Genomic DNA, 57,671 nt, shown 5'->3' with positions numbered 1-57,671 from the left:
CGAGCGACATCGGCGCGATCGCCGAGTGGTGCGAGACCTTCGTGGCGCTCCGCGACGGTGACGTCGTGGAGCTCGGCGAGGCCTGGACCTGGTCCTCGAACGGGATCACCGTGCCCGTGCCGTTCCCCACCCCGTCGCCGTTCGCCGCCACCGCGCTGGACCTCGGCGACCACCCCGACCACATGGCGAAGGAGATCGGCGAGCAGGCCGACGTCGTCAGCACGATCCTGGACCGCATCGCCCGCCGCACCGCGGACGGCAGCATGTGGCTCGGCCTCGGACTGCCCGCCTTCCAGCGCCTGGCGATCGTCGCCTGCGGCACCTCGCTCAACGCCGGCCAGGTGATCGCCACCGCGCTGCGCGGCATCGGCGGCGTCCCCACCGACATCGTCGTCGCCAGTGAGGCCGACCAGGCCGTCCTCGGCCCCGACACCCTGGTCGTCGCGATCAGTCAGTCCGGCGAGACCGCCGACGTCCTCCGCGCGCTCGACCGCTTCGAGGACCGCCACCCGGTGCTCGCGCTCACGAACAACATGCACTCCTCGCTGGCCCGTCGCGCCGACGCCGTGCTCGACTGCCACGCCGGTCCGGAGATCGGTGTCGCCGCGACGAAGACGTTCACCGCACAGGTCGTCGTCGGCGTCGCCGCGGTGATCTCCGCGCTCGTGGCGTCCGGGCGCATCGAGGTCGCACGTGCCCACGCGCTCGTCGACGAACTGCTCGACCTGCCGGCACGCATCGAGCACGCCACGCAGGTGTCCGCCGACCGGATGCCGCTCCTGGTGTCGAGCGTGAAGGAGGCCACCGGCTTCCTGTTCCTCGGCCGCGGTGCCGGCCTGCCGTACGCCGCCGAGGGCGCGCTCAAGCTCAAGGAGCTCAGCTACCGCTGGGCCGAGGCGTACCCCGCGGGCGAGCTGAAGCACGGCCCGCTCGCACTCGTCGACGAGGGCACCCCCGTCGTCGTGATCGACCACGGCGAGCCGAAGATCCAGTCGGCGATCGCCGAGGTCCGGGCCCGCGGCGGGTTCGTCATCACCATCGGCGGCGAAGGCTCCGACATCCCGGCGCTCGGCAGCCGCGGCACCGGCGGACTCGCCTGGGGCGCGATGGCGGCGCCGTGGGGTCCGCTCGAGGCCGTCGTGCCGCTGCAGATGCTCGCCCGCGAACTCGCGCTGCAGCTCGGCTGCGACGTCGACAAGCCGCGCAACCTAGCGAAGTCGGTGACGGTCGAGTGATGCGCGGTCGGATGAACCACCTGACGACGTTCCTGATCGTGCTCACGGCGTTCGCGATCGCCATGACGACGGTGCTCGTCGTCGTGGTGGCCGGGCCGACCGTCCTGCGCTGAGCCCGGCGGGCACGGGCGGGCGTCGACTCGGAACGACGTTCTCGATGTCGTACGACGTCGAGGGTGTCGTTCCACATCGTCGTCGCCGCCGGGTCTCGGGCAGTTCGCGGGACACGGCTGGGATGCTGGTCCCTTGACCACCGCAGCCCCGCCCCTCGTGTTCGTCGCGCTCGTCGTCGGCGCGCTCCTGCCGTTCCTGCCGCTCGTCGGACGGGTCGCCCGGATCGCCGCGACCATCGCCCACGAGGTCGGGCACTGCATCGTCGTCGTCCCGTTCGGCGGCCGGATCCAACGCATCGACCTGCACCCGGACGGCTCCGGCGAGGCCTGGGTCCAGCTCGGCCGGGTGCCCGGTGGCATCCGCTGGCTCGTCCGGATCCTCAACCTCTACGCCGGGTACAGCGCGCCGCTCTGGGCCGGGGTGCTGCTGGTGACCGGGGTGCTGCACGGCTCGCGGTGGCTGCCCGTCACCGTGCTCGGGATCATCGGGCTCGTGGCGCTGGTGTTCGTGCGGAACTGGTTCGGGCTGCTCGTCGTGCTCGGCTTCGACGTCCTGGCGCTGTGGGTGGCGCTACGTCCGTCCGAGGTCACGGTGCTCGTGGTCGCCGCCGTCGGGGCGTTCTTCGTCGTCGACGGACTGCGGTCCGTCGTGCAGGTCGCACGGTGGCTGCTCACCGGCGCCCGCGTGCAGACGGACTTCCACATCGCCGCAGCCGAGATGCGGGTGCCGGCCGGGGTCTGGTTCGTGCTGTTCGTGCTGGTGAACGGCTTGGCGGTGTGGCTCGCGCGGGTCCCGTTGCTCGAGGTCTGGGACACCGTGGTGGCGGGCGTGCGCGCACTCTTCTGACGAAGGGCGCTGGTCGACCCGGAACGACGTCCTCAATGTCGTACGACGTCGACCTCGTCGTTCCGCATCGGGACCGGCGCCGCGTCCCCGCCCTGCGTAACGGAACGCCGCAATCGCCTGTCCACGCAGCGAAGGCTGCGAGGCTACCGCCAGACGACCCCGGAGGTGTCCCATGGCGAACGACGATCACGGTTTCTCGACCGAACAGGTGCACGGCGGCTTCGTGCCCGACGCAGGGCACGGCGCACGGATCCCGGCCATCCACATGTCCTCCGGCTTCCTCTTCGACGACTTCGACCAGGCGCGCGACCGCTTCGCCGGCACCGAGGACGGCTACACCTACACCCGCCTCGGCAACCCGACGAACGCCGACGTCGAGCGCCGCGTCGCCCTGCTCGAGCGGGGCGTCGAGGCGATCCTGGTCGGCAGTGGCCAGGCGGCGGCCACCATCGCGTTCCTCGGCCTCCTGCAGGCCGGCGATCACGTCGTCGCCGCCCGCAGCATCTACGAGGGCACCAAGGGGCTGCTCGTGCAGAACCTCGGCCGCCTCGGCATCGAGGTCGACTTCGTCGCCGACCAGCGCGACCTCGACGAGTGGGCGCGGCTCGTCCGCCCGAACACGAAGGCGTTCTTCGCCGAGACGATCCCGAACCCGAAGAACGACGTCCTCGACATCACCGGCGTCGCCGACACCGCGCACCGTGCCGGGGTGCCCTTGATCGTGGACAACACCCTGGCGACGCCGTACCTGGTCCGCCCGGTCGAGCACGGCGCCGACATCGTCATCCACTCGGCATCGAAGTTCCTGTCCGGCCACGGCGCGGGCCTCGGCGGCGTGGTCGTCGACGGTGGCACGTTCGACTGGTCCGCCTCCCCCGAGCGGTGGCAGCACCTCACCAGCCCGGAGCGGTCACTCGGCGGCGACAGCTACGTCGAGCGCTACGGCAACCGGGCGTTCGTCGTCTTCGCGCGTGACGTCGTCGCCGCGCGCATCGGCCCCACCCCGTCGCCGTTCAACGCGTTCCTGATCCGCCAGGGCATCGAGACGCTGAGCCTGCGCGTGGAACGCCACAGCGCGAACGCGCTGGCGGTGGCGCAGTGGTTGGAAGCACAGCCGGAGGTGACGAGCGTCGACCACGCGGGTCTTGCCTCCAGTCCGTTCCACGACCTCGCCCAGCGCTACCTGCCGCGTGGTGCCGGCTCCGTCTTCGCGTTCACGCTGGCGGGCGGTGAAGCCGCCGCGCACACCTTCATCGACAGCGTCCAGCTGTTCAGCCGGATGACCCACCTGGGCGACGTCCGCTCGCTGATCCTGCACCCCGCGACGACGACGCACGCCGGCAAGACCGCCGCGGAGCGCGCCGACCAGGGCATCGACGACGGCCTGATCCGACTGTCAGTCGGCATCGAGGACGTCGCGGACCTGCTCCGCGACCTGGAACGCGGGTTCGCCGCGTTGCGTTCCGCAGACGGCAGAGTCGGTCTGGAGGCCCGTGGCGTGTCCGACGCGGAGCGCGCGTCCCTGGAACACTCGGTCCCGGGCACGCACGTGATCTCGGAGGAGCTCTAGACGATGGCACGACCGCAACACTTCGGGTACTTCTTCTCGCGCGGGTTCGGCCCGCAGGCGTGGGGCCGCTCGGACTGGGACTGGGGCCACGACTGGACCAAGCCCGACCTGTACCAGCAGTCCGTCCGCACGCTCGAGCAGGCCGGCATGGACCTGGTGATCGCCGAGGACGCCATCTCGCTCGGCAACCCGTCGACGCTCGACCTGCGCATCCGCCAGGCGTACGGCGGCCCGAAGCACGACCCCCTGCTGCTCGCGCCGTACCTGTTCGCGGCGACCTCGCACATCGGCATCGCGCCGACCGTGAACGCCGGGTTCACGCCGCCGTACCTGGCCGCGCGACAGTTCGCCACGCTGACACACCTGTCCTCCGAGCGACTCGGCATCAACGTCGTGACCGACGTCGGCAGTGCCAGGCACGCCGGCCTGCCGCCACTGCCGCACGACCAGGCGTACGACCGGGCCGAGGAGTGGATCACGCTGCTCCGCCGGCTCTGGAGCTCGTGGGGCTCGTCCGGGTACGTCGGGAACCCCTCCGACTGGCACTTCGCTGACGGCGACGCCCTCGACGCGTTCCACCACGAGGGCGCGTACTTCACCGCCGACGGCCCGCTCAACGCGCTGCCGCTCGACTCGGACCCGGTGGTCGTCTCCCCCGGTGGCTCCGGTCGGGGCCTCGCGTTCGCCGGCACCCACTCGGACGTGCAACTCGCGCTCGCGCCCCTGTCGGCCGCCGCGGTGGCGGACTACCGCGGTCGCGTGATCGCCGCAGCGCAGGCCGCCGGACGCAGGGCCGCCGATCTGCGCATCCTGTTCGTCCTCAAGCCCGAGATCGTCTCGTCGTCCGACGAGGCCGACCGGATCGTCGAGGCGTCCCGGCACCCGTCCGACGACGACCTGCGGACCACGGCGATCGCGTGGTCGAGCGACTCCGAGACGGACCTGCTCGCGCTCGACCTCGATGCGCCCGTGCCGGACGGGACCTTCGGTGACCACGTCTCCGCCGGCACGATCCGCGGGCTGCTCGGCGACACCCCGGACGCTCCCCTGCGCTCGCTCCTGGAACGCAAGGCCCGCAAGGGGCGGGTGTCCTCGCGCGAGGGCTTCGTCGGCACCGCCGACGAGTTCGCCGACTTCATCGAGGAGCTCGGGTCGGACGCCGACAACGACGGCATCATCTTCTCGGGCGACCTGCACCCGGCGCAGATCCACCGGATGTTCGGCGACCTGGTGCCGGTGCTCCGGCGCCGTGGGCTCCTGCGGCGGGAGTACGGCGCCGGGGGTATCCGGGCGAACCTGTTCGACTTCTAGTGGTGGACCGGCTCGACCACGCCTGATTCCTCGACGTCACGGACGTCGTCGGCCGTGCGGAGAATCTCCGCACGGTCCGAGGCGGAGTTGATCGCCCAGTAGTAGATCACCAGTGAGAACACCGCGACCACGACGATGTCGATCCACAGCGGGAACACCGGGTGCGTCAGCGGACCGAAGTCGCTGAGGAACACGATGAGCCCCATGCCGATCAGGTAGGGCAGCAGCCACTGCGCCGCCTTCCAGTCCCAGCGCGGCCGGACGCTCGAGGCACCGCGGAACACGTTGTTCAGGATGATCACCACGGCACCGATGAGGATCGCGACGCCGAGCTTCCAGTCGGTGTCCCACCCGGTCCACAGGATGATGAGGTTCGCGACGATGAACGCGATCGGCGACAGCACCGCGGCGGCGGGCATCCGGTAGGGGCGCTCGATCTCCGGGATCCGCTTCCGGAACGCACCGAGCGCCAGCGGGGCACCGGCGTACATCAGGACCGACGCGCTCGTGATGAGGCTCACCAGCCCCTGCCACGAGGGGAACGGTGCGAAGCACGCGCAACCGACGACGAACGCCGTGACGAGCCCGACCCACGGCACGCCCTGCTTCGTCGTCCACTCAAACGCCTTCGGGAAGTACCCGTTGCGACTGAGTCCGTAGGAGATGCGGCTCGTCGCCGTCACGTAGATCAGCCCGGTCCCCGCGGGCGAGATGATCGCGTCGATGAAGATGACCACCGCCAGCCACGTGATGCCCGCGGCCATCGCGATGTCGGCGAACGGCCCCGTGTACTTCGTGAAGTCGGCGGTGGCCCAGGACCCCTGGATCGCATCCGACCGGAGCACCCCGAGGAACACGACCTGCAGCAGCAGGTAGATCACCAGCCCGATGAGCACCGAGCCGATGACGGCACGCGGGATGTCCCGCCGCGGGTTCTTCGCTTCACCCGCGAGCTGGTCGGCCTGCTCGAAGCCCAGGAAGGCGAAGATGATGCCGGAGGTGGACACCGCCGCCAGGACCCCCTTGGCACCCTCGGGCATGAAGCCGTCAGCCGCCGTGAAGTTCGAGCCGTGGAACCCGCTGAACGCCAGCACGATGATGACCAGCAGCGGGATGGCGACCTTCCACCACGTCGCCGCCGAGTTCGTGTTCGCGAGGATCCGGACGCTGAGCAGGTTGATCACGGTGACCACCGCCATGAGGACGACGGCGACCGCGATGCCCGCGCCGGTGAGCAGCTGCTGCGTCTCCCCGTCCACCGTCGTCGTGTGCAGCCACGGGTGCGCGAACTGCCAGTGCTGCGCGTACTTGATCATCGCCTCGACCTCGATCGGGGCGACGGTCACGGACTGCAACCAGGAGAACCAGCCGAACGACGCGCCGGCGATGCCACCGAACGCGATGTGCGGGAACCGTGCCGTCCCGCCCGCGATCGGGAACATGCCGCCGAGTTCGGCGTGTACGAGGGCGAGGACGAGGATCGCCACACCACCGATGAGCCACGAGATGATCGCGGCCGGGCCGGCGGTCTTCAGGGCCTCCTGCGACCCGAAAAGCCAACCGGAGCCGATGATCGACCCCGTCGAGGCCCAGATGAGCCCGATGAAGCCCACGTTCCGCTTGAGGCCGGAGTCCGGCAACGCCGGCGTCGTCGTTGTAGCCACTGCTGCTCCCGTCGAGTGAGCGGGCCCCACGAACGGGGGTCGCGCTCATCGACTCTGGCACCGGGACAGCGGCTTGGCCGGATTCTTTAACATGCCGGAAACAATTGTGCTGTATAAGCACTCAGGCTGCTACTTCTTGGACTTCTTCTTCTTGCCGTCGTCCTTCTTGTCCGACTTCTTCTTGTCGGACTTCTTCTTGCCGTTGTCCTTCTTCTTGGACGGCGTCTTGTCCGACTTCTTCGGCTTCTTGCCGTCGTCCTGCTTCTTGGACGGCTTCTCGTCCGACTTCTTCGGCTTCGCTTCCCCCGAAGGCAACGGCAGGACCGGTGCCTGCTCCGGCGACTCGACCCCGTCGATCGGCTCGACGACCACGGCGGAACCCGTGTCCAGCGCGACGTCGACCGCGTGTTCCTCGAGCACGGGCGCGAGCGCGTCCGTCACCCGCTCCACGGTGAGCACCGCGTCGTCCTCGGCGAGCCGCAACAGCGCCTGCGCGGTCCGCACCCGGGTCGTGGTCTTGCGTGCCAGGACGTCGGCGCGCGCACCCTCGAGGAACGTGCGGAGCGTGCGCTCGACGACTGACCGCCCACGCGGTGCAGCGCGGTCCAGGCGGTCCAGCTCACCGGCGACGCCGGCCACGTCGTCGGCGACGTGCTCGTGCCGCACCGACTCGATCAGCGCCGCGATCGCTGCAGCACCCCGTTCGACGGCAGCCGAGCGCTGGTCGAGTACGACGAGCATCTCGACGACCGAGCCGTAGGTGACGGTCTCGAGGCGGACGGGCTCGGCACCACGACCACGGACGACCAGGCGAGCGTCGGGCGTGGGCAGCCAGGCGGCGAGGGCAGCGACCGTCGCGACGGACCCGACGATCCGCTCGTAGTCGGCGAGCACCACTCGCTCCTGCTCGCGCAGACGGACTCGGATCGCGATCTCCTGCACCACGTGGGGGCCTTCCGTTCGGGGGCGGCGCGGGCCTTTCCCTGCGTCTCCTCCGGAGCGTAGTCCCCTGACGTGGCGAGACAGCGAACGCCCCGGCATCGTCCAGGGACGGTGACGGGGCGTTCGTGCAACACGTGGTGACAGCGGCTCGACGACCGGCGAATGGTGGAGATGGGGGGAATCGAACCCCCGTCCATCGCTGCAATTCGACGTCTTCTACGGGCGTATCCGGATAGTTCGTTCTGCTCGGCCCCGTCTTTTGCTACCGGCTTCTAGGACGACGGGCCCAGTCTCAGTGCAAGTCCCGCACGGCCCTGAGGCGCAACCGTGCAGCAAGTCCTCTGGATGACGCCGGGATCAGGTTAGGGGACGGTCACCTGGCCGACGGACTTCATGTGCTGGGCTGCTTACGCAGCGAGAGCGAAGTCAGTGCGCTTGGAATTGGCACTTGTTGTTTTCCACGGATCGTTCACGAGATAACCGTGGGTCCTCGGCCCGCTTCCCGTCGGCACACAGGCAATGTCGAAACCGATCATCCCCATGCGGGCCGGACGTGCGAGCCGCTGTCACGCTGTTGAGTTGTGTTGCGACTGCTCCGATCGGAGCAGTCCCTCAGTCTAGCTGACCGAGGTGCGAGGCCGCTACTCGCCGACGCGGTTCTTCGTGCGCATGGCCCGCTCTGCCTCACGCTTGTCGGTCTTCTCCCGCATGGCCTGACGCTTGTCGAACTCGCGCTTGCCCTTGGCGACCGCGATCTCGATCTTGGCCCGACCGTCGTGGAAGTAGATCTGCAGCGGCACGAGGGTGTAGCCGCCCTGGGCCGTCTTGTGCGAGATCTTCACGATCTGCTGCTTGTGGAGGAGCAGCTTGCGCTTGCGCCGAGGTGCGTGGTTGTTCCAGGTGCCCTCGGTGTACTCGGGGATGTGCACCGCATCGATCCAGGCTTCGCCCCGGTCGATGTAGGCGTACCCGTCGACCAACGAGGCGCGTCCCATGCGCAGGGACTTCACCTCGGTGCCGGACAGGACCATGCCGGCCTCGTACGTGTCCTCGATGAGGTAGTCGTGTCGGGCGCGACGGTTCGTCGCGACGATCTTCTCACCGCGTTCCTTCGCCATGACGACTCCTCTCGTTCCGGGCACTGCACTGCGCAGCCCTACAGACTACCCAACAGCAGGCACCTCACGCACCTTCCCGGCGCGGCGGATCAGACCTTGAGGTAGCGGCGGATGGCGATCGACGCCGACACCGCGGCGAGCAACACTCCGATGACGATCACCGACGGAACCACGATGGCCGCATCCCCCATGCCGATGAACGCCGTGCCGGTGAAGCGCTCGGCCAGGAAGTTCCGGACGAAGAACCACACCACCGCGGTGATGGCACCACCCGCCAGGACGGCTCCGATGGCGGCGGCGATCACCCCCTCGAGCACGAACGGCGTCTGGATGAACCGGTTCGACGCACCGACCAGCCGCATGATGCCGAGCTCTCGCCTGCGACTGAAGGCGGACAGCCGGATCGTGGTCGCGATGAGGAGCACGGCCGCGACGAGCATGAGCGCCGCGATGCCGATCGCCGTGTACGACGACGCGTTGAGCAGGTTGAAGATCGGTTGCAGGTAGCCGCGTTGGTCGACGACGCTCTGCACACCGGCGACCTTCGACAGGCTCTCGACGAGGACATCGGCCTGCGACGGGTTCTTCAGGTTCACCCAGAACGTCTCGTTCAGGTACTCGGGCTTGACGAACTCGGTCGCCGCGGAGTCCTTGAACTGCTCCTTGAAGCGGGTGAACGCCTGGTCCTGGTCCTCGTAGTACGTCTTCTCGATGTACGGCTTGAGCGTGGACGACTCGAGCTGGGCCTGGACCTGCTTCCGCTGGTCCTCGGTGGCCTTGGCACCCGTGCAGTTGCCGGTGGTGTCGGTGTCGGTGCACAGGTAGACGGCGACCTGCGCCCGGTCGTACCAGTACCCCTTCATCTGGTTGATCTGCATCTGGAGCAGGATCGCGGTCCCGACGAAGGTGAGCGAGATGAAGGTCACGAGGACGACGGAGACCACCATCGACGCGTTGCGCCGCAGGCCCGAGCCGACCTCGGACATGACGAGCCCGAGCCTCATCGGATGAGCCCCGGGATGGTCTGGATGCCGGTCGTGTTCGACACGGTGCCGCGCTGGATCGGGACCGCCTGGGTCTGGTAGCCGCCGGACTGCTCGTCACGGAGGACCGTGCCGTTCGACAGCTCGATGACCCGACGCTGCATCTGGTTCACGATGCTGGCGTCGTGGGTCGCCATGAGCACGGTGGTGCCTCCCTGGTTGATGCGTTCGAGGAGCGCCATGATGCCGGCGGACGTGGTGGGGTCCAGGTTGCCGGTGGGCTCGTCGGCCAGCAGGATCGCCGGCTTGTTGACGACGGCGCGGGCGATCGCCACGCGCTGCTGCTCACCACCGGAGAGCTCGTGCGGCATGCGGGTCGCCTTGCCCGCGAGCCCGACGAGCTTCAGCACGTCGGTGACGGCCTCGCTGATGAAGCCCTTGCTCTTGCCGATCACCTGCAGCGAGAACGCGACGTTGTCGAAGACGTTCTTGTTGGGCAGGAGTCGGAAGTCCTGGAACACGACGCCGAGGTTGCGCCGGAAGTACGGGACCTTCCGCGACGCCAGGGAGCCGAGGCGCTGCCCGAGCACGTGGATCTGGCCGCGGGAGGGCTTCTCCTCCTTGAGCACGAGGCGCAGGAAGCTGGACTTGCCGGAACCCGAGGCGCCCACGAGGAACACGAACTCGCCCTTGAGGATCTCGAGGGTGAGGTTGTCGAGCGCCGGACTCGGGTTGCCCGAGTAGACCTTGGTGACCTGGTCGAATTTGATCATGACCGGATCAGGGTAGGTCGCCCCGCTTGGAAAGCAAGCGAGGCGCGCGGCTCACGACCCCCTACGCGTCGACGGATTGCTTGCGCCAGCGGATGCCGGCGTTGATGAAGCCGTCCAGGTCGCCGTCGAACACGGCTGAGGGGTTGTTCACCTCGTGCTCGCTCCGCAGGTCCTTGACCATCTGGTACGGCGCCAGCACGTAGGACCGGATCTGGTCGCCCCAGCTCGCCGTGATGTTGCCGGCGAGCTCCTTCTTCTTCGCGTTCTCCTCTTCCTTCTTCAGGAGGAGCAGGCGCGACTGCAGCACGCGCATGGCGGCCGCACGGTTCTGGATCTGCGACTTCTCGTTCTGCATCGAGACGACGGTGCCGGTCGGGATGTGCGTCAGGCGCACCGCGGAGTCGGTCGTGTTGACGGACTGCCCGCCGGGGCCCGACGAGCGGAAGACGTCGACGCGGATGTCGTTCTCGGGGATGTCGATGACCATCGTCTCCGGCATGAGCGGGATGACCTCGACCGCCGCGAACGAGGTCTGCCGCTTGCCCGCTGCGCCGAACGGCGACATGCGGACGAGGCGGTGGGTGCCGGCCTCGATCGAGAGGGTGCCGAAGGCGTGCGGGGCGTCGACCTCGAACGTGGCGGACTTGATGCCCGCTTCTTCGGCGTAGGACGTCTCCATCACGGTGGTCTTGAAGCCGTGCTGTTCGGCGTACCGCAGGTACATGCGCATGAGCATCTCGGCGAAGTCCGCGGCGTCGACGCCACCGGCCCCGGCACGGATGGTGATCACGGCGGGGCGGTCGTCGTACTCGCCGTCGAGGAGCGTCTGCACCTCGAGGTCGCCCATGGTCTTCTGGATCGCCTTGAGCTCGGCGACGGCTTCGTCGGCCGAGTCCTGGTCGTCGCCCTCGTTCGCCATCTCGACCAGCACCTCGAGGTCGTCGATGCGTCGCTCGGTGTCGGTGATCTTCTTGAGCTCCGACTGCCGGTGCGAGAGTGCACTCGTCACCTGCTGCGCGTGCTCGACGTCGTCCCAGAGGTCCTGGGCACCCGCCTGCTCGCTGAGGTCGGCGATCTCCCGCTGCAGGCGGTCGACGTCGACCACCGAGCGGATGTTGCCGAAGGTCTCTCGGAGGGCGGAGAGCTGCTCGGTGAAGTCCAGTTCGACCATGGTCACCGATCCTACCGGCGCGAGCCCGCCGTGGCAGACCGAGAGGCCCGGTGTGGGTCCGTCGCGTCAGCTCGGCGATTCGACTTGCGCCCAGACCCCGATCGACCGATAGATTGCAGGACATGTTGCGCATGCAGAACATCAGTACATCAGACCGCCGACTGTCGGTCCTGCTCGTGGGCGCGGCGGTGGTCGCCGCGGTCATGATGCCCTCGTCGGCTTCAGCGTCCGCGCTGGAATCGAACGGCGGCACCGCAGGGGGATTCGCCGAGATCTCCGGACCCGAGGACACGCAGGTCGTCATCGACGACACCGACCCCGCGCAGATCCTCACCACGAAGAAGGTGGGCGGCGGCACCTGGATCTACGGGACCGGAGGTGGCAACTCGTACTCCTACTACGACCACAAGACGAAGAAGCACTCGTCGACGGCCTGCTCCGGGTACGGCACGAGCTGCCGGGGATCGGGCTGGGTCGCAAAGGAGAAGCGCTCCGTTGCGAAGGTCCTCAAGACTGCGTGGGGCAACACGGCCTTCTGGAACACGAAGTAGCCGTACCGGGGCGTCCTCGACCATGCTCCGGGTACTCGGTGCCTTCGCGGCGGCCGCGATCGCGCTGCTCCTCGGCTTCGCCGTGCAAGGCGCCCACGACACGCAGTCGATGGCGACCATCCGGTCGGCGCTGACCATCTCCCACGCGGGTGAGGACGCCCCGACCGCGAAGCTCCTCCGCGCAGAGGCGACGAGCCTCAGAGCGAACTTCTACCAGGTCCGCATCGACCCGACGGGACGGACTCCGACGCGGACGCTCGCTCCCGTCATCGGGGACCGGATCACCCACGAGCGTGTCTTCCCATCCGGGTCCTACGCTGCGTTCGACACGAGCCTGACGACGGAACTCACCCAGGCGCCGAGCAGCCCACTCGGGACGTACTTCTCGACGCTGCCACCCCGAGCGCTCGAAGCGGTGTCCGACCGTCTCGCGATCGCGGGAGTCGACACGCACGTCGAGGCGATGAGCTGGGGCGGGCTGGCTCTGTACTTACTGGCGTACACCCCGCTCGTGATGGCGGCTGCGGTCGTCGGAGGCGCCTCGTGGCTGGCGGGCCGTGTCCGCGGGTTGGCCCAGGTGCGGGCACAGGCCGTCCTCCGGGTGCACGGCGTGCTCGGACCGTTCGTCCGTGACATCACCGCTTCCGTGCTCGTCGCTTCGGCGGCGTTCGTCATCTCGGCCGGTCCAGCGATCCTGCTGGTTCATGCGTACAACGGCGGACACCAGCTCTGGTCGTACCTCGCGATCAGCGCGGTCCTGCTCGGAGGGTTCCTCACGGCGTTCATCGTCGGGGCATCCGGTCCCGGACTCCTTCCGCGCGGGGTGCGATTCCGCCCGGCGTTCTCGAGCTGGCGTCCGTGGCTGCGTGGACGCTTCACGATGGCGGCGACACAGGTCGCCACGCTGACCCTGGTGGTCTTCCTGATCGCCCAGGGCTCGGCTGCGTGGACCTCTCTCGCCGTCGTGCGTGCGAGCGGCCCTGACTGGCGGGGCTGCTCCGCGTGCACGGTCACCATCTTCAACGGGTTCGACGGCCAATCGGCTCTCGATGACGCCGTCAGGCCGTTCAGTTCATCGGTGCGAGCGTCGGAGCGGAAGGGCGAGGTGGTCCTGAGTTGGGTGCGGGGTGCCGTCCAGGGGGATCGGTTCAGTCCGGGCGACTCAGAATCGAACGTGATCCTCGCGAATCCGACCTTCGTCGCGCGCTCCGGAGGCGGTCTGCCGGATCCATTGCACGGGAAGGACGGGCCTGGAGAATGGGGGCTCCTGGTGCCGAGTGACCACGCGGACCGTGCCGAGTCGATCGCGGACGAGTGGCTCGAAGCGTTCCGGGAGCCGCTCGGCACTGTCCCGAACCAGTCCGCGCCGAAGCGACCACACATCGCCACGTACCCCGCCGGGCGAGTGTTCAACTACGGGCAGACCGGCTTCCGGAACGAGGTCTACTCGGACTCGCCGGTCATCGTCGTCGCCTCAGGGTCGGCTGGCCTTCTCGATGACGAGTCGTACTTCGCGGCTGGTTCGTCGGGCGACCTGCTCTTCACAGGCGGCCCACGAGAGACGCAGCAAGCGCTCGACACGGCGGGCGTCGAACGATCGGTGTACTCGCTGGACAGCCTCGGGACGCAGATCGCGAGAGGAACAGCTGCCGCACAGTCGAAGCTCGTGGTGTCGCTCGTCGCGGCCGCTGCAGGTCTCGTCGCGCTGCTCGGCATGCTGACGATCGGAGCGCGCATCGATGTGGCCCGGAGACGCGACCAGCTGCTCGTCCTCCGAGCGCACGGCGCAGCTCCTGCCCGTGTCCACCTGGTGACGGCACCCCGGTCACTCGCCTTCCTCGCGAGCACGGGTGTCGCTGCCCTCGCCGCGGGGACCAGTGGGCTTCTCGGAGCCGACATCCCGACGGGAACCCTCGTCACCGTCGGGATCGCCGTTTCGGTCGTCGTCCTCGCGACGAACACATTCATCACCACTCGGCTCACCACCACGAAGGGACTCACGACCGATGAACGATGACGATGCTGCCGTGCACGTGACCGGTCTTCACCACACCGTCGGGAACCGCGCCGTGGTCTGTGGGCTGGACCTGACCGCGCGGGCGGGCGCCGTCCACGCCGTCACGGGTTCCTCAGGTGTCGGCAAGTCGACCCTGCTCAGGTTGCTCGGAGGACTCGAGCGACCGACGAGCGGCACGATCCGAGTGTTCGACCAGCAGGTGGACATGCTGCGTGGATCGGCACTGCGCCGGTACCTCCGTGACTGCGTCGGTTTCGTGTTCCAGGACGCCGGTCTCGTTGCGCAGTGGACGGTGCGGAAGAACATCGCCGCCGTGCAGGCAGCAGCACCGCGCGCCCCCGTCTCCACACCTCTGAGCATCGAAGCCGCCGCCGATCGTGTCGATCTGCCCAGCCGGTTGCTCGATGCGCGCGCCGGGGAACTCAGTGGCGGCGAGCGTCAGCGTGTGTCGATCGCTCGCGTCCTCGTTCGGAAACCGCCGCTGGTGCTCCTCGACGAACCCACCTCCGCCCTCGACGCTGATCGGACGCGGATGGTCGTCGAGCTCATCCGCGACCTCGCAGACGACGGCGCCGTCGTCCTCGTCGCTTCGCACGACACGGTGATCACCGACGCGTCCGATGCCCGGACCGTGCTGCGGGAAGCGTCATCGACGACCTGACCGGTCGGCGTCGCACCCCGCCGGCGGGCGCTCTACCGCCCCAGCAACGGCTCCCGCGACGCCATGCCCGCAGCCCCGGCCCGCGCGACCGCGTCCGGCAGTGCCGCCAGGAAGGCGTCGACGTCCGCATCGGTCGAGGTGTGCCCGAGCGTGATCCGGAGCGCGCCGCGGGCGTCCTGCTCCGACAGGCCCATCGCGAGCAGCACGTGCGACGCCTCGGGCACGCCGGCCTGGCACGCCGACCCGGTCGACACCGCGACCCCGGCCGCGTCGAGCAGGAACAGCAACGAGTCGCCCTCGCAGCCCGGGAACGTGAAGTGCGCGTTGCCGGGCAGCCGGTCGTCGGGGTCGCCCATCAGCACGGCGGACGGCACGGCGGCACGGACACCGGCGACGAGCCGATCGCGCAGGGCGACGAGCGACGGATGTGGCATCGGCTCGGCGGCGACCATCGTGGCCGCGACGCCGAACGAGGCCGCAGCGGGGGCGTCCTGCGTGCCGCTCCGCACCTGCCGCTGCTGCCCGCCGCCGTGGATGAGGGGCTCGACGGTGGCCTTCCGCCCGAGCACCAGTGCACCGATGCCGACCGGTCCGCCGACCTTGTGCGCGGAGACGCTCAGGGCGTCGAGGCCGGACGCGGCGAACGACACCGGCACCTGCCCGTAGGCGGCGACGGCGTCGCTGTGCACGGGCACGCCAGCGGCGTGCGCCAGCTCCACGATCCGTGACACGGGCTGGATGGTGCCCACCTCGTTGTTCGCCCACAGGAACGTGACCAGGGCGACGTCGTCGGCGGAGGCGAGTCGTGCCTCCAGTCCGACCAGGTCGACGCGACCCTGCGCGTCCAACGGGACCACGTCGACGACGGCGCCCTCGTGCGTCTCCAACCAGGTCAGGGTGTCGACAGTGGCGTGGTGCTCGCCACCGGGGACGACGATGCGGGGGCGGGCGCGGTCGCGTTGCCGGGCCCAGAACAGGCCCTTCACGGCGAGGTTGATGCTCTCGGTGCCGCCGGAGGTGAACACGACCTCGACGGTGTCGGCATCGAGCGACCGGGCGACCGCGGCACGGCCGTCCTCGAGCAGCATCTTGGCGCGCTGGCCGGCGCTGTGGATCGAGGAGGGGTTGCCGACGGTTCCGAGCGCGTCGGTGAACGCGGCGAGCGCCTCCGGCAGGATCGGCGTCGTCGCGGCGTGGTCGAGGTAGACCGGCATCTGCACCCCTTGGAACGAGCGGTGTCCAGGATACGCGCCGGTCCTCGTACCCTTGACGCGTGCACGAGACAGCGATCGACCACACGCCGGGGTTCGACCTCGGGGCCGACGTCCCGCGGTACTCCCTGCGGTCCGCCACCGCCACGGCCGTCCTCGTGGTCGTCGAGCGAGCGGACGGGCAGCCGGTCCGGTACCCGCTCGAGCGGCTGCCGGCGACCGACCTGTGGACGGCCGAGACCCCCGGCGCCGCCCCGGGTGACCGGTACCACCTGCTCGTCGACGGGCCCGTCGGACCGCGGAACGAGTTCGAGCCGACACGGCCCCTGCTCGACCCGTACGCCCGCGGCATCGCACCGACCGGAGCGAACGAGTCCGGTCCCGACACCGGGTCCGGACCCGGCACCGGACCCGGCACACCCCGCTGGACGAGCGTCGTCGTGGACGACGCCTTCGACTGGGGCGGCGTCGTCAAGCCGACCGTCCCGCTCGACCGCGCCGTGGTCTACGAGGCGAACGTCCGCACCCTGACCGCCGCGAACCCGCACCTGCCGGAGCACCTCCGTGGCACGTACGCCGGGGTGGCGCACGAGAGCACCATCGCGCGCCTGCACCGCATCGGTGTCACGACGCTCGAGCTCCTGCCGGTGCAGGCCTTCGACACCGAGAACTGGCTGCGGGACGCCGGTCGCGAGAACGCCTGGGGCTACAACACGCTCGGGTTCTTCGCGCCGCACGCCGCGCACGCCTCCGCACCCGCACGGGCTGAGGGCGCGTCCGCGGTCCTGCGGGAGTTCAAGGGCATGGTCCGACTGCTGCACGAAGCGGGCATCCAGGTGGTGCTCGACGTCGTCTACAACCACACGGCGGAGGAGGGCCTCGGCGGACCCACCACCAGCCTGCGCGGCATCGACGGCGCGAACCGGTACCGGTGGGCCACGGGGGAACCGCCGTTCCGGGACACCTACTACGACACCACCGGCTGCGGGAACACCCTGGACACCTCGGTGGAGTCCACCGCCGACCTGATCGTCGACAGCCTGGTCTACTGGGCCCGCGAGGTGCAGGTCGACGGCTTCCGCTTCGACCTGATGGCCGCGCTCGCCCGCGACGCCCACCACGTCTTCGATCCGCAGCACCCGCTGCTCGAGCGGATCCGGAACCACCCCGACCTGCAGGACACCCTGGTCATCGCCGAGCCGTGGGACGTCGGACCCGATGGTTGGAAGACCGGCTCGTTCGGCGCGGCCGGCGACCGGACCAGCGAGTGGAACGACGGCTTCCGCAACACGGTCCGCCAGTTCTGGCTGACGGACATCGCCGAGGAACGCCGCAACGGCATGCCCCGCACCGGCATCGGCGCCCTCGCCGGCGCCCTGACCGGCTCGCGCCACGTCTTCGGCGCCGACCGCGGTCCGCTCGCGAGCGTCAACTTCGTCACCGCCCACGACGGCTTCACCCTGCTCGACCTGGTGTCGTACGACGGCAAGCACAACGCGGCGAACGGCGAGGAGAACCGCGACGGTTCGAACGACAACCGCTCGTTCAACCACGGCATCGAGGGCGACACCGCCGACCGCGGCGTCCGGGCAGCGCGCGGCCGGTCGATGCGGAACCTCGCGGCGACGCTGCTGCTCTCCGCCGGCGTGCCGATGCTCACCGCGGGTGACGAGCGGAGCCGCACGCAGCACGGCAACAACAACGCGTACGTCGTGTCCGACGATCTCACCCCGGTGGACTGGTCCGACGACGAGGACGCCGAGTCGATGACCGAGGCCGTCGCCGCGCTCGCCCGGTTCCGGCAGGCGCACCCCGCACTCCGGCCGACGCGCTTCGGCGTCGAGGGGCAGGAGACCCCGGGTGCCTCGCGGATGTCCTGGTACGGGCCGGACGGGCACCCGATGACCATCGAGGGCTGGGACCAGCCGGTGCACCGCGTCCTGCAGTACTTCGCCGAGTCGACGCCCGAGCACGAGCCGTACGACCGCGTGCTGGTCGTGGTGCACGGCAGCGGGCGCACACGTGACCTGACGCTGCCGGTGCGCGAGGACGTGCTCGGCTACCGCCTCGCGTGGTCGAGCGAGAAGCACCGTGACCACGAGCGGCTCCGCCCCGCCGGTCAGGTGTTCACCGCCTACGGCCCCGGCATCCACCTGTTCGAGCCGGCGTAGCGCGCGATCCGGCCCGCGCCCGGCACGTGACCAGCGGGCGGACGGGAGGCCCGTGGCGGCCCCGCCACGGGCCTCCCGTCCGGCCCCTCCACAGGTCCACGGCGCGCCCGACCGTCCACAGGGGGCGGATTCCGGGGAACGCGGAGGCGCTCGCCGGGTAGCGTCGGCTCCGTGGCCACCGCAGACCGACCCCGCCGACCGAAGATCGGGCGCATCCCGATCACCGAACTCGCCCCGAGGACGCCGAACGGGTTCCCCGGCAAGGCGTTCGACGGCGAGGTGATCACGTTCGGTGCGACCGTCTTCCGAGAAGGACACGGCATCATCGGCGCCGACCTCGTCCTCGAACGCCCGGACGGGGGCACCAGGACCGTCCCCCTGGCCCTCGGCGCGCCCGGGACCGACCGGTACGAGGCGACCGTCCAGGTCGACCACGTCGGCGTCTGGACCTGGCATTTCGAGTCCTACTCCGACGACTGGGCCACGTGGCTGCACGCCGCACGGCTGAAGATCGCGGCCGGGGTGGACACCGAGGCGACGCTCCTCGACGGCGCCCTGCTGCTCGACCGCCTCGCCGACGAGACCGACTCCCCTGCCGCCACCCGTGCGGCAGCGAAGGTGCGCGACACCGACCTCGACCCGGCCGAGCGCCTGGCCGCCGTCGACGACCCGCGCATCGTGGCCGAGGTCGAGGAAGCCCCGCTCACCTCGCTCCGGACGCACTCCCCGACGCAGCTGCTCGACGTCGAACGCACCCGTGCCGGCGTCGGTGCCTGGTACGAGTTCTTCCCCCGCAGCGAAGGCGCGAAGAAGAACCCGGACGGCTCGTGGAAGAGCGGCGACTTCCGCACCTCGGCCCGCCGCCTGCCCGCCGTCGCCCGGATGGGCTTCGACGTCGTCTACCTGCCGCCGATCCACCCGATCGGCACGACTGCGCGCAAGGGCCCGAACAACACGCTCACCCCGGGGCCGCACGACCCCGGCAGCCCCTGGGCGATCGGCTCCCCCGAGGGCGGGCACGACGCCATCCACCCCGACCTCGGGTCCGAGGAAGACTTCCGCGACTTCGTCGAGACCGCGAAGAACACCGGCATGGAAGTGGCGCTCGACTTCGCGCTCCAGTGCTCCCCCGACCACCCCTGGGTCACCGAGCACCCGAACTGGTTCACGCAGCGCGCCGACGGCTCGATCGCCACGGCCGAGAACCCGCCGAAGCGGTACCAGGACATCTACCCGATCCAGTTCGACTCCGACCCCGAGGGCCTGGTCGCCGAGGTCCTGCGCGTCCTGCGGCACTGGATCGACTTCGGCATCCGGATCTTCCGGGTCGACAACCCGCACACCAAGCCGCTCTGGTTCTGGGAGCGCGTCATCCGCGAAGTCCGCGACGAGCACCCGGACACCGTGTTCCTGGCCGAGGCGTTCACCCGGCCGGCGATGATGCGCGCACTGGCAGAGGTCGGGTTCCAGCAGTCGTACTCGTACTTCACGTGGCGGAACACGAAGGAAGAGATCGAGTCCTACTTCGAGGAGCTGTCGCACGAGACGAGCGACTACCTGCGCCCGAACCTGTTCGTGAACACGCCGGACATCCTCACCGAGTACCTGCAGTTCGGCGGCCGCGCCGGCTACAAGGTACGTGCCGCGCTCGCTGCGACGGGCGCCCCGACGTGGGGCATGTACTCCGGGTACGAGCTGTTCGAGGACGTCGCCCGACCGGGCTCGGAAGAGAACATCGACAACGAGAAGTACGAGTACAAGCCGCGTGACTTCGCCCTGGCCGAGGCCGAGGGCGCGTCACTCGCCCCGTACGTGACGATGCTCAACCGGCTCCGTGCCGCGCACCCCGCGCTCCGCCAGCTGCGGAACCTGCACGTGCACGCCGCCGACGACCCGGCGACCGTCGTGTACTCGAAGCACCTGTCCGGCGAGTTCATCCGCTCCGGGCACGCCGACACCGTGATCGTCGTCGCGAACGTCGACCCGCACTCGGCGCGTGAGACCACCGTGCACCTGGACCTCGCTGCGCTCGGTCTGCCGGCCGACAGCCGGTTCGACGTCCGTGACGTCGTGACCGGTCAGCGCTGGGTCTGGGGCGCGTCGAACTACGTCCGCCTGGACGCGTTCCAGGAACCCGTGCACCTGCTCGTCGTGGAAGGACTACACCGATGACGAACGACCCGACCGCACCCCAGCCGACCCCGCCGTCGCGCCGCGGCCCCGCCGTGCCGCCGGTCCCGCCCCCGCCGCCGCCCGTGCCCGCGCGGACGCCGTCCGACGCAAAGCCGGAGCCGCGCTACGAGCCGCGGGTCTCCGCCCCCGACGAGGACCTGCCAGGCGCTCCCGCTGCACCGCGCGAGGCGCCCGACCGCGGGGTCGCCGAGTCCGCCACGCTGGCGGGGCACCCCGCCGACGCGACGCACCCGTGGGTACCGTCCGTCGACGCCGTCGCGTCCTCGGGCGCTCCGACCGGAGGCCCGTCCACCGTTGCGCCGTCGACCGCCCTCCCGACGCCGCCGGCTCCCGAGCCCGCCACCGCCGACAGCACGGGCCCGCGCCCGGCTCCGGTCGAGCAGTGGCTGCGCCAACAGGTCGCCGAGGGCCGCTGGTCCCAGCCCCACGACGTCCTCGGCCCGCACGCCGTCGACGGTGGCACGAGCGTCCGCGTGGTGCGCCACCTGGCGCAGGCGGTCCGGCTCGTCCGGCTCGACGGCGACGACGTCGAGCTGACCCACGAGGGCGACGGTCTCTGGGCCGGTGCCACCGCCGAGGAGCTCGGGCGCTACCGGGTCGAGGCCGACTACGACTTCGACGAGTCCTCGGAAGAGGACGACGCCACCTGGACGACCGACGACGCGTACCGGTTCGCCCCGACGCTCGGCGAGCTCGACCTGCACCTGTTCGGTGAGGGCCGCGACGAGCAGCTCTGGCACCACCTCGGCGCGCACGTCCGCACGATCGACGGCGTCGACGGCGTCGCGTTCTCCGTGTGGGCACCCCGAGCCACCGCCGTGCGCGTCATCGGCGACTTCGAGGGCTGGGAAGGCCGCACCACCGCGATGCGCCGCCTGAGCGACCTCGGCGTCTGGGAGCTGTTCTGGCCCGGAGCCGTCGCGGGGCAGCGGTACAAGTTCCAGATCCTCACCGACTCCGGCTGGGTCGAGCGCGCGGACCCGTTCGCCCGCGAGGCCGAGATCGCCCCGGCCACCGCCTCGGTGATCACCGAGTCGAGCTACACGTGGTCCGAGGGCGACCGCGCCTGGATGGAACGCCGCGCGGAGACGACCACGCACGATGCGCCGATGAGCGTCTACGAGGTCCACCTCGGCTCGTGGCGCCCCGGGCTGTCGTACCGCGAGGTCGCCGACCAGCTCATCGGGCACGTGCAGTACACGGGCTTCACGCACGTGGAGTTCCTGCCGCTCGCCGAGCACCCGTTCGGCGGCTCGTGGGGCTACCAGGTCACCGGGTACTACGCGCCGACCGCACGCTACGGCTCCCCCGACGACCTGCGGTACCTGATCGACCGCCTGCACTCCGCTGGCATCGGCGTGATCATGGACTGGGTCCCCGGACACTTCCCGAAGGACGAGTGGGCACTCGGACGCTTCGACGGCCACGCACTGTTCGAGCACCCGGACCCCCGCCGCGGCGAGCAGCTCGACTGGGGCACCTACGTGTTCGACTTCGGGCAGCCGCAGGTCCGGAACTTCCTGGTCGCCAACGCCCTGTACTGGCTCGAGGAGTTCCACATCGACGGCCTGCGCGTCGACGCCGTCGCCTCGATCCTGTACCTCGACTACTCCCGCACCGACTGGCTGCCGAACATCCACGGCGGCCGCGAGAACCTGGACGCCGTCGCGTTCCTGCAGGAGACGAACGCCACCGCCTACAAGCGCTACCCGGGCATCGTCATGATCGCCGAGGAGAGCACCTCGTGGCCCGGCGTGACCCAGCCGACCAGCGCCGGTGGTCTCGGGTTCGGCCAGAAGTGGAACATGGGCTGGATGCACGACTCGCTGGAGTACGTGCAGCGCGACCCCGCGTACCGCAGCTACCACCACGACGAGATCACCTTCTCGCTCGTGTACGCCTTCAGTGAGCAGTTCACCCTGCCGATCAGCCACGACGAGGTCGTGCACGGCAAGGGTTCCCTCTACGGCAAGATGCCCGGCGACGAGTGGCAGAAGCTCGCGAACGTCCGGGCCTACCTGGCGTTCATGTGGGCGCACCCCGGCAAGCAGCTGCTCTTCATGGGGCAGGAGTTCGCCCAGCCCGCAGAGTGGTCCGAGGCGAAGGGGCTCGACTGGTGGCTCCTCGACCAGCCCGGGCACCGCGGCGTGCAGGACCTCGTCGCCGCCCTGAACCGGGTGTACAAGGACACGCCCGCGCTCTGGACGCACGACAGCACGGCCGACGGCTTCGAGTGGATCGAGGGCGGCGACGCACCCCACTCGACGCTCGGGTTCCTGCGCAAGGACGGCGACGACCGGCTGGCGGTGTTCGTGAACTTCTCGGGCGTGCCCGTGGAGCGTCGGTTCGGCCTGCCGAGCGCCGGCGAGTGGCACGAGGTGCTCAACACCGACGCCGCGGAGTACGGCGGCTCCGGTGTCGGCAACCTCGGAGTCGTCACCGCCGAGGACACCCCGTGGGCCGGCCGACCCGCATCGGCGCACCTCGTGGTGCCGCCGCTCGGGGCTGTCTGGCTCAAGCTCGAGCGCTAGCTGTGGCCCGCGTCCTGGACGCGGCCGCAGACGGACGGGAGGCCCGGTGCCAGCTGGCACCGGGCCTCCCGTCTGCTCGTTGCAGGCGTCTAGTACAGGGCACTCGCCAGGCGACGGCGGGCCGCGACCACGCGCGGGTCGTCGGTCCCGATGAGCTCGAAGTACTCGACCAGGCGGACGCGCAGGGCCTCACGGTCCTCGCCGAACACCGTCGGCACCAGGTCGAGCAGGCGTCCGAAGGCGTCCTCGACATGGCCACCGGAGATGTCGAGGTCGGCGACCGCGAGCTGCGCCTGGACGTCCTTCGGACCCGCACCGGCGGCGGCACGGATGTCGTCGGCGGTGTGGCCGTTCAACCGGTCCAGAAGCGACACCTGCGCGAGCCCCGCGACGGCCATCTGGTCGTGCGGGTCCTGCAGGATCGCGGTCTTGTACTCGGTGATCGCCGTGGCGTAGTCGCCCTGCTCGATCGCGTCGTACGCGGCCTGGTGGTGCGGCGGCAGCGCTTCCGGTTCCGGCTCACCCTGCTCGGCGGTGTCCTCGGGCGCGGCGGCACCGTCCACGGTGACGCGACCGGAGACGCCGTTCTGCTCGGCTGCCTGGAGGACCTGCTCGTAGACGTCGCGGACCTGCGCCTCGGGCAGCGCGCCGACGAAGAGCCCGAGCGGGCGTCCGCCGATCAGCGCGGCCACGGTCGGGATCGACTGTGCCTGGAACGCCTGCACGAGCTGCGGGTTCGTGTCGGCGTCCACCTTGGCGAGCAGCACGCGCCCGCCGTACTCGGCGGTCAGCTGCTCGAGGATCGGCGAGAGCTGCTTGCACGGCCCGCACCACTCGGCCCAGATGTCGACGATGACCGGCACCACGGACGACAGCTCCAGGACGTCCTGGAACGTGTCGTCGGTGACGTCGAGCACGAGCGACGGGACGGTCAGGTCGCCGCCGGCCTCGGTGCCCGGCGCTGCTGCACCGGTCGGGCTTCCCGCCTGCGCCGGAGCACCGGCAGGCGGCTGGGGCGGCCGCTGTGCGCGGTCGACGAGGGACGACAGGTCCACGGCTCCGCGGAGCCCGGACGGGGTCGGGGGGATGTTGCTCATTGCACCTCACTCGCTGCGGTCAGGCCCTGCGTGAACCCGAGCAGGACCACTTTGTCATCCGAGGCGACCGGCGGCACGTAGAAGAGCAGCTGGACGCCGTACGTGGCGCTGATGCCCTTCTTGCTCGTGTCGACCCCGGACAGTGCCTTGACGGCACCCTCGGTGTTGACCTCGGCGCCGGAGGCGGTCGGGGTCACCTTCTCGATCTCGTTGAGGTCGGCGGAGACGAGCGCGCCGGCGTCGTCGGTCGCGATCGCGACGGCGGAGTCCTCCGGGGCCTCGGACGAGTACTCGATCTTCGCCGTGTCCGGCAGGGACTTCGCCTTCTTGTCCTTGTACGCCTTGCCGATGGTGGTGCGGAGGCCGTCACCCTCGGTGGCGAACAGGTCGGCGTACTCGCTCTTCGAGTCCTTGGACAGGATGTCGCCGTAGGCGGTCGCGACCTGGTCCGGGGCGATCGCGAGGAGCTTCGACTGCGGAGCCAGGAGCGCCGCGCCGATCGACGTCGGCGCGAGGCTCGGGATCTTGGCGTCGGCCTCGAGCGAGACGTCGTAGGCGACCTTGTACGGGTCGCGCGCGGTGTCCTGCACGAGCGTCAGGGCCTGCGGTGCCGACTTGGCGTCGCAGTCCTCGGCGACGATCACGAAGACCGTGCGCGGCCACGTGTCGGTCTGCTGCGGCAACGCGACGCACACCTGACCGGCCGAGATCGCCGGCGGTGCCTTGGCGTCGGAGTCCTTGCCGCGGATGGAGTAGTTCGCCAGGCGCAGGTCGAGCGCGGCACCGGTGAAGCGGGTCTTCGCCAGGTCACGGTCGCGGGCGCCGTCGGACTGCTTCGCCACCGTGGCGATCCGCTCCACGACCCGGGTGATCTGCTGCTTGGTCGCCGCCGTGGGCTCGGTGGTCTCCGCCGCGCCGGTCGCGCTGGCCGTGGGGGTCGGGGTCGCGAGCGAGGGGTCCCCGCCCTGCGGCCAGTAGTCGGAGGAGCAGCCGGCCAGTGCGAGCGTGCCGACGAGCACCACGGGGACCGCGATGAACGCGCGCGATCCACGGCGGCCCCGCGTCGGGACCTGTGCACCGGCGGCGGCGGCACGGCGCGAGGCCCGCACGCGCGGCGGTCGGGTGCCACCGCTGCGACGACGCGGCCCACGACCGCGGCGCTGGTGCAGGAACGCCAGGACCAGCAGCACGATGCCGCCGAGTGCGAAGACGCCACCGGCGACCAGCAGGGGGCCGACGGACGGCGTCGCGGTGTCCTTCGGCCAGGTGACCGAGACGTCGCTCGGGGCGGCGGCGGTGCCGTCGCTGACGATGAGGACCGAGACGTCCTGCGGCAGACGGACCGTGAACTGCCCGGAGCCGTCGTACTCCTGGTACCAGAGGTCACTGCCCTTCGGCGACGGGACGGACGCCTCGGAGCCGGTGGTCTTGCCCACCAGCTTCGCGCTCTCGGCGTCGAACCGGAGCGTGGTGTGCTCGGCGTCACCGACCCACGCGTCGACGTCGGCCGTCTTGCCGTACGCCGCGAAGACCTTGCCGGAGCCGGACACGTTGATGCGCTGGTAGCCGGGGTTCGCGTTGAGCGTCGACCCGGGGATCACGGTGACCGGAGCAGAGCTGGTGGTCGAGCTGTCCGCGACGAGCGAGGACGGCGGAGCGAACACGGTCCGCTGTCCGACCGCCAACGCGACGAGCAGCAGGCCGATGACGAAACTGACGATCGCCAGGACGAATCGCACGAACACTCTCCCTACCGCGCCGGGGTGGGGATGTCGGCGCGCGAATCAGCGACTCAGGATAGCGAGCATGGCTGAGCAGCGCATCCATCCGGGCTGTCGTCGGACTCAGACGACCCCGTCGGGCCACCACTACAATCGACCGCGGGCCGGATCGGGCCCTCCGCCGAGCACCCAGGAGCGACACGTGGCGAACGACGAGGCAGAGTTCGGGACCGAGCTGCGCGGGTACCGCCGCGACGACGTCGACCGCTCACTGAACGACCTGCGCCGTGAGCTCATCAAGTCGAACACCGACCGTGCCGACGCCGCGAAGGAGATCCGTCTCCTGCAGTCCCGCGTCTCCGAGCTCCAGGGCGAACTCGACGAGGCCGGCACCCCCACCTACAGCGGCCTGGGCACGCGACTCGAGTCGACCCTGCGCGTGGCGGAGGAGCAGTCCACCCGTCTCATCAGCCAGGCGGACATCGACGCACAGCGCCTGCGGGCGTCGAGCCGGGCCGAGGCCGACCGCACCGTGCGCGAGGCACAGGAAGAAGCCCGCGGCACCCTCGAGGACGCGCGCACCCGCTCCACCAACGAACTCACCCGTGCTCGTGCCGAGGCCGCCGACACCGTCGAGCGTGCCCGTGCCGAAGCCGGCCTGCTGACCCAGGACGCCCGCAACGAGGCCGCGGCCATCCGGGGTGCCGCGGTGACCGAGGCCGCCGAGGTCCGCTCCGTCGCCATCCGTGAGACGAACGCCCTGCGCGCCCAGGTCGAGCACGAGGTCGCCGAGCTGCGCGAGATCGCCCAGCGCGAGTCGGCCGACTCCCGCACCGCCGCGGCCGACCTCGACCGCGAGACCGAGCACCGCCGCTCGGTGTTCGAGGCCGACCACGCCCGCCGGGTCGAGGACCTCGACCACGAGGAGTCCACCCGCCGTCAGGCGCTCGAGCGCGAGGTCGCCGAGGGGCGTGCTGCGTGGCACCGGGAGCGCGACGAGCAGCAGCAGGCGCACGCCCTGGCGATCGAGACCGGCCGCGCCGAGCTGCAGGCCGAGGTCGACCGACGTCGCGCCGAGATCGACGGCGAGTTCGCCGACCGCCGCCGGGTCGTGGACGAGGAACTCGCCGCAGCCCGTGCCGAGTGGGACCGGGAGCTCGCCTCGGCGCGCACCGCCCTGGCACAGGAGGCCGAAGCGTCGCGTGCGCAGCTGCGCGTCGACGAGGAACAGACGCGCGTCGAGAACGAGCGGCTCGTGCAGGAGACCGCCGACCGCATAGCACGCGAGCTCGAGGAGCACGACACCCGCATCGAGCGGGAGCGCGCCGAGGCCGACGCCGCCGCCGAACGCGCGGACCGCGAGCACGAGAACGCCCTCGCCGCCCGACGCGAACGCGAGCACGCCGAGGTCGACACCGAGATCGCCGACCGTCGCTCCGCCGAGCTCGACACCCTCGAGTCCGAGCGCACCGCTCTCCGTCAGGAGATCGACACCGCCCGCGCGGACCTGGCGAAGGAACGTGACGAGGCCCGTGCCGAGGTCGCCCGTGAGCGTGACGAGGCCCGCACGACGCTCGAGTCCGAGCTCGCCTCACGCCGGGACGACGCCGAGCAGGACTACCTGCAGAAGCACCACGACACCGTCACCGAAACGCAGAAGTACCTCGACGAGGCGAACCTGCAGCTCGCCGAGGCCACGCGCCGTGCCACCGAGGCCCGTGAGCGCGCCGAGCGGCTCCAGCAGGAAGCCGACGACCTCGAGCGCACCAGCACCGCCGACGCGCAGGAGCACGCCCGCACCATCGTCGCCGATGCCCAGGACCGCGTGCACCGGATGGTCTCCGATGCCGAGGAGCGCACGGCTGCCATCACCGCCGAGGCCGAGGACCGACTGTCGGCGATCCGCACCGAGCGCGAGGCCGTGGCGGGCTACCTGGAGAACCTGCGCGGCGTGCTCACGCACGCGACCGGCCTGCTGGGGACCGCACCCGGTACCGCGCCCGGAGCGGCCGACGACGCAGTGGACGCGACCGAACGCTGACGCGAGCCGACCAGGAGGCGCGGGTCGCGCCTCCTGGTCGGCCCACCGCACCGAGGTGGGCACGCACCGTGCGTCGGACCGGCGAGTGCCGTCAGACCGGCCAGTGGGTCGGCAGCGGTGCGCTGCCGGGCACGACCAGGTCGGCGACGGCGTCGAGGACGATCCGGACGTAACGCTCCCCCACCCACAGGTGCTTCGCGCCCTCGATCGGGACGACTCGGACGTTCGGGGCGACGGCGAACCGGGCGATCGCTTCGTCGGGCTGCAGGAAGTCGTCGTGCTCGGGCACCAGGGCCACCACCGGGACGTCCACGGCTGCCCAGCGCGCGAGCTCGTCCTCCGTGGTGCGGTGCAGTGGCGGCGAGAGCAGGACCACGCCCGCCACGGTGCCGGCCTCGACGTGTTCCAGCGCATGCTTGAGGATCACCTCGGTGCCGAAGGACCACCCGACCAACCACGGCGTCGGCAGACCACGGTCGACCACCTCGGCGACGGCGGCGCGCAGGTCGAAGCCCTCGGAGACACCCTCGCCGAACACGCCCTCGGACGTGCCGCGTGGCGACGTCACCGACCGGAAGTTGAAGCGCAGGACCGCGATGTCCGCCAGCGCCGGCAGGCGCGCGGCGGCCTTCTTGAGCACGTGCGAGTCCATGAAGCCGTGCGCGGTCGGCAGTGGGTGCAGCGTCACGACGGTGCCCCGTGCCGAGCGCGACTCCGGTTCGGCGAGCTCCCCGACCAGGGTGAGGTGGTCGTCGGTGACGAGCTCGACGTCGGTGCGGCGAGCGGGCAGCTGCGTGGCGGAGCGGATCTCGCCGTCGTCGGTCATGCGATGCTCCAGCAGTGGTTGTGCCAGTGTCGGCGTGATGCCAGGTCGGCAGCGTCGCCGAGGACCCCGTCGGAACGCCAGACCACCACGTGTGCGGTGCCGGGCAGGACCGTACCGCCGCACCCGGGGCAGACGTACTCCTTCTGCGCCGAGGCCGCGGAGACGGGCTGGACGAGGTACTCCCGCCCGCGACGCACCTCGGTGCGCTTCCACGAGCTCATCAGCCGGTCGAGGCCGGTGTCCTCGTCAGGCTCGACGTCGCGACCACGGGGACGCCGCGGACGGTTGCTGCGCGGCACCCCAACTGCCGATCAGTACCAGTTGTTCGCCTGGCTGTGGCCCCAGGCGCCGCAGGGCGTGCCGTAGACCCCGGAGATGTAGTTGAGACCCCACGTGATCTGCGTTGCGGGGTTCGTCTGCCAGTCGGCACCGGCGGTCGCCATCTTGCTGCCCGGCAGTGCCTGCGGGATGCCGTACGCACCGCTGGGGTTGTAGGCGTTCACCCGCCAGCCGGACTCCTTGTTCCACAGCGAGACGAGGCAGTTGTACTGGTCGGTGCCCCAGCCCCGGGCCGTGACGAGCTGCAGGGCGATCGCCTGTGCGCTGCCCGCGTCGGGCGTCGCGGCGACGGCGGCCAGCGTGTTCGCGGCGGAGACGCTCTCGGTCTCGGTCGCGGTGGCGTCGGTCGTCTCGTCGGTGGTGGCGTCGTCGGCTGCTTCTTCGACGACGGGCTTCACGACCTTGGGGGCCGGCACGGTCACGCCGTAGCCGTCGCGGTCGGCAGCGGCGTCGCCGTAGGTGCCGTGCGCGGTGTACTGCTGCGGGGCCTGCGGCGTCTTCACGAGCACCGGGGTGTCGACCGCGGCCTGCGCGACGTCGGCCTGGAGCGGGTTGAAGAGCGACGCCCCGACGAAGAGGAAGACCCCGACGAACGAGAACGCCGGAACCGAGGAACGCTTCCGTGCGAAGGCGTTGACCGCGGCGGCTGCGCCACGGCTCGGCTGCTGCGCTGTCGCGGTGCGCTGCTTCGCGGCACGCGGGTCCACCTGGGCCGCGGGGGCCTCGTGCGCGAACGCGGCGATGCGTTCGTCGGACACGCGGTTCGCTGCGACGGACTTCGGCGTCGCGACGGGACCGGTCTCCGGCAGGACCTGCGGGTTCGCCTGGAGCACCGAGGTGTCCGCCGTACGGGTTCGGTTCAGTGCCGCGCGGCGCTCACCCGAAGCCTGGAGGCTGAGGTGCTCGCGGGGATCGCGGTCGGAGCTGTGGTCTGCCGTGTGCCTGCCCATGAGTAGGACCAGGGTAACGGAACGATCACGGAAAGCGAAGCACCTGGGTGCAGCGCGTCGTCAGCGGACGGCGAGCATGACCTCGACGACGGCGTCGAGCAGCGCGTCCACCTGGCCCTCGCGGTAGCCGCCGTGCTTCGGGCGGAACACGATCGACCGCACCTCGGTGAGGCTCAGCGGCTTGCCCTCGCGGAAGTAGCCACCGAGGCGGGCCGCGAACGCGTCGACGTCCTTCGGGTGGTAGCCGGTGCCGAGCACGCTCACCCGGTTGAACCGCTGTCCGTCCGGGCGCTCGAGGCGGGCCACGACGTCGGAGGCCTTCGTGCGGGCTTCGGCGTACCAGGCCTTCTGCCCGGCATCGCCGATCTCCCGCTCGCGCTCCCGGGCCGCGAAGGCGTCCTCGAGGCGCTCCAGCGCTGCGTCGACGTGCGAGGTCGAGTAGCCGCCCTTGCGCATCGAGAACGCGGTGGCGCGGATCTTCGCAGCCTCGATGCCGGGGGCGCTGTCGTCGGCGGAGTACGCACGACGGGCGTCCTCGAGGAAACGCTCGACTTCGTCGACGTCGTATCCGAGGGCGGAGCGGGCTGCGGTCGGGAAGGTGGTGGCCACGGCGTCATTCTGCCAGTCCCGACCCGTGGCACAACCTGGACGCGCTGAGGGCGGCGCTCAGGGTGGGCCGACGAGGTCGATCGAGGTCGGTCAGTGGTTGACGATCAGGTACAGCACGTAGGCGACGGCGGCCGACGGCAGGATGCTGTCGATGCGGTCGAGCAGTCCGCCGTGCCCGGGCAGGAAGGACGAGATGTCCTTGATGCCGAGGTCGCGCTTGATCATCGACTCGGTGAGGTCGCCCAGGGTCGCGGACCCGGAGATCAGCACGCCGAGCACGACGCCGGTCCACCACGGCAGGCCGAGCATGAGCCAGGCGACCAGGATGCCGACGATGATGCTCGCTGCGACCGATCCGGCGAAGCCCTCCCAGGTCTTCTTCGGGCTGATCCGCGGCGCCATCGGGTGCTTGCCGAGGTTCAACCCGGTGGCGTAGGCACCGGTGTCGACAGCGACGACGACCAGGATGAAGCCGATCACCCACAGGTTGCCCTGCGACTGCGCGGAGAGCAGGACGACACAGGCGCCGAGCAGCGAGATGTACGCCTGCACGAACAGACCGTTCGTGACGTCGCGAAACACGTCACCGGCCGACGGCTTCTGCCGCGAGAGCGCGACCTCGACCAGACGCCAGAGGCTGATCAGGACGATGCCACCGAGCAGCGTGAACAGTGCCGCGACCTGCCCGAGCAGGAACGCCGCCGGCACGATCGCGATCGCGACGGCGACGCTCGGGATCCGCGGGACGTCCCGGCCGGCGAAGCGCATGGCGCTCGTGAGCTCGTAGACGCCCACGCCGAGCAGGAACGCCGCCACGACCATGAACGACGGCGGCCAGATGAGGAGCGTGCCGAGCATGACCACGGCGAACGCGAGCGCGATGCCGATCGCCGCCGGCAGGTTGCGCCCGGTGCGCGCCGTCAGGGCCTCGTTGCGCGCACCGAAGTCGGCCTTGCGCTGCCGGAGCTGCGCCTCGAAGTCGGTGCGGGCCGCTCGGGCACGCGCATCGAAGTCCTGGCGGAGCCCCTTCTTCACGGGCCCGGTGTGGTCGGGTCCGTGCTCTGCTGTGGGGCGTTCACCGCCCTGGTCCGGGCGGCGCATCAGACCTCGAGGAGTTCGGCTTCCTTCTTCTTCAGCGACTCGTCGATCTGGTCGACGTGCTTCTTCGTCAGGGCTTCGAGGTCCTTGTCACCGCGCGAGATCTCGTCGTCCGAGATCTCACCCTTGAGTGCGTCGAGGTCGTCCTTGGCCTTGCGGCGGATGTTCCGGATGACGACCTTGTGGTCCTCGCCCTTCGTCCGCACGAGCTTGACGAACTCCTTGCGGCGGTCCTTGGTGAGCTCCGGGATCGTCACGCGGACGATGTCGCCGTCGTTCGTCGGGCTGGCGCCGAGGTTCGGGAACGTCGCGATGGCGCGCTCGATCTCCTTGAGCGCCGTCTTGTCGTACGGCGTCACGATGAGCGTGCGGGCCTCGGGCGTCTGCAGCGACGCGAGCTGCGCGAGCGGCGTCGGCGTGCCGTAGTACTCGACCGGGATCTTCTGGAAGAGCGCCGCGTTGATGCGGCCGGTGCGGACGGTCGAGAAGTCGTCCTTGGCGACCTCGACAGCCTTCGCCATCTTCTCGGTGGCTTCGGTCAGGACATCACTGATCACGGTGTTACTCCTTCGGTACTGGCGTCGAGTCTAGTCAGCGGTGCGGGTCAGTTGCTGACCACGGTGCCGATGCGCTCGCCACGGATGGCGGCCTGGACGTTGCCGTCGCCCTCCATGCCGAAGACGTGCATCGGCATGCCGTTGTCCATGCAGAGCGAGAACGCGGTGGCGTCGACGACCTTCAGACCCTTCAGGAGCGCGTCCTGGTAGGTCACGTGGTGCAGCTTCTCGGCCGTGGCGTCCTTCTTCGGGTCCGCCGTGTACACGCCGTCGACACCGTTCTTGGCGACGAGGACCTCGTCGGCCTTGATCTCGAGTGCTCGCTGCGCGGCCACCGTGTCGGTCGAGAAGTACGGCAGACCGGCGCCGGCGCCGAAGATGACGACCCGGCCCTTCTCGAGGTGCCGCTCGGCGCGCCGCGGGATGTACGGCTCGGCGACCTGGGTCATCGCGATGGCCGACTGCACGCGCGTGGCGGCCCCGGCCTGCTCGAGGAAGTCCTGCAGCGCCAGCGCGTTCATCACGGTGCCGAGCATGCCCATGTAGTCGGCACGGCCGCGGTCCATCCCGCGCTGCGAGAGCTCGGCGCCGCGGAAGAAGTTGCCCCCGCCGACGACGATCGCGATCTCGACCTCGCGCGCGGCGACGGCGATCTCCTTGGCGATGGCCCCGATCACGTCGGGGTTCACGCCGAGCGATCCGGCCCCGAAGGCCTCTCCCGACAGCTTCAGCAGTACGCGGCGTCGTCCGGTCTTCTCGTCGGTCATCTGATCGCACCCTTCGTCGTGGTCTCGTGGAAATGTACTCGCGGATGTGTCGCGTGTGTGTCGCGCCCGGAGGCGCGAAAAACGGGGCCAGGAACCTGGTTGGTTCCTGACCCCGTCACGGGTTCGTTACGCGCCGACCTTGACGCGGGCGAAGCCCTGGATCGTGATGCCGGCGTTCTCGGCGGCCTTCGCGACGGAGATCTTGTTGTCCTTCGCGTAGTCCTGGTCGAGGAGCGACACCTGCTTGATGTAGGCGTTCACCCGACCCTCGACGATCTTCGGGAGCGCAGCCTCGGGCTTGCCCTCCTCGCGCGTGATCGCCTCGACGGTCGCACGCTCCTTGGCGATCTCGTCGGCCGGGACCTCGTCGCGGGTCAGGTACGTCGGGTTCGCGAACGCGACGTGCTGGGCGATCGAGCGGGCCTCGGCAGCGTTGTCACCCTCGTACGCGATGACGACGGCGATCTGCGGCGGCAGGTCCTGGCTGGTCTTGTGCAGGTAGATCTCGAAGGCCGAGCCCTCGACACGGCGGACCGTGCGGACCTCGAGCTTCTCGCCCAGCGCGGCGGCCGACTCGTTGACGACCTCGAGCACGGTCTTGCCGTCGACGGGGGCGGCGTTCGCGGCGGCGACGTCAGCTGCACCGGCGGCCGCGACGGCCCCGAGCACCTTGTCGGCCAGCGTCGTGAACTTCTCGTTCTTCGCGACGAAGTCGGTCTCGCTCGCGAGCTCGACGACCGTGGCGGCGCCGTTCTCGGAGCTCGCGACGACGACGCCCTCGGAGGTGGCACGGTCGTCGCGCTTGGCGACGGCCTTCGCACCCTTGATGCGGAGCAGCTCGACGGCCTTGTCGTAGTCGCCGTCGGCCTCGACGAGCGCGTTCTTCGCGTCCATCATGCCGGCGCCGAGGTCCTCGCGGAGCTTCTTCACGTCAGCAGCGGTGAAGTTTGCCATTGACTGTCCTTTCTGGACGGTACGTGTGTGGAGAGTGGTGACGCAGGCGCCGGACCCGATCGGGTCCGGCGCCTGCGACAGGTCACTCGGCGGGGGTGGTCTCCGCGGCTGCCTCGGCCTCGGCCGTCGGCTCCGCGTTCTTCGCGTCGTCGGCGATCGGCTCGCCGATCTCCTTCGCGGCGACCTGCGCGTCAGCGTCGTTCTCCTCGACCGGGGCGGCGGGCGCCTCGGTCGTGGCGGCGGCGTCGCCACCGAGGAGCTCCTGCTCCCACTCGGCGAGGGGCTCTGCGGCCTCTTCGTCGTCGCCACCGTTGTGACGGGTCTTCAGGCCCTCGGCCGCGGCGTCGGCGACGATGCGGGTGAGGAGACCGACGGAGCGGATCGCGTCGTCGTTGCCCGGGATCGGGTACGTGATCTCGTCGGGGTCGCAGTTGGTGTCGAGGATGCCGATGATCGGGATACCGAGCTTCTGCGCCTCGTCGACGGCGAGGTGCTCCTTCTTGGTGTCGACGATCCAGAGCGCGCTCGGGGTCCGCGTGAGGTTACGGATACCACCGAGGGTCTTGTGGAGCTTGTCCAGCTCGCGCTTCTTGATGAGGAGCTCCTTCTTGGTGAAGCCCTTCGTCGTGTCGTCGAAGTCGATCTCCTCGAGCTCCTTCATGCGCGCGAGGCGCTTGGAGACCGTCTGGAAGTTCGTGAGCAGACCGCCGAGCCAACGCTGGTTGACGTACGGCTGGCCGACGCGGGTCGCCTGCTCGGCGATGGAGCCCTGCGCCTGCTTCTTGGTGCCCACGAAGAGGATCGTGCCACCGTGCGCGACCGTCTCCTTGACGAAGTCGTACGCGCGGTCGATGAAGGCCAGCGACTGCTGCAGGTCGATGATGTGGATGCCCGAGCGCTCGGCGAGGATGAAGCGCTTCACCTTCGGGTTCCACCGACGGGTCTGGTGTCCGAAGTGGACGCCGCTGTCGAGCAGCTGGCGGATGGTGACGACGGCCATGTGCCGTCCTCCTTCTGTGTTCTCGGAGCGCAGCTGTGCTGTGCCCCTGTTGCGGTTGTGTCGAGCACGACCGGAGGTCGTGATCCCTGGTGTCCTGGCACGCGACCGCCCGCTCGTGAGAGCGGGACCGGTGGTCGGGTGCCGGGTCGGAGACGGCGAACCGTTGACGACCCTGTGGACACGCGAAGTCAGCGCGCATCAGCGCACTGCTGGAGAAATGCTAGCAGACAGGAGGCCCGGATCACGCGCGCCGACCGGCTGACGTGATCCGGGCCTCCTGTCCGGTGTTCTGGGTGTCTCAGACGCGACTGATCACGCCTTCGCGTTCACCGTGTCGCCCTCGGCGGAGATGCCCATCTCCTCGAGCGAGCGACCCTTGGTCTCCGGGATCTTCGCGATGACGAAGAAGAACGAGATCAGCGCGAACAGCGCGTAGATGCCGTACGTGACCGTCAGGTTGAAGCCGGACAGCACCGGGAACGTGATGGTGACGATGAAGTTCGCGACCCAGTTGGCGGCCGAACCGATACCGAGCGCCGTGGCGCGGATGCGGTTCGGGAACATCTCGCCGAGCAGCACCCACATGAGCGGACCCCACGTCGCACCGAACGACACGACGAACAGGTTCGCGAAGATGAGGGCGATGACACCCCACGAGCCGGGCAGGCTCGGGTTGCCGTCCACGATCGTCGACTGCGAGAACGCGATCGCGACCATCGCCAGCGACACGAACATGCCGGCGGAACCGGTGACGAGCAGCGGCTTCCGACCGACCTTGTCGACCAGGAAGATCGCGATGAAGGTGACCGCGACGTTGACCACCGACGTGATCGTGGAGATGAGGAAGGAGTCGCTCTCCTTGAACCCGACGGCCTGCCAGAGCGTCGTCGAGTAGTAGAAGATCACGTTGATGCCGACGAACTGCTGCAGCACGGCCAGGATGATGCCGACCCAGACGATGGGCTGCAGGCCGAAGCGGTTGCCCCGGATGGAGCCCTTCTTCTCGTTGGCTTCCTTCTTGATGCCGTCCTGGATTTCCTCCAGGCTCGTGTTCACCGTGTCGCGCGGGACGATCTTCGTCATGACCGCACGGGCGTCCTCCGTCCGCCCCTTGGCGAGCAGGTACCGCGGCGACTCCGGCAGCGTGATGGCCAGGATGCCGTAGACCACCGACGGGATCACGCCGACCAGGAACATCCAGCGCCACGCCGGGAGGCCGAAGACCTCGGCGGACGCGCTGCCTGCCGTGACGGCGAAGAACTGGTCGGAGAGCAGCGCGGCGAAGATACCGAGCGTGATGGCGAGTTGCTGGAACGAGGCCAGGCGCCCGCGGATCGCCTTCGGCGACACCTCGGAGATGTACGCCGGCGCGATCACCGAGGCCGTACCGATGCCGAGGCCGCCGACGAGGCGCCACAGGACGAAGTCCCACGTGGCGAACGCGAAGCCCGAGCCGATCGAGCTCACCAGGAACAGCACCGCGGCCCAGAACATCACCCGGGTGCGACCCCAGCGGTCAGCGAGTCGACCGGCGAAGTAGGCGCCGAACGCACAGCCGATGAGCGCGGAAGCGACGGCGAAGCCGCTCGCCGCCTCGGACAGGCCGAACTCGCCCTTGATGGCCTCGACGGCGCCGTTGATGACCGACGAGTCGAAGCCGAAGAGGAAACCGCCCACCGCTGCTGCGATGGCGAACGCGGTGACCTTCCCCTTGAACGCACGGTCCTCGCCGTGCCCGGTGGCTGTGTTGGACACGATGCTCCTGGGTTCTGCCGGCCGTGCTGCTGTGGGCACGGTGCCCCGGCGGTCGGCTCGTTCGCCGTCCGTGCGGCGTTGCGTGGTCCGGAGCGGCCCCGACTGTACTCCTCGTGGGGGATGTGGTCATAACCGGGTGCGGGTGTCGGCGCGGGGCGGGGCGGTCGGGTCGTGGGCGGGTCGGGAGTCGCCTCGACTCGGAACGACACCGTCGATGTCGTGCGACATCGAGGACGTCGTTCGTTGCGGTCGCGTCGTCCCTCCACAGGCCGGGAGGCCCGCCCCACCCTCCACGGACCGCCTCACCTCGGTCGTGTGGCGGGTCCGGGCCGGACAGAGTGGCGGCATGTTCCTGTTCCCGGGCTCCGGCACTCGGCTCCCCCCGGTCGTCGCGATGGTGGTGGTGATCGGGATGCTCGGGGCGGCCACCGCGTCGTTGCCCGCACCTGGGCCCGCGCCGGAGGACGTGCGCGACCACCGGGATCGCACGGCGGCGATTCGTGCTGATGAGCCGTGGGTCTGGCCGACCGGCACGCGGGTGGTCGAGCGCGGGTGGGAGCCGCCGTCCGACGACTACGCCGCCGGTCACCGCGGGATCGACGTCCCGGCGCCGCTCGGCACGACTGCGGCGGCGGTCGACGACGGCACGGTGGCGTTCGCCGGACCGGTGGGCGGCAGGAGCGTCGTGACGGTCGACCACGGCGGCGGGCTCGTCAGCACCCTCGACTCGGTGCAGCCGCTCGTCGCTGCCGGGGACCACGTGCGACAGGGTGATCCGGTCGGCCGGGTGTCCGTGGGGCACTGTCCGGCCTCGGCACCGTGTCTGCACCTCGGCGCGCGGGTCGACGGCCGCTACGTGGACCCGACGTCGTACCTTCCCGCGGCCGAGTGGCCCGTCCTGTTGCCGGAGTCCGCTTGGCCGGGGTGAGCGTCGGCGACGAGCGGTGGGCGACGGGCGACTTCCACGTGCGACGGCCCGGTGGCTGGACGGGTGTGTGGCCGAACGTCAGGCGCGGCGGTCGCGCCGTCAGGCGCGCGGGTGGGCCGTCCGGTAGACCTCGCGCAGCCGTGCTGAGGAAACGTGCGTGTAGATCTGCGTCGTCCCGAGGCTCGCGTGCCCGAGCAGTTCCTGGACCGCCCGCAGGTCCGCTCCCCCGTCGAGCAGGTGCGTCGCCGCGGTGTGCCGGAAGGTGTGCGGTCCGCTCGGCCCTTCGCCGGGAAGGTCGCCGAGCAGCCGAGCCACCACGCGGTACGCACTCCGCACCCCGAGCCGGCCACCCTGGTCACCGAGGAACAGTGCCGTGCTCGGTACGTCGGCCCGCGCCGCGAGGGTCGGACGCCCCCGCGACGTCCACGCCTCGAGTGCGTCACGGGCCGGGACGCCGAACGGCACGACCCGCTCCTTCCCGCCCTTCCCGAGCACGCGGACCGTGAGCCGCCCGCGATCGACGTCGGCGACGTCGATGCCGACGAGCTCGCTCACCCGTATGGCCGCGGCGTACAGCAGCTCCACGAGCGCCAGGTCCCGCAGCGCACCGGGATCGTCGGTCGCTGCACGGGCCGCGAGGCCGTCGAGCAACCCACGGACCTGATCGGCCGACACCACCCGCGGCAGGTGCGAGCCGCCCTTCGGTGCACGGAGCCGCACACCGGCGTCCGTCGCGGTCACCCCGGTCTCGCTCGCCCACCGGGTGAACGCCCGCACCGACGACGACCGGCGGGCGATCGTCGACCGTGCGAGCCCCCGCTGGTCGGCTTCCCACAACCAGTCACGGAGGAGTTCGAGGTCGACCCCGTCGATGCCGACGACGCCGCGTTGCGCGGCGAACCCGACGAACTGCTCGAGGTCGTTCGCGTACGCGCGGAGCGTCTGCTCGCTGAGCCCCCTGGCGTGTCGAGCGTGCCCGAGGAACGAGTCGACCGCTGCCACGAGTCGTTCTTCCTTCTGCTCTGCTCGATCCGCCACGTCGTCAGCGTACGGCTGGCCGACGTCATGCGCGGCCCCACCCGCCGCTGCTGTGCGCCACGAGCCCCTGCAACTGCGCGAGCGCGAGAGCGTCCGCCACCGCAGCTCCGGACAGCCCGGACCGTCGAGCGATCTCGGCCTCTGGCAGGGCACGACGGCCGAGCGCGTCGAGGACCCGGACGACCTCGGGATCGCGCTGGAGGGACACGAGGGGTTCGTCCGCCGCCGCGGTCGCAACGGATGCGGTCACGGGACGCATCGCGGCGACCGGGTCCCCCGGGTGCACGACGAGCTGCGCCCGGCCCTGCGCCACGAGCCGGTGGCACCCGACCGACGCCGAGGACGCGAACGCTCCCGGGACGGCGAACACCGGGCGACCGAGCTGCCCGGCGTGGTGTGCGGTGTTGAGCGCACCGGACCGCGCACCGGCCTCCACGACGACAGCGGCATCGGCGAGGGCGGCGATCAACCGGTTCCGGGCAAGGAAACGCCACCGGGTCGGGCGGGTCCCCGGCGCCGACTCCGCCACCAGGGCGCCCTGCCGAGCGACGTTGTGGAGCAGCTGGACGTTGCCGGCGGGGTAGAGCTGGTCGATCCCCCCGGCCAGGACCGCGATCGTCGGGGCCCCTGCGGCGATCGCCACCCGGTGTGCGACCGCGTCGATCCCGTAGGCGCCGCCGCTGACGATCGTGCAGCCGGCGTCCGCGGCGGACGAGGTGATCTCGGCGGCTGCTTCGGCCCCGGCGATGGTGTTCGCCCGCGACCCGACCACGGCCAGGGCGGGTGCCCCGTCGCCGACACCCGCCATGGCGCTGCGAGTCCAGAGCACGAGTGGTGCGTGGGGGCCGAGGTCGTCGATCGCCGTCGGCCACCCAGCGGACCCGGGCACGAGCAGTCGTGCCCCGACGGCTTCGGCCGAGGCGACGACGTCGGCCACGTCGGACCGGACCAAGCGCGGTCGCCACCGGTCGATGGCCGTGTGCAGGACACCGGCGAACGCATCGGGATCCTCCGCACCGGGTACGCCGGCCTCCACACACCCGTCGAGCAGATCCTCGAACGCACCGTCGGCTGCCAGCAGGACCGAGCCGAGGGCGTGCTCCGACCCGAGGGCCGCCATGAGCTCAGCGGCGACGGAGTCCCCGGGCTCCACGATCACGGACCACGCGACCCGAGCGGCGGTCTGGACCGGGTCCGACGCCCCGTCAGTCCCGAGGACCCGCCGGATCGCGGCGAGCAGTTCGCTGCCGTGACCGGGCCCCACGCCGCTCACAGCGCGCTCCGAAGGGCGAGAGCACCCCGGACGTGTGCTCTGCTCGGACGGTCGACCGCTTCGAGGTCGGCGAGGGTCCACGCGAGCCGCATCACCCGGTCCCACCCCCGCATGGTCAAGGTGCCGAGGTCGAGCGCCCGGTCGAGCTCGGTGGTCGAACCGGGTTCGATCCGACCGTCCGCCCGCAGCCAGGCTCCGGTGACCTCGGCGTTCTTCGTCCACCCGGTGTCCCGGAGGCGTTCGGCCATCCGAGCGCGGGCCGCGGCGACGCCGGCGCGGGCCTCGGCCGTCGTCGGCGTGCTCCCGTCGGCACCACGCATCTTCCCGGTCGTCACCCGGGGCACGAGCACCCGGATGTCCATCCGGTCGAGCAGCGGTCCGGACATCCGCCCGAGGTAGCGCCGAACCGCACTCGGCGGACACTCACACGGTTGGCCGTGCGCTCCGCCGGCGTTGCCGCACGGGCAGGGATTGGCAGCGAGCACGACCTGGCACCGCGCCGGGAACTCGGCGGCGCCCGCAGCCCGGTGGATGGTGATCCGACCGGACTCGAGCGGCTGACGGAGCGCGTCGAGCACCGCACGGGGGAACTCCGGTGCTTCGTCGAGGAACAGGATGCCGCCGGTCGCCCGCGACACTGCTCCGGGTCGCAGCACACCGGAGCCGCCGCCGATCAGGGAGATCGCCGACGCGGAGTGGTGCGGGGCCTCCCACGGGGGCTTCGTGCTCCACGACGCCGGTCCGAGTCCGGCGACGGACCGGACGGCGGCGACCTCGAGCGCGGTCGCGTCGTCGAGGTCGGGCAGGAGTCCGGGCAGGCGCTCCGCGAGCATCGTCTTGCCGGCACCGGGTGGACCGAGCAGGAGCGCGTGGTGCCCTCCGGCCGCCGCGGCGACGACGGCGCGCACCCCGATCGGGTTCCCGACGACGTCCGACAGTTCGGCCGCCGGGCGTTGGACCGAGGGCACCGGCACCGGCAGCACCGCGTCGACCTCGACCGGCGGCAGCAGCGCGCCGGCGTCGATCGCAGCCGCACGGAGTGAGTCGACCCCGGTGGTGCGCACGCCGTCGACCACACGGGCCTCGGGCAGGTTGCCGATCGGCAGCACGACTCGGTCGGCCCCGGCGTCGCGGGCGGCGAGCAGCATCGGGATGACGCCGGCGACCGGTCGAACCCGACCGTCCAGACCGAGCTCCCCGATGTAGACGATCCGCTCACTGACGTCGGGTGCGAGTCCGGCGCCGGCGAGCACGGCCATCGCGATCGCCAGGTCGAAGCCGGAACCCCGTTTCGGGATCGCCGCGGGCGTGAGGTTCACCGTGATCCGGCGCGCCGGCAACGGACACCCGGCGTTCGCAGCGGCGGCACGGACTCGCTCGCGCGCCTCGCCGAGCGAGGTGTCCGGCAGTCCGATGATGCTGAAGGCGGGCAGCTGGCTGGTCAGGTGGGCCTCGACCTCGATCCGGCGCCCGGTCACGCCGAGCAGGGCGACGGCCGCAGCACGGCCGATGCCCGTCACAGCACACCCGCCACGTGTTGCACGGCCGTCCGGGGGCCGTCGACGTGGACCGCGACGACGTCGATGCGGATCGCGCGTGCCGAAACCTCCGGATGGGCGTCGAACCACTCGGCCACGAGTCGTCGCATCCGCGCGAGCTTCGTCGCCGTGATCGCCTCGAACGGATGCCCCGTCGTCGTACCGGATCGCGTCTTCACCTCGATGAACGCGAGTGTGCAGGAATCCCACGCGACGATGTCGATCTCGCCCCGGGCGCACCGCCAATTCCGCTCGACGACCCGAAAACCCCGTTGTTGCAACCACGCCACGGCCTGGTCCTCACCGAACCGCCCCAGGCGGCCGTTCCGGAGTGTTCGTCCGGGGCGATCGTGCAGCTTCTGTTCCATGTCATTGCCTCCACGGCAACGATCGCGGGAACGGGCAGCGCGGATGGGCGCCGACGAAGACTCTGTGGAATGAGTCGACGACGATCCCCCTTGGGGAGGGATGACGAGGGACCCGGGTGATCGCGATCACCCGGGTCCCTCGTCGACAGCGGCTCAGTGTGCGGCTGCGTACGCTTCCTGCACCTGGGTCGAGATCCGACCACGGGTCGAGACCTCGTAGCCGTTCTCCTTCGCCCACTCGCGGATCTTGCCGAGCTCTTCGGAGTTGCCACGCTTCGGGGCCGACTTCGGCGCCGTGCTGCCGGTGCGACGACCGGAGACCTTGCGCGCTGCGGCGATGTAGTCGGAGATCGCTTCGCGGAACTTGTCGACGTTGTCGTTCGTCAGGTCGATCTCGTACGACGAGCCGTCGAAACCGAATTCGACCGTGCGACCTTCACCGGTGGTGATGGGGGAATCGTCGAGGTCGTCGACGAGCTGGACGGTGACCTTCTGTGCCATGCGCGGCTCCTGTTCATTGGACGGGAAATCCCGACCAGAATAGCGCGTGGAATTCCGGCACGTCACCGATCACCGGCGATTCGCCGAATGCACCGGAATTGACGATCACTCGTCGAGTGCGAGTTCCTTCGGCAGTTCGAGTTCTCGCGATGTCAGTTCTTCGACATTCACGTCCTTGAACGTGAGGACGCGGACGCCCTTGACGAACCGGTCGGAACGGTAGACGTCCCACACCCAGACGTCGTTCATCGTCAGTTCGAAGTAGAAATCGTGTTCGGTGTCCCGGCGCACGAGTTCGACCTCGTTCGCCAGGTAGAAACGCCGCTCGGTCTCGACCACGTAGCGGAACTGCGACACGACGTCGCGGTACTCGCGGTACAGGGCCAGCTCGACCTCGCGGTCGTAGTCGTCGAATTCGTCCTCATCCATTGCGCCCACAGTCTACGGCGGCAGCCGCACCAGTGTGCGACAGCAGCTCGAGGGATGCACCCGAAGACGGAAGTGCGAGCAAGCTCGGCATCCGCTCCCGATCCGAGCCCACCGAGGTTCCACAACACGCCGTGTGCGCTCCGCCGAGGTTCCGCGGCGGCACCGGGCATGGGCCGAGATGCCGAGATTTCGGAACCTCGCGGGCCACAGGCACGGCAGGCGGGCGCGACCGCAGCGCGTCAGCCGACGAGCGCGTCGAAGCCCTCGAGTGACACGCTCGACGCCTGGTGCAGCCATGACTTGCGGTGCAGTGCGTGTGCTCCGACCGCGCGGATGGCGTCGTAGTGCACGGTCGAGCCGTAGCCCTTGTTCGACGCCCAGGCGTAGTGCGGTGCCTCGTCGTGGGCTGCGATCATCAGGGCATCCCGCGCGACCTTCGCCACGATCGACGCCGCGGCGACCGAGGCGCAGTCCCGGTCGGCCTTGACCTGCACGACGACCTCGAGCGGGTCCGTCGTCGGACGGAGCGACGCGGGGACGGCACGGGTCAGCCAGTCGAAGGACCCGTCCAGCACGACGACGGCGCCGTCGAGCGACAGGCCCCCGGCGACCAGGGACTCGAGCGCCTGCGCCCCTGCAGCTCCGAGCGCCGGGACGATCCCCTGCCGATCGACGTACTCGGCGGACGCCATGCCGACGGCGGTGCGCGCCCACCGGGTGACGACGGGGACCAGGTCCGTCCGGCGGGTGGCGGACAGCAGCTTCGAGTCGGCCAGACCTTGCGGGACCCGCCCGACGTCGATCGTCACGGCCGCGACGCCCACGCCGACCGGACCGGCGATCGCACCGCGTCCGACCTCGTCCATCCCGATGACCGTGACACGGCCTTCGGCCAGCAGCCGCTTCTCGACGCGGAGGGAGGGGCGGACGGCGGTCACTGTTCGCGCTCCTCCACCCCGGCGAACACCTCGGGGTGGTCGTCGAGCCACGTCCAGCGGCTCGTCGGCCAGGAGATCACGAAGGCCCGGCCGGTCACGTCGGACAACGGCACGAACCCCTTCGACGGCGTGTCCCCGTTGTAGCGGGAGTCCTTGGAGTCGTTGCGGTTGTCGCCCATCACCCAGATGGTGCCCTTCGGCACGGTGACGGAGAAGTCGGTCGCCGACGCGGGAGCGCCGGCCGGCAGCTTGAGGTACGGCTCCTTGATCGGGACGCCGTTCACGGACATCTGCCCGAGGTCGTTGCAGCAGGAGACCTTGTCCCCCGGCAGACCGATCACGCGCTTGATGAGGTGGTCGTCGCTGTCGCCGGTCCCGAGGCCGATCTGCGTCAGGACCCAGTCGATCGCCTTGGCGGGCTGGGTGTCCGGCGTGACGCTCGGCACCTCGGACCCGGCGAGCCATCCACCCGGGTCCTTGAACACGACCACGTCGCCGCGTTTCAGCGCCACGACACCCGGGACGAGTTCGTTGACGATCACGCGGTCGTTGATCTGCAGCGTGTTCTCCATCGACGCCGACGGGATGTAGAACGAGCGGATCAGGAACGTCTTGACCAAGAACGACACGAGCAGCGCCGCGATGAAGATGATGACGAGGTCGCGGAGGAATGTGAGGATCCCGTTGCGCTGCTTCTCGGGCCGGGGCCTGCGCCCGGATTCCTCAGTCGTGTCCGTCATTTCCGCTCTCGTTCACACCGTGCCCGCCCGGGTTCAGCGGGCGCAAAGGGAAAGCCCCCCGTCGATGCACAACCGTACATCGGCGAGGGGCCAGCAGCGGCGTCCGGCTCGCGGACGCTCACTGTGAAGGCGATCAGGCGTCGCGCTTCTCCTTGATCTTGCGGCGGGCCGCCTTGCCGCGCAGTTCGCGCAGGTAGTAGAGCTTCGCGCGACGGACGTCACCCTTGGTGACGATCTCGATGTGGTCGATGATCGGCGAGTGCACCGGGAACCAGCGCTCGACGCCGACCTGGAAGCTCACCTTGCGGACCTTGAAGGTCTCGCCGATGCCGTGGCCCTGACGGCCGATGACGACACCCTGGAAGACCTGGATACGCGAGCGCGTGCCTTCCACGATGTTCACGTGCACCTTGATGGTGTCACCGGCGCGGAAGTCCGGGACGTCGGTCCGCAGCGATGCTGCGTCGACGTTGTCGAGGAGCTGGCTCATGGCTGTTCTACTCTCTGCGGACGCACACGGGTCGCCGCGGATCGATGTCTGATGAAGTGGTGGTGCGTGCCCGGTGTCGGCGACTCCCCCGTGGCAGAGTCCAGCCAGGGCACAGCGATCCATACTGCCACACGGAACGCCGGGGGCAAAACAGCGAGGATGGACCCATGATCGAACTGCGCACCCCCACGGAACTCGACGGACTGCGCGTCGCCGGTCGGTTCGTGGCCGACGTCCTCGACGAACTGCTCGCCACGGTGGACGTCGGCGTGAACCTGCTCGAGCTCGACCGCGTCGCCGCGCGGATGATCGCCGACCGGGGCGCCGAGAGCTGCTACGTCGACTACCACCCCTCGTTCGGCAAGTCGCCGTTCGGCAAGAACCTGTGCACCTCGGTGAACGACGCGGCGCTGCACGGTCTGCCGTTCGACCACGTGCTGCAGGACGGCGACCTCGTCAGCCTCGACTTCGCCGCGAGCGTCGACGGCTGGGTGGCGGACTCCGCCGTGTCGGTGCAGGTCGGGACGCCCCGCGACGAGGACCAGACGCTCATCTCGACCGTCGAGCGCGCCCTGGCTGCCGGCATCGCGCAGGCTGCTCCGGGCAAGAAGCTCGGCGACGTCTCGCACGCGATCGGGCACGTGGCGAAGGAGGCGGGCTACAGCGTCAACCTGCAGTTCGGCGGGCACGGTGTCGGTCACACGATGCACGGCGACCCGCACGTGCCGAACGACGGGCGACCCGGGCGCGGTCTGAAGCTCCGGCCGGGCCTGGTGGTCGCGATCGAGCCGTGGCTGATGCAGGGCACCGACGAGCTGTACCAGGACGACGACGGCTGGACGCTCCGGAGCGTCGACGGCTCACGTGCTGCGCACGTCGAGCACACGGTGGCGGTCACCGAGGCCGGATCCGAGGTCCTGACCCTGCGTCGCGCCCAGCGCGCCGACCCGACCAGCTGACGGACTGGAGGCGCGGTGCGGTCCCGCCCCGCGCCTCCCGTCCGGCACTGGTCGCGACCAGTGCCCCAAAGCGACAGATCTCGGCTGTGGCCGCCGTCATGTGCGCGACAGCGACAGTTGCCCGCGGATGTTCCGCGGCAGACTGTCGCTTTCGCGAAAGCGACAACCGGCAGGCGTCAACCGGCAGCCGGACGCGCGCCCGTCAGGAAGGCGCTACGCGTCGGGCAGCAGGTCCGGCCGGACGCGCCGCGTCCGCTCCACCTGCTGCTCGTGCCGCCACGCAGCGACCTTGCCGTGGTGGCCGCTGAGCAGCACCTCGGGCACGGCGTGGTCACGCCACACGGCGGGCTTCGTGTACGAGGGGTACTCGAGCAGGCCGTCCTCGTGGGACTCCTCGACCAGGGACTCGGGGTTGCCGACGACGCCGGGGACGAGTCGCCCGACGGCCTCGATCATGGCCATCGCCGCGACCTCGCCGCCGTTCAGCACGTAGTCGCCGAGCGAGAGTTCGACGACCGAGCAGCGTGACGCCGCCCACTCGAAGACGCGGGCGTCGATTCCCTCGTACCGCCCGCAGGCGAACACGAGGTGGTCGGACGTCGACGCGAGCGAGCGCGCGATGGACTGCTTGAACGGCGTGCCGGCGGGCGTCGGGACCACGAGGGTCGACGAGCCGTCCGGCCGCAGCAGGGCGTCCAGCGCCTGCGCCCACGGTTCCGGCTTCATGACCATGCCGGCGCCGCCGCCGTACGGGGTGTCGTCGACGGTGCGGTGCCGGTCGGTCGTCCAGGAGCGCAGGTCGTGCACGTGCAGGTCGAGCAGCCCACCGGAGCGGGCCTTGCCGAGCAGGGACACGTCCAGCACGGAGAAGAACTCCGGGAAGATCGTGACGATGTCGATCCGCACGGCAGCTAGTCCGTGACCGTCTCGGGCCGGGAGGTGTCCTCGGGGTCCTCGAACAGGCCCTGCGGCGGCGTGACCGTGACGGTGCCGGACGCGATGTCGACAGCGGGCACGATCGCCGCGACGAACGGCACGAGGACCTCGCCGCGCGACGGAGTGTCGATCGCGAGCAGGTCCTGCGCCGGCATGTGGTCGACCCGGGCGACGGTGCCGACCTCGACGCCGTCGCGCAGCACCTTCAGCCCGACCAGCTGGTGGTCGTACCAGGCGTCGTCCTCGCCGGTCTCGGCGTCGGCGTCCTGCTCGACCCAGAGGATGATCCGGGCGAGCGACTCGGCGCCGGTGCGGTCGTCGATCCCGGCGAAGAACGCGACGGGGTGACCGTTGTACCAGCGGAGCTCGTCCAGCTCGAGGGTCTTGCCCGACCACGGTGAGTCGTCGGGGACCTGGAGCGTGAACGTGGCACCGGGGGTGAACCGACGATCCGGGTCGTCGGTGTAGAGCTCGAGCTTGATGCCGCCCTTGAGCCCGTGTGCCTTCGTGATTCGACCCACCCGGAGCTGGGTCGTCTCCCTAGGAATCGGTGTCGACCACGTCGACCCGCACCCGCTTGCCGTCGGCCAGGGCCGAGACGAGGGTGCGGAGTGCCTTGGCGGTCCGCCCGGCACGACCGATCACGCGGCCGAGGTCCTCGGGGTGCACGCGCACCTCGAGGACCTCGCCCCGCGGGGAGGTGGAGCTGGCGACGCGCACGTCGTCAGGGTGATCGACGATCCCCTTGACGAGGTGCGTCAGCGCGGATTCGAGCAAGGACTACGCCTCGGTCGTCTCGTCGGCGGTCTCGGCGTCGTCGGTCTTGGCGGCGGGAGCCGTCTTCTCCGACTTCGGCTTGAGGACAGCCTTCTTCGAGGAGTCGACCTGGAAGGCCTGCTTCGGCTCGGCGACCTTGACCTTGGACGCGGTGTCCTTCTCGCCCTTGAACTTGGCCCAGTCGCCGGTCAGCTTGAGGAGGGCCGCGACCTGCTCGGTCGGCTGCGCGCCGACGCCGAGCCAGTAGAGCGCACGCTCGGACTCGATCTTGATGACCGAGGGCTCCTCGGTCGGGTGGTACTGACCGATCTCCTCGAGGACACGACCATCGCGCTTGGTGCGCGAGTCGGCGACGACGATGCGGTAGTAGGGCGCACGGATCTTACCGAGACGCTTCAGACGGATCTTGACAGCCACAATTGCTCCTGTTTGCTTACGTTGTGGTTGAACTGGAACCGCGGGCGTGGGGGCACACACGGTGAAAGCTCGAGAGAGATCGCTCACAGCTGGATAGAGGGTCGAGCTGCGGCGATTCGACCGTTCATTCTTACAGATTCCGGGCCGCGATGCGAGCCGACGCGCTACGGCGCGAGTCGCCGGACCGCTTCGAGAGCCTCGGACGTCGCGCGGACCGCGTCCACACTCCGCGCGTCGCGTGCGCCGCCGACGACGGCGAACGGCACACCGGCGGCCTGGAGGCCCGTCACGAGTCCGTCAGGCGCGTCACCCTCGCTGTCGATCGCGCGTTCCTGCCCGGCGCAGACCACGACGGTGTCCGCCGGGATCGCACGCTCCTCGACGTGCTCGTCGCGGATCCAGAGGGCACCGGGCTCGATGCGCAGGTACTCCTGCACGCCACCGACCATGCGCACCCCCGCGTCACGGAGGCGACCGATGGCGACCCAGCGCGAGGTGATCCCCACTCCCTGCCCGAACTTGCCCGATCGGCGGAACACGGTGACGTCGGAGCCCGGCCGGATCGTGCGCGACGCAGCGGGCAGCCGCTGGGGGACGTCGCCGACGAGCTCCTCGGAGACGTCGAGGTCCCAGCGCGCCGCGAACTCGGTGGCGCGGACCGACTCGTCCGGCGACTCGGTCAGGAAGGCTGCGGTGTCGACGCCGATGCCACCACCGCCGATGATCGCGACGGTGCCGGCGGGCACGCCCTCGCGCAGTGCCCGCTCGTACGACAGGACGTGCGGCAGGTGTGCACCGGGGACGTCGACGTCGCGCGGGACCACCCCGGCGGCGAGCACCACGGCGTCGCTGTCGGCCAGGTCCGCGGGCGTCGCCGGGCGACCGAGGTGCACCGTGGCCCCGCGCTCGTCGAGCTCGGCGCGGGCAGCCCGCACGGTGGCGGCGTAGTCCTCCTTGCCGGGGACGAGCGCGGCGAGGCCGAACTGGCCGCCGAGCCGGTCGGCGGCTTCCCAAACGGTGACGCGGTGGCCGCGTCGGGCGGCGTCGACGGCTGCGGCGAGACCGGCCGGTCCCCCGCCGACGACGTCGACGCGCTTCGGGTCGGTGGTCGGACGCGCGGGGAAGGCGACCTCGCGGGCGGCGCGCGGGTTCACCAGGCAGGACACCGGCGCACCGATGATCGAGCGGTCGAGGCAGGCCTGGTTGCAGCCGATGCACGTGTTCACCAGGGCGAAGCGGCCCGCGAGCGACCGGTTCACGAGCGCGGGGTCGGCGAGGAACGGTCGGGCGAGCGCGACGGCGTCGATGGTCCCGTCGGCGAGGACCGTCTCACCGTCGCGCAGGTCGGTCATCCGGTTCGACGCGATCACCCGGACGTCGGGGTACGACGAGGCGCGCACGACCCCGGCGATGCGCGCGGCGTAGGCGAGCCAGGCGCCGTGCGGCACGGCGGCCTGCACGGTCGGGGTGCGGGACTCGTGCCAGCCGATCCCCACCGAGATGCCGTCGAGCCCGAGCGGCAGCAGGTCGTGCACCAGGGCGTCGACGTCGTCCTCGGTCGACGAACCGGGCATCAGGTCGGCGCCGGAGAGCCGGATCGTCACGGCCAGGTCGGGCACCGCTGCACGAACTGCCTCGACGACCGCCACCGTGAAGCGCCGTCGACGCTCCGGCGAACCGCCCCACTCGTCGTCACGCAGGTTCGTCAGCGGCGACTGGAACTGGTTGATGAGGTAGCCCTCGGACGCCATGATCTCGACGCCGTCGAACCCGATGTCCCGCGCGGACCGGGCCGCGGCGGCGAAGTCCTCGATGGTGCGCTCGATCTCGGCCGGCGTCAACTCGGTCGGCACCACGCCGCGGGCGGCCGCCCAGGGCAGGGCCGACGGCGCCACCACGCGCTGGGGCTCCCCGTGCCGGTCGACCATCCCCGCGGCGAGCGCGTACCGCCCGGCGTGGAACAGCTGCGCGAGGATCGTGGAGCCTTCCTCGTGCACGGCGTCGACCGCCGTGCGGAACCGCTCGTCCGCTCCCCCGACACCGAACACGGCGAAGTCCGGGCCACCACGGGCCTCGTCGTTCACCGCGATGCCGCCGGTGATGATGCACGCGGCACCGCCGGCAGCACGTTCGCGGTAGAACGCCGCCATGCCGGCCCCACCGTCGTCGTGCACCTCGAGTCCGGTGTGCATCGACCCCATGACCACCCGGTTCGGCAGGGTCAGGGGGCCGAGTGTCCACGGCGAGGAGACGACGGCGAGCTCGGGCATGGCGACGGTGCTCATGCCCCTACTCTGCCCCGTCGACAGCCGCGTCGACAGCCGCGTCGTCAGCAGGCAGCACCGCGTCGCGCAGCGGCGACGTCGTGTCCGCCCAGAACGGCGGGGCGATCACGGTCAGGCCGCCGTCGACCGACAGCACCTGCCCGGTGATGTAGCCGGCCTTGTCGGAGAGCAGGAAGTCCACCGCGTCGGCCATGTCGTCGGCGGTGCCGGGGCGCTGCAGCGGGAGCTTCTCGAACACCGAGTCGATCGGCGCCTGGCCGGGGACCTTCGTGTAGAAGTACTCGAGCGAGTCGGTGTCGATGAGGCCACCGTTGACCGCGTTCACCGTGATCTGGCGCGGACCGAACTCGACCGCCATGTACTTCATGTACGACTCGCTCATGGCCTTCGCGGCGCCGAGCGCGGCGTAGGTCGGGAACGCGCGGAGCGATCCGTACGAGGTCACGACGACGATGCGCCCACCGCGGTCCATCAGCTCGGCGGCACGCTGCGCCCCGAGCACGAACGAGCGGGCGTTGGTGGCGTAGCTGCGGTCCAGGTGGTGCAGCTTCAGTTCCTTGACCGGCTTGAACGCGCTGGCGGCGGCGTTCGCGACGAAGTGGTCGAGGCGGCCGTAGGTGTCCCGCACCAGGTCGAACAGGGCGTCGATCGACTCCGGCTGCTCGATGTCGACCTGCGCGGTGATCCCGTCGCCGCCGGCGGCCTTGACGTCGGCCAGGGATTCCTCGGCCAGGTCGGCGTTGCCCTTGTACGTGACCACGACGGTCACGCCGCGCTGGCCGAGCTTCTGCGCGAGCAGGCGGCCGATGCCGCGCGAAGCGCCCGTGATCAGTGCGATGGGTGCGTTCGTGTTGTCGGTCACTGCGGTCCTTTGCGTGCGTGGGGACGGACTGGGCCCACATCGCCGGTTCCCGGGCGACGCGCCAGCGGCGTCCGGGCCGTGTCGATGGGGAGAGGCGCGTGGCGGGCCCGCCACGGGCCTCCCGTCCGGTGGGTGGTTGCTGTCTAGAACCCGGCCTTGCCGGTGACGACGGCGCGGCCGACGACCAGCTTCTGGATCTCGTTGGTGCCCTCTTCGAAGCGCTGCGCGCGCGCGTCGCGGTAGACACGCTCGATCGCGTTGCGCTTCCAGTAGCCCTGGCCGCCGTGCACCTGCAGGGCCTTGTCGGTGACGCGGGCGAGCATGTCGACCGCGACCATCTTCGAGGCGCTGGACAACGTGCCCGCGTCGGGGCGGTCCTCTTCGTAGGCTCGGGCGGCCTCGAGCACCAGGGCGCGGGCGGCGGCGATGTCGGCGTAGTTCTCGGCCAGGTAGAACTGGATCGCCTGGCGGCTGGACAGCTGCCTGCCGAACGTCTCGCGCTTGTTCGCGTACTCGACGGCGAGCTCGTTCGCACGCTCGGCGAGGCCGACGGCGCTCATCGCGACGGACACGCGACTCGGCAGCAGGAAGCCGCCGAGCGCGACCTCGAGCCCCTGGCCCTCGGCGCCGAGCAGCGCACTGGCCGGCACGGGCACGTCGGTGAAGCGCAGGATCGCGTGGTCGGTGCCCCGGATGCCCATGGTGTCGGAGTCGTCGATCACCTCGGCGCCCGGCAGCCCGCTGTTCGGCATGAGGAACGCGACCGTGCCGTCCTGGCCGCTGGTGCCCTCGAGGCGGGCGGCGATGAGCCAGTAGTCGGCCTGCACGCCGAACGTGATGAGGTGCTTCTCACCGTTCATGACGTAGGTGTCGCCCTCGCGGCGGACGGTGGTGCGGATGTCCGCGCCGGTGCCGGCCGTGGCCTCGGTCAGGGTGAACGCGACGAGCTTGTCGCCCGCGACGCTCGGCTTCACGACCTGCTCGATCTGCTCCGGCGTCGCGTAGGGGGCCATCGCGCGCCAGGTGCCGTTGATGACGTGCACGAGCATCCGGATCGACGCGTGCGAACGCGAGACGATCTCCATGATCTCGAGGTAGCGCGAGAACGGGATCGCCCGTCCGCCGAGCTCGGTCGGGGCGGCGAGGCTGAGCCACCCGTTGTCCTTGAGCTCCTGGAACAGCTCCGGGGCGACCCGGCCGGTGCGCTCGATCTCGTCCGCCCACTCCTCACCGCGGCCGCGGACCCACTCGGTGACCTCGGCCTTGAGCTGCTGGAAGGCGGATTCGGTGGCGGTTTCCATGACCAGCGTCATCGTGTCTCGTTCTCCTTCGTGGTGCTCGCGGCGACGAACGCGGCTGCCTGCTCACGCAGGACGTTCTTCTGGACCTTGCCGACGGCGTTGCGCGGCAGTTCGTCGATGGACTCGAGCCGCTCTGGCCAGTAGTACTTGCTCACGCCCGCCTTGTCGAGCGCCTGCTGCATCGCCGCGAAGTCGAGCCGCTCGGCACCGGCAGCCGGCACGACGAACGCGCACGCGCGCTCACCGAGTCGGGGGTCCGGCATCGCGACGATCGCCACGTCGGTGACCAGGGGGTGCTGGTAGAGCAGGTTCTCGATCTCGACGACCGGGATCTTCTCGCCACCGCGGTTGATGACGTCCTTGATCCGGCCGGTGATCGACAGGAAGCCGTTCGCGTCGACCTTCGCCAGGTCGCCGGTCTTGTACCAGCCGTCCTCGGTGAAGACGTCGTCGGTCAGGTCCTGGCGGTCGAGGTACCCGTCGAACATCGTCGGCGAGTGCAGCTCGAAGTTGCCCTCGGTGTCGGCGGGGAGCTCGTGGCCCTCGTCGTCGACGATCCGGATCCGGATGCCCGGCAGCGCACGACCGTCGTGCCCGTACGCTGCCGCCGGGTCGTCGATCGGGCTGGACAGGGCGCCGAGGCAGGTCTCGCTCGTACCGAACGCGCCGAGGATGGCCGTGCCGAGCACCGTCGCGGCCCGCTGGGCGAGGGCCCGCGGCACGGCGGCACCGGTCGGCACGAAGATCCGCAGCGACTCGGGCTGGGCGGCACCGGCTTCGACCAGGTCGACGAGGTCGGTCAGGAACGGGGTCGCGCACTGCACGAACGACGCCTTCGCGACGCCGAACGCCTGCTCGAGCGCGACGGTGCCGTCCCACACCGGCTGGATGACCTGCGGCGCACCGAGCCGGAACGCCAGCAGCATGCCGTACAGGAACCCGGTCTGGTGCGCGAGCGGCGACGGGATGTAGATCCGGTCCGCGCTCGTCAAGCCCGACTGCGCGACGTGCATGGCCGTGGCCAGCCCGAGGGTGCGGTGCGGGTGCTGCACGCCCTTCGGCTCCCCCGTCGTGCCGCTCGTGAACAGCAGCTGGCAGACGTCGTCGGGGCCCGGCGCGCGCGAGGTGATCTCGTCGACGTCCACGTGCACGGCGTCGAGGGCGTTGTCGAAGTAGCGCCAGTGCCAGTCGCTCGTGGCCACCCGGTCCAGGGCGTCGGCCGGCAGCGGCGGCTGGTTCGTCGGGGCGTCGACCTGGCCGCGCGCCTCGGACCGGAGCACGATCACGTGCTCGACCGACAGCCGACGCTGCTGCGCCTTCGCCTCGTCGATGACGTCGAGGAGCTCGAGCGCGGGCCGGCGCTTGCGGAACACGTTCGGCAGGAACACCACACGGGCGCGGGACCGGGCGAGCGTCATCGTCGTCTCGCGCGGTCCGAACACCGGCATGATCGGCGTCGCGACCGCCCCGATCTGGATCGCCCCGAGGGTGATGGAGACGAACTCGCGCCAGTTCGGCAACTGCATGGCGACCGACTCGCCCCTGCGGACCCCGAGCTCGAGCAGGAGCGCGGAGACCTTGTCGGCCTCGTCCTGCAGTTCCCGCCACGTGGTGTTCACGGGTGCTGCGCCGCCGACCTCGATGACCGCGAGGCCGTCGGGATCGGTCGTCGCGAGCGCGCGGACCTTCTCGCTCAGCACGAGGGGGTCGGCGTCGACACCGGCGAGCGCGAGCGGCTCCGGGGTCGTGGGAGCGACCGGCTGCTGCGCGCCGTCGGCCCGCTCACCGTCGGCCCGCTCACCGTCGGTTCGCTCGCCATCGGCGCGCTCGCCATCGGTGCGCTCGCCGAGGTCGGTGCGCGCGTCGGCGATCGCGGCGGCCTCGGCCGCGTCGGCCCGGTCGTCGCGGGCGATCTGCGCGGCGAGGGCGTCGCCGACCTCCATGTCGAGGCCGACGGAGTTCATCGCCTCGAGGAACGTCGGGTACGAGATCCGGTAGGCCCGCGGGTAGGTCAGCCCCGAGGCACCGCGCGCCTTCGAGGCGGCGACGGCGAGCGACATCAGGACCCGGTGGTCGTTGAACGACGACATTTGCGCGCCGTGGAGTCCTTCAGCCCCGACACCGGTGACGCGGAGTTCGTCGGCACCCTGCTCGGCCCGGCCACCCATGCGGTTGAGCTGCAGCATCGCCGCGACGCGATCGGACTCCTTCAACCGGATGTGGGCGACGTTCCAGAGCCGGGTGGTGCCCTCGGCGAAGGTGGCCATGGTCGACAGGACCGGCAGCAGGTCGGGGATGGGCTGGCAGTCGATGTCGAGCGGTCGCAGCGGGGAACCGTCGTGTTCGATGCGCACGAACCCGGTCTCCTCGTCGATCCGCATCGGGACGCCCATCGCCGTCGCGAGGTCGAGGAACTCGCTCTCCGGGTGGTCGGTCTCGGCGGTGGTGAAGGCCGTCATGCCGCGCAGGAGCAGGTTCGACTCGCGGATGCCGGCCGCGGCGATGCCGAACGCGGCGGAGCCGATGTCCGGCGGGATGACGTAGTCGTGCGGGATGGCCTGCTGGTTCGCCGGGATCCGGTACTCGAGCCAGTCGTCGGAGACCTCGACCGTCAGGCCGAACTCTCGCATCATCCGGACGGTCAGTTCGACGTAGGGCTGCTCGTTGAGCCGGTCGCCGGTGATGTGGATCCGGGTCTCCTGCTCGGCGAACGGCGCCACGAGGAGCAGGCCGGAGACCCACTGCGACAGGGTCCCGGCGATCGTGACGTCGCCGCCGCGGGGGCGCCTCGGCTGGACGGTCACGGGCGGGCAGTCGTTCGTCGCCTCGAGCTCGATGCCCATCTGGGTCAGCGAGGTCAGCAGCGCCTTGATGGGCCGGCGCTGGAAGTACTTCATGCCCACGAGCGTCATCGGCTCGTCGGCGAGCGACGCCAGACCGGTCATGAAGTAGAGCGTGGTGCCGGAGGACCCCATGTTCAGGATGCCGTCGGCGCCACGGGACCCGTGGTCGACGACGTCGGTGGCCTCGTACCGGCCGCCGAGCCCGGTGACGTGGTACTCGTCCCCGCGACGCTTCACGTCGACGCCGAGGGCGCGGAGCGTGCCGACGGTCCACTCGACCTGGCGGGTGGCGCTGATGCCGGAGACGATGCTCGTCCCCTTCGCCAGCGACGCGAGCACCAGCGCGCGGTGCGCGTGGTACTTCGAGACGGGGACGTCGAGTTCCCCGACGAGGGGTGCGGACGTGCCGCGCACGACCAACTGCATGCGTACCTCTTCCTGCTCTGTACATATCAACGGTACGCCCGGTGTGGAACTACTGTGAATCGGATCCGCACGACCAGAAGCCGCCGTCGTTGTGCGTGTCCGACAACCTTCCGGGCAGGATGTACAGCATGGACATCCGCTTCACCGAGTCCCCTCCGTCGACCATCGGCGTCGAGTGGGAGCTCCCGCTGGTCGATCTGTCGACCGGCGACCTCGCGCCCCGTGCCCCTGCCGTGATCGCGGCCGTGCACGAACGACTCGGCGACCGCGAGCGGGTGACCGAGGAACTCCTGACGAACACCGTCGAGGTCGTCTCCAGCGTGCACTCACGGGTCCGCGACGCCACGAGCGAGCTGTCCGGCATCATCGGCGAGGTCATCGACGCCGCCGAGCCGCTCGACGCCCAGGTCATGTGCTCCGGCACGCATCCGTTCGCCGTCTGGGACCAGCAGGAGATCACCCCGGACAGCGAGCACTACACGACCCTGATCGACCGGACGCGCTGGTGGGGTCGGCAGATGCTCATCTGGGGCGTCCACGTGCACGTCGGCATCGACGACCGCGACAAGGCCCTGCCGATCCTCGGCGCGATGCTCGCGTACGTCCCGCACCTGCAGGCCTTCACCGCATCGAGCCCCTTCTGGGCCGGCATCGACACCGGATACGCCTCGAACCGGGCCCTCATGTTCCAGCAGCTGCCGACCGGTGGCCTGCCGCCCGCACTCGGTGCCTGGGCGAACTTCGAAGAGGTCGTGAGCGACCTCACGCACACCGGCGTCATCGACAGCGTGAAGGACCTGCGCTGGGACATCCGCCCGTCGCCGAAGTGGGGGACGCTCGAGAACCGGGTCTCCGACGGCATCTCGACCCTGCACGAGGTCGGCGCCGTGACCGCGCTCGTGCAGTGCCTGGTCACCACGATGTCCGACCGGCTCGACGCCGGCGAGACCCTGCCGACGATGCAGCCGTGGTTCATCCGTGAGAACAAGTGGCGCGCCGCCCGCTACGGCATGGAGGCTGAGATCATCACGAACGCCGCCGGCGACGAGCGGCTCGTGACCGACGAGGTGCACGACCTGGTGCAGCGGCTCGACCCGGTGGCCGAGCGGCTCGGCTGCCAGCAGGAGCTGCACCACCTCGACACGATGATCGCGAACGGTGCGTCGTACCAGCGGCAGCTCCGGGTCGCCCAGGAGCACGGCGGTGACCTGCGCGAGGTCGTCCGCCACCTGGTGACGGAGTTCCGCGAGTCCCTGTGACCCCGGGTCGTTCCGCGTAGCTGGTCAAATCGGGCGTACCGGGTCGTTTTTTCCGACCAGGTACGCCCGATTCCGCTTTCCATCGCGCCCGTTCTGGGAAAGAGCGGCGCGAGCCCGCCCCGCGCCTCGAGACCGCGCCCACCGACCTGGTCGCTCCGGGCACACCTGGTCGATCCGGGCGCACCAGGTCGTTTCTTTCGACCAGGTACGCCCGATTCGGCTTTCCATCGCGCCCGTTCTGGGAAAGAACGTCACGAGCCCGCCCCGCGCCTCCAGTCCGCGCCCACTCACCCGGTCGCTCCGGGCATGCCTGGTCGATCCGGGCGTACCGGGTCGTTTCTTTCGACCAGGTACGCCCGATTCGGCTTTCCATCGCGGCCGTTCTGGGAAGGAACGTCGCGACGTGCGCGCATACGGACGGGAGGCCCGTGGCGGATCCGCCACGGGCCTCCCGTCCGTCTGGGGGTCGCGACTAGCGACCCAGGAACTTCTGCAGGCTCGCGAGCTCTTCCTCGGTCGGCGCCTTGCCGCCCTTGGCGGCACCGCCGAGGCCGAGGCCGGAGCCCTTCGGCGCCTGCTGCGGAGCG

General features: G+C 70.4%; 52 protein-coding genes and 1 other RNA gene (2 of these 53 cut by a window edge). 15 read left to right on the top strand and 38 right to left on the bottom strand.

Annotation, left to right across the window (positions count from 1 at the left end; genetic code table 11):
* The 5 genes from glmS to EDF31_RS13035 form a co-directional block, all read left to right on the top strand.
* A protein-coding gene (gene glmS / locus EDF31_RS13050) for a glutamine--fructose-6-phosphate transaminase (isomerizing) (RefSeq protein ID WP_131846423.1) crosses the window boundary here: on the top strand, positions 1–1,235 show its 3' portion. Its footprint begins 580 nt before the window's first position; only the last 1,235 of its 1,815 coding nucleotides appear in the window; its start codon lies off the left edge, out of view; the stop codon is at positions 1,233–1,235.
* A complete protein-coding gene (locus EDF31_RS20375) occupies positions 1,235–1,348 on the top strand; it encodes a Rax2 family protein (protein ID WP_243650034.1) in 114 nt (37 codons plus the stop codon). Before glmS ends, EDF31_RS20375 begins: the two co-directional genes overlap by 1 nt.
* A gap of 133 nt (positions 1,349–1,481) precedes the next feature.
* Positions 1,482–2,195 carry a M50 family metallopeptidase gene (locus EDF31_RS13045; protein WP_131846422.1) on the top strand — a complete coding sequence of 238 codons (714 nt, stop codon included), beginning with the start codon at positions 1,482–1,484 and terminating at the stop codon, positions 2,193–2,195.
* A 172-nt stretch (positions 2,196–2,367) separates the two neighbouring features.
* Positions 2,368–3,765, top strand: coding sequence for a PLP-dependent transferase (locus tag EDF31_RS13040; protein WP_131846421.1), 1,398 nt, complete (start codon positions 2,368–2,370; stop codon positions 3,763–3,765).
* 3 nt (positions 3,766–3,768) lie between these two features.
* Positions 3,769–5,076 carry an LLM class flavin-dependent oxidoreductase gene (locus EDF31_RS13035; protein ID WP_131846420.1) on the top strand — a complete coding sequence of 436 codons (1,308 nt, stop codon included), beginning with the start codon at positions 3,769–3,771 and terminating at the stop codon, positions 5,074–5,076.
* Here the strand turns inward: EDF31_RS13035 and EDF31_RS13030 are convergent.
* The 7 genes from EDF31_RS13030 to prfB form a co-directional block, all read right to left on the bottom strand.
* Positions 5,073–6,740 (bottom strand): APC family permease, encoded by a 1,668-nt coding sequence (locus EDF31_RS13030; RefSeq protein ID WP_207896217.1) that lies wholly within the window; start codon positions 6,738–6,740, stop codon positions 5,073–5,075. The two genes, EDF31_RS13035 and EDF31_RS13030, sit on opposite strands and share 4 nt — an antisense overlap.
* A 129-nt stretch (positions 6,741–6,869) precedes the next feature.
* A complete protein-coding gene (locus EDF31_RS13025) occupies positions 6,870–7,685 on the bottom strand; it encodes a hypothetical protein (RefSeq protein WP_131846419.1) in 816 nt (271 codons plus the stop codon).
* Between the two features lie 160 nt (positions 7,686–7,845).
* Positions 7,846–8,222, bottom strand: a transfer-messenger RNA (tmRNA) gene (gene ssrA, locus EDF31_RS13020).
* 101 nt (positions 8,223–8,323) lie between these two features.
* Entirely contained in the window at positions 8,324–8,800 is a 477-nt protein-coding gene (smpB, locus tag EDF31_RS13015) for an SsrA-binding protein SmpB (protein WP_123294782.1), read from the bottom strand.
* A gap of 89 nt (positions 8,801–8,889) precedes the next feature.
* Positions 8,890–9,804, bottom strand: a complete 915-nt coding sequence (gene ftsX / locus EDF31_RS13010) for a permease-like cell division protein FtsX (protein ID WP_111086440.1) — start codon at positions 9,802–9,804, stop codon at positions 8,890–8,892.
* Positions 9,801–10,556, bottom strand: a complete 756-nt coding sequence (gene ftsE, locus EDF31_RS13005; RefSeq protein WP_111086441.1) for a cell division ATP-binding protein FtsE — start codon at positions 10,554–10,556, stop codon at positions 9,801–9,803. The genes ftsX and ftsE overlap by 4 nt, the downstream gene beginning before the upstream one ends.
* A 61-nt stretch (positions 10,557–10,617) precedes the next feature.
* Positions 10,618–11,727, bottom strand: coding sequence for a peptide chain release factor 2 (prfB, locus tag EDF31_RS13000; RefSeq protein WP_111086442.1), 1,110 nt, complete (start codon positions 11,725–11,727; stop codon positions 10,618–10,620).
* 122 nt (positions 11,728–11,849) lie between these two features.
* Between prfB and EDF31_RS12995 the strand changes: the two genes are divergently transcribed.
* From EDF31_RS12995 to EDF31_RS12985, 3 genes are read left to right on the top strand one after another with little or no spacing between them, the layout of a single operon-like run.
* Positions 11,850–12,278, top strand: a complete 429-nt coding sequence (locus EDF31_RS12995) for a lactococcin 972 family bacteriocin (RefSeq protein WP_131846418.1) — start codon at positions 11,850–11,852, stop codon at positions 12,276–12,278.
* Positions 12,279–12,300: 22 nt separating this feature from the next.
* A complete protein-coding gene (locus tag EDF31_RS12990) occupies positions 12,301–14,295 on the top strand; it encodes a hypothetical protein (RefSeq protein WP_131846417.1) in 1,995 nt (664 codons plus the stop codon).
* The gene (locus EDF31_RS12985) at positions 14,285–14,956 is read left to right on the top strand and encodes an ABC transporter ATP-binding protein (protein WP_131846416.1); all 672 of its coding nucleotides are present in this window, start codon (positions 14,285–14,287) and stop codon (positions 14,954–14,956) included. Before EDF31_RS12990 ends, EDF31_RS12985 begins: the two co-directional genes overlap by 11 nt.
* A gap of 32 nt (positions 14,957–14,988) precedes the next feature.
* Here the strand turns inward: EDF31_RS12985 and EDF31_RS12980 are convergent, their stop codons facing one another.
* Positions 14,989–16,170, bottom strand: coding sequence for a cysteine desulfurase family protein (locus EDF31_RS12980; protein WP_131846415.1), 1,182 nt, complete (start codon positions 16,168–16,170; stop codon positions 14,989–14,991).
* A gap of 59 nt (positions 16,171–16,229) precedes the next feature.
* On the opposite strand from EDF31_RS12980, the gene EDF31_RS12975 reads away from it, so the two are divergent.
* The 3 genes from EDF31_RS12975 to glgB all read left to right on the top strand — a co-directional run bounded on the left by EDF31_RS12975 (position 16,230) and on the right by glgB (position 23,062).
* Positions 16,230–18,338, top strand: coding sequence for an alpha-amylase family glycosyl hydrolase (locus tag EDF31_RS12975; protein ID WP_131846414.1), 2,109 nt, complete (start codon positions 16,230–16,232; stop codon positions 18,336–18,338).
* Positions 18,339–18,509: 171 nt separating this feature from the next.
* A complete protein-coding gene (locus tag EDF31_RS12970) occupies positions 18,510–20,510 on the top strand; it encodes an alpha-1,4-glucan--maltose-1-phosphate maltosyltransferase (protein ID WP_207896215.1) in 2,001 nt (666 codons plus the stop codon).
* Positions 20,507–23,062 (top strand): 1,4-alpha-glucan branching protein GlgB, encoded by a 2,556-nt coding sequence (gene glgB / locus EDF31_RS12965; protein ID WP_207896213.1) that lies wholly within the window; start codon positions 20,507–20,509, stop codon positions 23,060–23,062. The genes EDF31_RS12970 and glgB overlap by 4 nt, the downstream gene beginning before the upstream one ends.
* An 89-nt stretch (positions 23,063–23,151) precedes the next feature.
* Here the strand turns inward: glgB and EDF31_RS12960 are convergent, their stop codons facing one another.
* Together EDF31_RS12960 and EDF31_RS12955 are read right to left on the bottom strand one after the other, a co-directional pair.
* Positions 23,152–24,159, bottom strand: a complete 1,008-nt coding sequence (locus EDF31_RS12960; protein ID WP_131846413.1) for a tetratricopeptide repeat protein — start codon at positions 24,157–24,159, stop codon at positions 23,152–23,154.
* The gene (locus EDF31_RS12955) at positions 24,156–25,898 is read right to left on the bottom strand and encodes a hypothetical protein (RefSeq protein WP_131846412.1); all 1,743 of its coding nucleotides are present in this window, start codon (positions 25,896–25,898) and stop codon (positions 24,156–24,158) included. The genes EDF31_RS12960 and EDF31_RS12955 overlap by 4 nt, the downstream gene beginning before the upstream one ends.
* A gap of 184 nt (positions 25,899–26,082) precedes the next feature.
* On the opposite strand from EDF31_RS12955, the gene EDF31_RS12950 reads away from it, so the two are divergent.
* A complete protein-coding gene (locus tag EDF31_RS12950) occupies positions 26,083–27,921 on the top strand; it encodes a hypothetical protein (protein WP_131846411.1) in 1,839 nt (612 codons plus the stop codon).
* Between the two features lie 91 nt (positions 27,922–28,012).
* Here the strand turns inward: EDF31_RS12950 and EDF31_RS12945 are convergent, their stop codons facing one another.
* From EDF31_RS12945 to EDF31_RS12900, 10 genes are all read right to left on the bottom strand, one after another.
* Positions 28,013–28,747, bottom strand: coding sequence for an alpha/beta family hydrolase (locus tag EDF31_RS12945; RefSeq protein WP_131846410.1), 735 nt, complete (start codon positions 28,745–28,747; stop codon positions 28,013–28,015).
* Positions 28,744–29,046: a hypothetical protein gene (locus tag EDF31_RS12940; RefSeq protein WP_235035894.1), complete on the bottom strand. Its 303-nt coding sequence runs from the start codon at positions 29,044–29,046 to the stop codon at positions 28,744–28,746. The genes EDF31_RS12945 and EDF31_RS12940 overlap by 4 nt, the downstream gene beginning before the upstream one ends.
* Positions 29,047–29,058: 12 nt before the next feature.
* Positions 29,059–30,036: a lytic transglycosylase domain-containing protein gene (locus EDF31_RS20370; protein WP_243650032.1), complete on the bottom strand. Its 978-nt coding sequence runs from the start codon at positions 30,034–30,036 to the stop codon at positions 29,059–29,061.
* 60 nt (positions 30,037–30,096) lie between these two features.
* The gene (locus EDF31_RS12930) at positions 30,097–30,645 is read right to left on the bottom strand and encodes a DivIVA domain-containing protein (protein ID WP_111086090.1); all 549 of its coding nucleotides are present in this window, start codon (positions 30,643–30,645) and stop codon (positions 30,097–30,099) included.
* 90 nt (positions 30,646–30,735) lie between these two features.
* Positions 30,736–31,680, bottom strand: coding sequence for a phosphatidate cytidylyltransferase (locus tag EDF31_RS12925; RefSeq protein WP_123294841.1), 945 nt, complete (start codon positions 31,678–31,680; stop codon positions 30,736–30,738).
* Between the two features lie 65 nt (positions 31,681–31,745).
* The gene (gene frr, locus EDF31_RS12920; protein ID WP_111086089.1) at positions 31,746–32,300 is read right to left on the bottom strand and encodes a ribosome recycling factor; all 555 of its coding nucleotides are present in this window, start codon (positions 32,298–32,300) and stop codon (positions 31,746–31,748) included.
* A 47-nt stretch (positions 32,301–32,347) separates the two neighbouring features.
* Complete coding sequence (pyrH, locus tag EDF31_RS12915) at positions 32,348–33,067, bottom strand: UMP kinase (RefSeq protein ID WP_111086088.1); 720 nt, start codon at positions 33,065–33,067, stop codon at positions 32,348–32,350.
* A 126-nt stretch (positions 33,068–33,193) separates the two neighbouring features.
* A complete protein-coding gene (tsf, locus tag EDF31_RS12910) occupies positions 33,194–34,021 on the bottom strand; it encodes a translation elongation factor Ts (RefSeq protein WP_111086087.1) in 828 nt (275 codons plus the stop codon).
* 82 nt (positions 34,022–34,103) lie between these two features.
* Positions 34,104–35,021, bottom strand: a complete 918-nt coding sequence (gene rpsB / locus EDF31_RS12905) for a 30S ribosomal protein S2 (protein WP_131846409.1) — start codon at positions 35,019–35,021, stop codon at positions 34,104–34,106.
* A 312-nt stretch (positions 35,022–35,333) separates the two neighbouring features.
* Positions 35,334–36,776 (bottom strand): sugar porter family MFS transporter, encoded by a 1,443-nt coding sequence (locus tag EDF31_RS12900; protein WP_243650030.1) that lies wholly within the window; start codon positions 36,774–36,776, stop codon positions 35,334–35,336.
* Positions 36,777–37,122: 346 nt separating this feature from the next.
* Between EDF31_RS12900 and EDF31_RS20015 the strand changes: the two genes are divergently transcribed.
* A complete protein-coding gene (locus tag EDF31_RS20015; protein WP_165901420.1) occupies positions 37,123–37,704 on the top strand; it encodes a M23 family metallopeptidase in 582 nt (193 codons plus the stop codon).
* 99 nt (positions 37,705–37,803) lie between these two features.
* Here EDF31_RS20015 and EDF31_RS12890 read toward each other — a convergent pair whose 3' ends face one another.
* From EDF31_RS12890 to rplS, 9 genes are all read right to left on the bottom strand, one after another.
* The gene (locus tag EDF31_RS12890) at positions 37,804–38,742 is read right to left on the bottom strand and encodes a tyrosine recombinase XerC (RefSeq protein ID WP_131846406.1); all 939 of its coding nucleotides are present in this window, start codon (positions 38,740–38,742) and stop codon (positions 37,804–37,806) included.
* A gap of 25 nt (positions 38,743–38,767) precedes the next feature.
* Positions 38,768–40,015: a DNA-processing protein DprA gene (gene dprA, locus EDF31_RS12885; RefSeq protein ID WP_131846405.1), complete on the bottom strand. Its 1,248-nt coding sequence runs from the start codon at positions 40,013–40,015 to the stop codon at positions 38,768–38,770.
* Entirely contained in the window at positions 40,012–41,535 is a 1,524-nt protein-coding gene (locus tag EDF31_RS12880; protein ID WP_131846404.1) for a YifB family Mg chelatase-like AAA ATPase, read from the bottom strand. The genes dprA and EDF31_RS12880 overlap by 4 nt, the downstream gene beginning before the upstream one ends.
* Positions 41,532–41,921, bottom strand: a complete 390-nt coding sequence (locus tag EDF31_RS12875; RefSeq protein ID WP_131846403.1) for a YraN family protein — start codon at positions 41,919–41,921, stop codon at positions 41,532–41,534. Before EDF31_RS12875 ends, EDF31_RS12880 begins: the two co-directional genes overlap by 4 nt.
* A 153-nt stretch (positions 41,922–42,074) precedes the next feature.
* Positions 42,075–42,422, bottom strand: a complete 348-nt coding sequence (locus EDF31_RS12870; protein ID WP_111086073.1) for an Lsr2 family protein — start codon at positions 42,420–42,422, stop codon at positions 42,075–42,077.
* 105 nt (positions 42,423–42,527) lie between these two features.
* Positions 42,528–42,851 (bottom strand): DUF2469 family protein, encoded by a 324-nt coding sequence (locus tag EDF31_RS12865; protein WP_111086072.1) that lies wholly within the window; start codon positions 42,849–42,851, stop codon positions 42,528–42,530.
* A gap of 239 nt (positions 42,852–43,090) precedes the next feature.
* Positions 43,091–43,789: a ribonuclease HII gene (locus EDF31_RS12860; protein ID WP_131846402.1), complete on the bottom strand. Its 699-nt coding sequence runs from the start codon at positions 43,787–43,789 to the stop codon at positions 43,091–43,093.
* On the bottom strand, positions 43,786–44,529 hold the full coding sequence (lepB, locus tag EDF31_RS12855) for a signal peptidase I (RefSeq protein ID WP_131846401.1): 744 nt from the start codon (positions 44,527–44,529) through the stop codon (positions 43,786–43,788). Before lepB ends, EDF31_RS12860 begins: the two co-directional genes overlap by 4 nt.
* Positions 44,530–44,662: 133 nt before the next feature.
* Positions 44,663–45,019, bottom strand: coding sequence for a 50S ribosomal protein L19 (rplS, locus tag EDF31_RS12850; RefSeq protein ID WP_123339832.1), 357 nt, complete (start codon positions 45,017–45,019; stop codon positions 44,663–44,665).
* A 167-nt stretch (positions 45,020–45,186) separates the two neighbouring features.
* On the opposite strand from rplS, the gene map reads away from it, so the two are divergent.
* A complete protein-coding gene (gene map, locus EDF31_RS12845) occupies positions 45,187–45,978 on the top strand; it encodes a type I methionyl aminopeptidase (RefSeq protein ID WP_131846400.1) in 792 nt (263 codons plus the stop codon).
* A gap of 213 nt (positions 45,979–46,191) precedes the next feature.
* On the opposite strand, the gene trmD is transcribed toward map, so the two are convergent.
* From trmD to aroA, 8 genes are all read right to left on the bottom strand, one after another.
* On the bottom strand, positions 46,192–46,884 hold the full coding sequence (gene trmD / locus EDF31_RS12840; protein WP_131846399.1) for a tRNA (guanosine(37)-N1)-methyltransferase TrmD: 693 nt from the start codon (positions 46,882–46,884) through the stop codon (positions 46,192–46,194).
* A 5-nt stretch (positions 46,885–46,889) separates the two neighbouring features.
* Positions 46,890–47,435, bottom strand: coding sequence for a ribosome maturation factor RimM (gene rimM / locus EDF31_RS12835; RefSeq protein ID WP_123294799.1), 546 nt, complete (start codon positions 47,433–47,435; stop codon positions 46,890–46,892).
* Between the two features lie 19 nt (positions 47,436–47,454).
* Positions 47,455–47,691: an RNA-binding protein gene (locus EDF31_RS12830; RefSeq protein WP_111086067.1), complete on the bottom strand. Its 237-nt coding sequence runs from the start codon at positions 47,689–47,691 to the stop codon at positions 47,455–47,457.
* A gap of 3 nt (positions 47,692–47,694) precedes the next feature.
* On the bottom strand, positions 47,695–48,108 hold the full coding sequence (gene rpsP, locus EDF31_RS12825) for a 30S ribosomal protein S16 (protein ID WP_111086066.1): 414 nt from the start codon (positions 48,106–48,108) through the stop codon (positions 47,695–47,697).
* A 164-nt stretch (positions 48,109–48,272) separates the two neighbouring features.
* On the bottom strand, positions 48,273–50,393 hold the full coding sequence (locus EDF31_RS12820; protein WP_207896211.1) for an FAD-dependent oxidoreductase: 2,121 nt from the start codon (positions 50,391–50,393) through the stop codon (positions 48,273–48,275).
* A gap of 4 nt (positions 50,394–50,397) precedes the next feature.
* Complete coding sequence (locus EDF31_RS12815; protein ID WP_131846398.1) at positions 50,398–51,255, bottom strand: SDR family oxidoreductase; 858 nt, start codon at positions 51,253–51,255, stop codon at positions 50,398–50,400.
* Positions 51,256–51,398: 143 nt separating this feature from the next.
* Complete coding sequence (locus tag EDF31_RS12810; RefSeq protein WP_131846397.1) at positions 51,399–52,568, bottom strand: acyl-CoA dehydrogenase family protein; 1,170 nt, start codon at positions 52,566–52,568, stop codon at positions 51,399–51,401.
* Positions 52,565–55,825, bottom strand: coding sequence for a 3-phosphoshikimate 1-carboxyvinyltransferase (aroA, locus tag EDF31_RS12805; RefSeq protein ID WP_131846396.1), 3,261 nt, complete (start codon positions 55,823–55,825; stop codon positions 52,565–52,567). Before aroA ends, EDF31_RS12810 begins: the two co-directional genes overlap by 4 nt.
* Before the next feature lie 119 nt (positions 55,826–55,944).
* Here aroA and EDF31_RS12800 point away from each other — a divergent pair, with 119 nt between their 5' ends.
* Positions 55,945–57,084: a glutamate--cysteine ligase gene (locus tag EDF31_RS12800; RefSeq protein WP_194673401.1), complete on the top strand. Its 1,140-nt coding sequence runs from the start codon at positions 55,945–55,947 to the stop codon at positions 57,082–57,084.
* Between the two features lie 472 nt (positions 57,085–57,556).
* Here EDF31_RS12800 and ffh read toward each other — a convergent pair whose 3' ends face one another.
* Positions 57,557–57,671, bottom strand: the final stretch of a protein-coding gene (gene ffh / locus EDF31_RS12795) for a signal recognition particle protein (protein WP_123294804.1). It continues 1,439 nt past the right edge of the window; only the last 115 of its 1,554 coding nucleotides appear in the window; its start codon lies off the right edge, out of view; it ends in the stop codon at positions 57,557–57,559.

The sequence above is a fragment of the Curtobacterium sp. PhB142 genome, from assembly GCF_004341255.1.
Taxonomy (GTDB): Bacteria; Actinomycetota; Actinomycetes; order Actinomycetales; family Microbacteriaceae; genus Curtobacterium.
The sequence above is the reverse complement of the archived record's forward strand: the minus strand, read 5'-3'. Positions and strand labels throughout refer to the sequence as shown.

What these genes read in the sequence shown, in the direction of transcription:
- EDF31_RS12800 (WP_194673401.1), top strand. Translation starts at nt 55,945, where the DNA reads ATGTACAGCATGGACATCCGCTTCACCGAGTCCCCTCCGTCGACCATC.
- pyrH (WP_111086088.1), bottom strand. Translation starts at nt 33,067, where the DNA reads ATGACCGACGAGAAGACCGGACGACGCCGCGTACTGCTGAAGCTGTCG.
- EDF31_RS20015 (WP_165901420.1), top strand. Translation starts at nt 37,123, where the DNA reads ATGTTCCTGTTCCCGGGCTCCGGCACTCGGCTCCCCCCGGTCGTCGCG.
- EDF31_RS20370 (WP_243650032.1), bottom strand. Translation starts at nt 30,036, where the DNA reads ATGGGCAGGCACACGGCAGACCACAGCTCCGACCGCGATCCCCGCGAG.
- aroA (WP_131846396.1), bottom strand. Translation starts at nt 55,825, where the DNA reads ATGCAGTTGGTCGTGCGCGGCACGTCCGCACCCCTCGTCGGGGAACTC.
- EDF31_RS13035 (WP_131846420.1), top strand. Translation starts at nt 3,769, where the DNA reads ATGGCACGACCGCAACACTTCGGGTACTTCTTCTCGCGCGGGTTCGGC.
- EDF31_RS12810 (WP_131846397.1), bottom strand. Translation starts at nt 52,568, where the DNA reads ATGACGCTGGTCATGGAAACCGCCACCGAATCCGCCTTCCAGCAGCTC.
- EDF31_RS20375 (WP_243650034.1), top strand. Translation starts at nt 1,235, where the DNA reads ATGCGCGGTCGGATGAACCACCTGACGACGTTCCTGATCGTGCTCACG.
- smpB (WP_123294782.1), bottom strand. Translation starts at nt 8,800, where the DNA reads ATGGCGAAGGAACGCGGTGAGAAGATCGTCGCGACGAACCGTCGCGCC.
- EDF31_RS12990 (WP_131846417.1), top strand. Translation starts at nt 12,301, where the DNA reads ATGCTCCGGGTACTCGGTGCCTTCGCGGCGGCCGCGATCGCGCTGCTC.
- lepB (WP_131846401.1), bottom strand. Translation starts at nt 44,529, where the DNA reads ATGACGGACACGACTGAGGAATCCGGGCGCAGGCCCCGGCCCGAGAAG.
- tsf (WP_111086087.1), bottom strand. Translation starts at nt 34,021, where the DNA reads ATGGCAAACTTCACCGCTGCTGACGTGAAGAAGCTCCGCGAGGACCTC.
- rplS (WP_123339832.1), bottom strand. Translation starts at nt 45,019, where the DNA reads ATGAGCCAGCTCCTCGACAACGTCGACGCAGCATCGCTGCGGACCGAC.
- ftsE (WP_111086441.1), bottom strand. Translation starts at nt 10,556, where the DNA reads ATGATCAAATTCGACCAGGTCACCAAGGTCTACTCGGGCAACCCGAGT.
- prfB (WP_111086442.1), bottom strand. Translation starts at nt 11,727, where the DNA reads ATGGTCGAACTGGACTTCACCGAGCAGCTCTCCGCCCTCCGAGAGACC.
- glgB (WP_207896213.1), top strand. Translation starts at nt 20,507, where the DNA reads ATGACGAACGACCCGACCGCACCCCAGCCGACCCCGCCGTCGCGCCGC.
- EDF31_RS12960 (WP_131846413.1), bottom strand. Translation starts at nt 24,159, where the DNA reads ATGAGCAACATCCCCCCGACCCCGTCCGGGCTCCGCGGAGCCGTGGAC.
- EDF31_RS12985 (WP_131846416.1), top strand. Translation starts at nt 14,285, where the DNA reads ATGAACGATGACGATGCTGCCGTGCACGTGACCGGTCTTCACCACACC.
- EDF31_RS12980 (WP_131846415.1), bottom strand. Translation starts at nt 16,170, where the DNA reads ATGCCGGTCTACCTCGACCACGCCGCGACGACGCCGATCCTGCCGGAG.
- EDF31_RS12875 (WP_131846403.1), bottom strand. Translation starts at nt 41,921, where the DNA reads ATGGAACAGAAGCTGCACGATCGCCCCGGACGAACACTCCGGAACGGC.
- EDF31_RS12870 (WP_111086073.1), bottom strand. Translation starts at nt 42,422, where the DNA reads ATGGCACAGAAGGTCACCGTCCAGCTCGTCGACGACCTCGACGATTCC.
- rpsB (WP_131846409.1), bottom strand. Translation starts at nt 35,021, where the DNA reads ATGGCCGTCGTCACCATCCGCCAGCTGCTCGACAGCGGCGTCCACTTC.
- EDF31_RS12945 (WP_131846410.1), bottom strand. Translation starts at nt 28,747, where the DNA reads ATGACCGACGACGGCGAGATCCGCTCCGCCACGCAGCTGCCCGCTCGC.
- ftsX (WP_111086440.1), bottom strand. Translation starts at nt 9,804, where the DNA reads ATGAGGCTCGGGCTCGTCATGTCCGAGGTCGGCTCGGGCCTGCGGCGC.
- EDF31_RS12820 (WP_207896211.1), bottom strand. Translation starts at nt 50,393, where the DNA reads ATGAGCACCGTCGCCATGCCCGAGCTCGCCGTCGTCTCCTCGCCGTGG.
- EDF31_RS12995 (WP_131846418.1), top strand. Translation starts at nt 11,850, where the DNA reads ATGTTGCGCATGCAGAACATCAGTACATCAGACCGCCGACTGTCGGTC.
- map (WP_131846400.1), top strand. Translation starts at nt 45,187, where the DNA reads ATGATCGAACTGCGCACCCCCACGGAACTCGACGGACTGCGCGTCGCC.
- EDF31_RS12865 (WP_111086072.1), bottom strand. Translation starts at nt 42,851, where the DNA reads ATGGATGAGGACGAATTCGACGACTACGACCGCGAGGTCGAGCTGGCC.
- EDF31_RS13040 (WP_131846421.1), top strand. Translation starts at nt 2,368, where the DNA reads ATGGCGAACGACGATCACGGTTTCTCGACCGAACAGGTGCACGGCGGC.